At 38.4% G+C, this 41,561-nt stretch carries 45 protein-coding genes; 10 read left to right on the forward strand and 35 right to left on the reverse strand.

Annotated features, from left to right (window positions below; all coding sequences use genetic code 11):
• Nucleotides 1-116 precede the first annotated feature (116 nt).
• The 3 genes from CD152_RS07790 to CD152_RS07800 are packed head-to-tail and all read left to right on the forward strand — an operon-like array spanning nucleotide 117 to nucleotide 2,532.
• Nucleotides 117-749, forward strand: coding sequence for a toprim domain-containing protein (locus CD152_RS07790; protein ID WP_012657315.1), 633 nt, complete (start codon nucleotides 117-119; stop codon nucleotides 747-749).
• Between the two features lie 11 nt (nucleotides 750-760).
• Nucleotides 761-1,399: a CBS and ACT domain-containing protein gene (locus CD152_RS07795; protein WP_103214605.1), complete on the forward strand. Its 639-nt coding sequence runs from the start codon at nucleotides 761-763 to the stop codon at nucleotides 1,397-1,399.
• Nucleotides 1,396-2,532: an acetoin utilization protein AcuC gene (locus CD152_RS07800; protein ID WP_101035033.1), complete on the forward strand. Its 1,137-nt coding sequence runs from the start codon at nucleotides 1,396-1,398 to the stop codon at nucleotides 2,530-2,532. The genes CD152_RS07795 and CD152_RS07800 overlap by 4 nt, the downstream gene beginning before the upstream one ends.
• 77 nt (nucleotides 2,533-2,609) lie before the next feature.
• Here CD152_RS07800 and ccpA read toward each other — a convergent pair whose 3' ends face one another.
• From ccpA to CD152_RS07870, 14 genes are all read right to left on the reverse strand, one after another.
• Nucleotides 2,610-3,599, reverse strand: a complete 990-nt coding sequence (gene ccpA, locus CD152_RS07805; protein WP_012657318.1) for a catabolite control protein A — start codon at nucleotides 3,597-3,599, stop codon at nucleotides 2,610-2,612.
• 91 nt (nucleotides 3,600-3,690) lie between these two features.
• On the reverse strand, nucleotides 3,691-4,761 hold the full coding sequence (locus CD152_RS07810) for a bifunctional 3-deoxy-7-phosphoheptulonate synthase/chorismate mutase (protein WP_101031215.1): 1,071 nt from the start codon (nucleotides 4,759-4,761) through the stop codon (nucleotides 3,691-3,693).
• An 82-nt stretch (nucleotides 4,762-4,843) separates the two neighbouring features.
• On the reverse strand, nucleotides 4,844-5,308 hold the full coding sequence (locus CD152_RS07815; protein ID WP_101040010.1) for a YtxH domain-containing protein: 465 nt from the start codon (nucleotides 5,306-5,308) through the stop codon (nucleotides 4,844-4,846).
• A 51-nt stretch (nucleotides 5,309-5,359) separates the two neighbouring features.
• Nucleotides 5,360-5,890: a DUF948 domain-containing protein gene (locus tag CD152_RS07820; RefSeq protein WP_101057550.1), complete on the reverse strand. Its 531-nt coding sequence runs from the start codon at nucleotides 5,888-5,890 to the stop codon at nucleotides 5,360-5,362.
• Between the two features lie 76 nt (nucleotides 5,891-5,966).
• Nucleotides 5,967-7,262: a UDP-N-acetylmuramate--L-alanine ligase gene (gene murC / locus CD152_RS07825; protein WP_101140160.1), complete on the reverse strand. Its 1,296-nt coding sequence runs from the start codon at nucleotides 7,260-7,262 to the stop codon at nucleotides 5,967-5,969.
• Nucleotides 7,263-7,273: 11 nt separating this feature from the next.
• Nucleotides 7,274-10,018: a DNA translocase FtsK gene (locus tag CD152_RS07830; RefSeq protein WP_101140159.1), complete on the reverse strand. Its 2,745-nt coding sequence runs from the start codon at nucleotides 10,016-10,018 to the stop codon at nucleotides 7,274-7,276.
• 9 nt (nucleotides 10,019-10,027) lie between these two features.
• Nucleotides 10,028-10,624, reverse strand: a complete 597-nt coding sequence (ytpR, locus tag CD152_RS07835; RefSeq protein WP_012657324.1) for a YtpR family tRNA-binding protein — start codon at nucleotides 10,622-10,624, stop codon at nucleotides 10,028-10,030.
• 4 nt (nucleotides 10,625-10,628) lie between these two features.
• Nucleotides 10,629-11,489 carry a DUF1444 family protein gene (locus CD152_RS07840; protein WP_103214606.1) on the reverse strand — a complete coding sequence of 287 codons (861 nt, stop codon included), beginning with the start codon at nucleotides 11,487-11,489 and terminating at the stop codon, nucleotides 10,629-10,631.
• A 119-nt stretch (nucleotides 11,490-11,608) separates the two neighbouring features.
• Nucleotides 11,609-11,917 (reverse strand): thioredoxin family protein, encoded by a 309-nt coding sequence (locus CD152_RS07845; RefSeq protein WP_101142071.1) that lies wholly within the window; start codon nucleotides 11,915-11,917, stop codon nucleotides 11,609-11,611.
• A complete protein-coding gene (locus CD152_RS07850; protein WP_103214607.1) occupies nucleotides 11,914-12,918 on the reverse strand; it encodes a PTS transporter subunit IIC in 1,005 nt (334 codons plus the stop codon). The genes CD152_RS07845 and CD152_RS07850 overlap by 4 nt, the downstream gene beginning before the upstream one ends.
• A 160-nt stretch (nucleotides 12,919-13,078) precedes the next feature.
• Entirely contained in the window at nucleotides 13,079-13,807 is a 729-nt protein-coding gene (locus tag CD152_RS07855) for an amino acid ABC transporter ATP-binding protein (protein ID WP_101140155.1), read from the reverse strand.
• Complete coding sequence (locus CD152_RS07860; protein WP_099483680.1) at nucleotides 13,804-14,523, reverse strand: amino acid ABC transporter permease; 720 nt, start codon at nucleotides 14,521-14,523, stop codon at nucleotides 13,804-13,806. The genes CD152_RS07855 and CD152_RS07860 overlap by 4 nt, the downstream gene beginning before the upstream one ends.
• Nucleotides 14,507-15,274 carry an amino acid ABC transporter substrate-binding protein gene (locus CD152_RS07865; RefSeq protein ID WP_101140154.1) on the reverse strand — a complete coding sequence of 256 codons (768 nt, stop codon included), beginning with the start codon at nucleotides 15,272-15,274 and terminating at the stop codon, nucleotides 14,507-14,509. Before CD152_RS07865 ends, CD152_RS07860 begins: the two co-directional genes overlap by 17 nt.
• Nucleotides 15,275-15,369: 95 nt before the next feature.
• Nucleotides 15,370-16,437, reverse strand: coding sequence for a M42 family metallopeptidase (locus CD152_RS07870; RefSeq protein WP_103214608.1), 1,068 nt, complete (start codon nucleotides 16,435-16,437; stop codon nucleotides 15,370-15,372).
• 43 nt (nucleotides 16,438-16,480) lie between these two features.
• On the opposite strand from CD152_RS07870, the gene CD152_RS07875 reads away from it, so the two are divergent.
• Nucleotides 16,481-16,768 (forward strand): hypothetical protein, encoded by a 288-nt coding sequence (locus CD152_RS07875; RefSeq protein ID WP_099483685.1) that lies wholly within the window; start codon nucleotides 16,481-16,483, stop codon nucleotides 16,766-16,768.
• On the opposite strand, the gene CD152_RS07880 is transcribed toward CD152_RS07875, so the two are convergent.
• The 7 genes from CD152_RS07880 to CD152_RS07910 all read right to left on the reverse strand — a co-directional run bounded on the left by CD152_RS07880 (nucleotide 16,765) and on the right by CD152_RS07910 (nucleotide 23,975).
• Nucleotides 16,765-17,955, reverse strand: coding sequence for a MalY/PatB family protein (locus tag CD152_RS07880; protein WP_101143247.1), 1,191 nt, complete (start codon nucleotides 17,953-17,955; stop codon nucleotides 16,765-16,767). The two genes, CD152_RS07875 and CD152_RS07880, sit on opposite strands and share 4 nt — an antisense overlap.
• Before the next feature lie 108 nt (nucleotides 17,956-18,063).
• Entirely contained in the window at nucleotides 18,064-18,696 is a 633-nt protein-coding gene (trmB, locus tag CD152_RS07885; protein ID WP_012657333.1) for a tRNA (guanosine(46)-N7)-methyltransferase TrmB, read from the reverse strand.
• Between the two features lie 12 nt (nucleotides 18,697-18,708).
• Nucleotides 18,709-19,500 carry a phosphotransferase family protein gene (locus CD152_RS07890; protein ID WP_012657334.1) on the reverse strand — a complete coding sequence of 264 codons (792 nt, stop codon included), beginning with the start codon at nucleotides 19,498-19,500 and terminating at the stop codon, nucleotides 18,709-18,711.
• 161 nt (nucleotides 19,501-19,661) lie between these two features.
• On the reverse strand, nucleotides 19,662-21,071 hold the full coding sequence (gene pepV / locus CD152_RS07895) for a dipeptidase PepV (RefSeq protein WP_101143246.1): 1,410 nt from the start codon (nucleotides 21,069-21,071) through the stop codon (nucleotides 19,662-19,664).
• A gap of 88 nt (nucleotides 21,072-21,159) precedes the next feature.
• Entirely contained in the window at nucleotides 21,160-21,582 is a 423-nt protein-coding gene (locus CD152_RS07900) for a YtxH domain-containing protein (protein ID WP_101031197.1), read from the reverse strand.
• A 69-nt stretch (nucleotides 21,583-21,651) separates the two neighbouring features.
• Nucleotides 21,652-22,356, reverse strand: coding sequence for a pseudouridine synthase (locus tag CD152_RS07905; RefSeq protein ID WP_103214609.1), 705 nt, complete (start codon nucleotides 22,354-22,356; stop codon nucleotides 21,652-21,654).
• Complete coding sequence (locus CD152_RS07910) at nucleotides 22,353-23,975, reverse strand: putative polysaccharide biosynthesis protein (protein ID WP_101031193.1); 1,623 nt, start codon at nucleotides 23,973-23,975, stop codon at nucleotides 22,353-22,355. The genes CD152_RS07905 and CD152_RS07910 overlap by 4 nt, the downstream gene beginning before the upstream one ends.
• A 136-nt stretch (nucleotides 23,976-24,111) precedes the next feature.
• On the opposite strand from CD152_RS07910, the gene CD152_RS07915 reads away from it, so the two are divergent.
• Entirely contained in the window at nucleotides 24,112-25,356 is a 1,245-nt protein-coding gene (locus CD152_RS07915) for a BaiN/RdsA family NAD(P)/FAD-dependent oxidoreductase (protein WP_101140149.1), read from the forward strand.
• Nucleotides 25,357-25,543: 187 nt separating this feature from the next.
• Here the strand turns inward: CD152_RS07915 and CD152_RS07920 are convergent, their stop codons facing one another.
• The 3 genes from CD152_RS07920 to CD152_RS07930 form a co-directional block, all read right to left on the reverse strand.
• Nucleotides 25,544-25,834 (reverse strand): rhodanese-like domain-containing protein, encoded by a 291-nt coding sequence (locus CD152_RS07920; RefSeq protein WP_101039999.1) that lies wholly within the window; start codon nucleotides 25,832-25,834, stop codon nucleotides 25,544-25,546.
• A gap of 8 nt (nucleotides 25,835-25,842) precedes the next feature.
• A complete protein-coding gene (leuS, locus tag CD152_RS07925) occupies nucleotides 25,843-28,251 on the reverse strand; it encodes a leucine--tRNA ligase (protein WP_101143245.1) in 2,409 nt (802 codons plus the stop codon).
• Nucleotides 28,252-28,577: 326 nt separating this feature from the next.
• Nucleotides 28,578-29,747, reverse strand: coding sequence for an MDR family MFS transporter (locus CD152_RS07930; protein WP_012657341.1), 1,170 nt, complete (start codon nucleotides 29,745-29,747; stop codon nucleotides 28,578-28,580).
• Nucleotides 29,748-29,831: 84 nt separating this feature from the next.
• Between CD152_RS07930 and mnmL the strand changes: the two genes are divergently transcribed.
• Nucleotides 29,832-30,776 (forward strand): tRNA modification radical SAM protein MnmL/YtqA, encoded by a 945-nt coding sequence (gene mnmL, locus CD152_RS07935; RefSeq protein WP_232237447.1) that lies wholly within the window; start codon nucleotides 29,832-29,834, stop codon nucleotides 30,774-30,776.
• Nucleotides 30,773-31,324 carry a tRNA 5-(aminomethyl)-2-thiouridylate-methyltransferase MnmM gene (gene mnmM / locus CD152_RS07940; RefSeq protein WP_103214610.1) on the forward strand — a complete coding sequence of 184 codons (552 nt, stop codon included), beginning with the start codon at nucleotides 30,773-30,775 and terminating at the stop codon, nucleotides 31,322-31,324. The genes mnmL and mnmM overlap by 4 nt, the downstream gene beginning before the upstream one ends.
• An 18-nt stretch (nucleotides 31,325-31,342) precedes the next feature.
• Here mnmM and CD152_RS07945 read toward each other — a convergent pair whose 3' ends face one another.
• Together CD152_RS07945 and CD152_RS07950 are read right to left on the reverse strand one after the other, a co-directional pair.
• The gene (locus tag CD152_RS07945; protein ID WP_101040153.1) at nucleotides 31,343-31,747 is read right to left on the reverse strand and encodes a transcriptional regulator, SarA/Rot family; all 405 of its coding nucleotides are present in this window, start codon (nucleotides 31,745-31,747) and stop codon (nucleotides 31,343-31,345) included.
• Nucleotides 31,748-31,773: 26 nt separating this feature from the next.
• Nucleotides 31,774-32,595 (reverse strand): alpha/beta fold hydrolase, encoded by an 822-nt coding sequence (locus CD152_RS07950; protein WP_103214611.1) that lies wholly within the window; start codon nucleotides 32,593-32,595, stop codon nucleotides 31,774-31,776.
• Between the two features lie 85 nt (nucleotides 32,596-32,680).
• Here CD152_RS07950 and CD152_RS07955 point away from each other — a divergent pair, with 85 nt between their 5' ends.
• Nucleotides 32,681-33,196 carry a gamma carbonic anhydrase gene (locus tag CD152_RS07955; protein ID WP_101035027.1) on the forward strand — a complete coding sequence of 172 codons (516 nt, stop codon included), beginning with the start codon at nucleotides 32,681-32,683 and terminating at the stop codon, nucleotides 33,194-33,196.
• A gap of 35 nt (nucleotides 33,197-33,231) precedes the next feature.
• On the opposite strand, the gene CD152_RS07960 is transcribed toward CD152_RS07955, so the two are convergent.
• The 8 genes from CD152_RS07960 to CD152_RS07995 all read right to left on the reverse strand — a co-directional run bounded on the left by CD152_RS07960 (nucleotide 33,232) and on the right by CD152_RS07995 (nucleotide 39,337).
• Nucleotides 33,232-33,567: a hypothetical protein gene (locus tag CD152_RS07960; protein ID WP_012657347.1), complete on the reverse strand. Its 336-nt coding sequence runs from the start codon at nucleotides 33,565-33,567 to the stop codon at nucleotides 33,232-33,234.
• A gap of 113 nt (nucleotides 33,568-33,680) precedes the next feature.
• Nucleotides 33,681-34,349, reverse strand: a complete 669-nt coding sequence (locus CD152_RS07965; protein ID WP_086038987.1) for an NAD(P)H-dependent oxidoreductase — start codon at nucleotides 34,347-34,349, stop codon at nucleotides 33,681-33,683.
• Between the two features lie 124 nt (nucleotides 34,350-34,473).
• Nucleotides 34,474-34,974 carry a GNAT family N-acetyltransferase gene (locus CD152_RS07970; protein WP_101143243.1) on the reverse strand — a complete coding sequence of 167 codons (501 nt, stop codon included), beginning with the start codon at nucleotides 34,972-34,974 and terminating at the stop codon, nucleotides 34,474-34,476.
• A 12-nt stretch (nucleotides 34,975-34,986) separates the two neighbouring features.
• On the reverse strand, nucleotides 34,987-35,649 hold the full coding sequence (locus CD152_RS07975; RefSeq protein WP_103214612.1) for a YjjG family noncanonical pyrimidine nucleotidase: 663 nt from the start codon (nucleotides 35,647-35,649) through the stop codon (nucleotides 34,987-34,989).
• A 116-nt stretch (nucleotides 35,650-35,765) separates the two neighbouring features.
• A complete protein-coding gene (locus CD152_RS07980; RefSeq protein ID WP_101140143.1) occupies nucleotides 35,766-36,548 on the reverse strand; it encodes a hypothetical protein in 783 nt (260 codons plus the stop codon).
• A complete protein-coding gene (locus CD152_RS07985; protein ID WP_101140142.1) occupies nucleotides 36,538-36,876 on the reverse strand; it encodes a PadR family transcriptional regulator in 339 nt (112 codons plus the stop codon). Before CD152_RS07985 ends, CD152_RS07980 begins: the two co-directional genes overlap by 11 nt.
• 618 nt (nucleotides 36,877-37,494) lie before the next feature.
• The gene (gene pnuC / locus CD152_RS07990; RefSeq protein WP_101037127.1) at nucleotides 37,495-38,232 is read right to left on the reverse strand and encodes a nicotinamide riboside transporter PnuC; all 738 of its coding nucleotides are present in this window, start codon (nucleotides 38,230-38,232) and stop codon (nucleotides 37,495-37,497) included.
• A 10-nt stretch (nucleotides 38,233-38,242) separates the two neighbouring features.
• Nucleotides 38,243-39,337, reverse strand: coding sequence for an AAA family ATPase (locus CD152_RS07995; protein WP_101140141.1), 1,095 nt, complete (start codon nucleotides 39,335-39,337; stop codon nucleotides 38,243-38,245).
• A gap of 159 nt (nucleotides 39,338-39,496) precedes the next feature.
• Between CD152_RS07995 and CD152_RS12190 the strand changes: the two genes are divergently transcribed.
• Complete coding sequence (locus CD152_RS12190; RefSeq protein WP_269669143.1) at nucleotides 39,497-39,628, forward strand: hypothetical protein; 132 nt, start codon at nucleotides 39,497-39,499, stop codon at nucleotides 39,626-39,628.
• Nucleotides 39,629-39,631: 3 nt separating this feature from the next.
• Here the strand turns inward: CD152_RS12190 and thiT are convergent, their stop codons facing one another.
• On the reverse strand, nucleotides 39,632-40,189 hold the full coding sequence (gene thiT / locus CD152_RS08000) for an energy-coupled thiamine transporter ThiT (RefSeq protein WP_041636092.1): 558 nt from the start codon (nucleotides 40,187-40,189) through the stop codon (nucleotides 39,632-39,634).
• Nucleotides 40,190-40,457: 268 nt separating this feature from the next.
• Between thiT and CD152_RS08005 the strand changes: the two genes are divergently transcribed.
• The gene (locus CD152_RS08005; protein ID WP_012657356.1) at nucleotides 40,458-41,450 is read left to right on the forward strand and encodes a proline dehydrogenase family protein; all 993 of its coding nucleotides are present in this window, start codon (nucleotides 40,458-40,460) and stop codon (nucleotides 41,448-41,450) included.
• Nucleotides 41,451-41,561 lie beyond the last annotated feature (111 nt).

Raw genomic sequence — 41,561 nt, forward strand, 5'->3', positions numbered from 1 at the left:
ATCGCTGGGCTATAAAACACCATTGGAAGTATTTATGAGTTTCATCGAAGATGAGGAATTGTCTAGCTTATTTTGACAAACGAAAAAATATAAAAATTATTTTCTAAGGAGTGACTATGGAGCATACTAAAACTTACTATAAACGCATTGTTGAAACTAATGGAAAATCAATCATCGTCGAAGGTCCAGTAGACGGTAACACCTTAAAGAAATATACATTTGATGAGGGGCTCGTTGCATTCAGAATTCCAAAAGAACAGTTTGTAGCAATTCAGGAGATTGCAGATCTCGACGAAGGACGCATCATTATATGCCGAGATGGTGACAATATTATCGGCTATACAACCTATCTGTATCCAGATCCATTAGAACGATGGAGCGATGGAAACTTACCTTATCTATTAGAGCTTGGTGCGATAGAAATTAGTGAACAGTATCGTGCAATAGGTCTTGGTAAGGCCATGCTTGAACTGTCAATGCTGGATAATGCAATGGAAGATTATATTATTATAACGACTGAATATTATTGGCATTGGGATTTAAAGAACAGTGGCCTTGATGTATTCGAATATAAAAAGATTATGCAGAAGATGATGGCTGCTGGTGGCATGGAAGTATTCTCTACTGATGATCCTGAAATTACAAGTCATCCGGCCAACTGCCTGATGGCACGAATCGGCAAACGGATCACAAACGATCAGATACAGGCATTCGATAATATTAGATTCCAGAATCGCTTTTTCTTATAAGGAGGTTAATTATGTTAGTAGAACGCATTATGACATCACCATGTATTACATTTAATAAAGAAGGTTCTATCGCTCAGGCCATCGCATTGATGAATGATAAGAACATTCGCCATCTACCGATTGTAGATGATGAACAGCAATTGCAAGGTATTATCTCAGATCGTGAAATAAAAGAAGTATTGCCATCACTATTAAAACATGATGAAGCAATTGATTATAATGTACCCATCTCACAGATTATGCAAAAAAATGTTATTACCTGCCACCCTCTTGATTTTGTGGCAGATATTGCAGTTGATTTTTATGATGCATCTATCGCCAGTATTCCAGTTGTACAAAATGAGAAAGTTGTGGGCATTGTAACCAGCAAAGATATGCTCAATACATTTATCGAGCTTACCGGTGTGACACGTTCAGGCACGACCATCCAGATCAGCATTCCTGATGAACCGGGTATTATGCACGCAGTCACTGAAGTATTTCATAGACATAAGATCAGTATCGAGAGCATTCTCGTATTCCGGGATAAAGAACATATCGGTAAAAAAATCTTAACTTTGCGCATGATTGCGATGAACCCAAATATTGCTATATTTGATCTGGAGAAGAAAGGATTCACAGTACTTGACCCTTTCGAAAGCGGCCTATGACAAAATTTGTCTACTCAAAAAAACTGCTGAAATATCGCTTTGGTGATGATCATCCTTTTAATCAGATGCGCCTGTTACTTACGAAATCATTACTTGAAAGCTTATCACTGCTGTATGAAGAAGATATCGTTGCACCCCGCACTGCAACAGATGAAGAGCTGATGCTTGTACACCAGAAAGAATATATTGAAGCGGTGAAAAAAGCAGGTCAAGGAGAACTGAGTACCAGTGATTGCAACAAGTTCGGACTTAATTCAAACGATACACCAAACTTTGAAAATATGCATGAAATGAGTGCATTGCTTGTTGGCGCAACGCTTACTGCATGCGACATTGTCATGAATGAGATCGACCATACTGCATGCAACTTTGGTGGCGGACTACATCATGGCTTCACTGGACGTGCTTCAGGATTTTGTATCTATAATGATTCTGCAGTCGCAATAGAATATATGAAACGTAAATATAAACAGCGCGTACTGTATATTGATACCGACGCACATCATGGTGATGGCGTACAGTTTGCTTTCTATAATGATAATCAGGTAATGACCTATTCTATTCATGAGACTGGCCGATACCTGTTCCCTGGAACCGGCGCCATTACTGAAAAGGGTGAAGGTGAAGGTTATTTATATAGTATGAATATACCTGTTGATGCTTATACTGAAGACGATTCATTTCTGGGATGCTTTGAAGAAAGTTTACGCGCAGCATGTGAATTCTTTAAACCGGATATTATATTAAGTCAAAATGGTGCTGATGCCCATTATCTTGATCCATTGACACATCTCTCTTGTACACATAGGACATACCAACACATCCCACAGATCGTCCTTCGATTAGCAAATGAATATACAAATGGTAGGTGGATTGCTGTTGGAGGTGGTGGTTATAACATCTTTCAAGTCGCGCCACTCGCCTGGGCACAAGTATATAATGCGATGCTCGGACACAGCTATTTAGAAGGTTCAATACCAACTGACTGGATTACGATGTGGCAAAGTAAAGCACAAGTAAAGATGCCAAAAACATGGAATGAAGATCTACAAGGGTACTCAGTCATACCTAGAAGACGCGATATCGAAGAAAAAAATAAAATGATGCTGGCGCGTGTCGTGCAGCATTACTAGGTGGCTCTTATTTTTATTTTACGAGCCACCTTACCAACCCATAAAAAAGGACCTCGCATACGCCAGGCCCTTAATTTCTATTTCGTCGTTCCACGATATTCAATTCTATAAGGTAAAACGACTTTCTGATTTTCAATCGGTTCATCATTCATGTACTTTGTAAGCAGACGCATTCCCACAGCACCAATATCATACAGTGGCTGCATTACACTTGAAAGCTTCGGTCGTACCATTTTCACTAATCGTGTATTGTTAAAACTGATGACCTGTAAATCATCAGGTATAACTCTTCCGTCATCCTGTGCTGCATGTACGATACCAATCGCCTGTTCATCGCTAATGCATAGTACAACTTCAGGATTCGTCTCTTTAATCACTCGATATGCCTTCTCACCATCTAAATATTGTTCAGTCCCAATATATTGAGCTGATTCCGGTAATTCCATCGCATGTTCTTCGAGCAATGATTTTATTCCACTTAATACATCGATCTGTGCTTTTTCGGAATACCCTCCACCAACAAATGCAAAGCGTTGCACACCTGATTCTATGAATTTATGGGTAATTTCTCTGCTCGCTTCCACATAATCGATATTCACCGAAGGTAAGCTTTCATCTTGATCGAGTGTCCCTGATAATACAACTGGTACACTGGATTTACGTATCATATCTGCTGTCTTCTCAGACAGTGTGCCCCCTAAGAAGATGATGCCATCAACTTGCTTTGACAGTAAGTTATTAAAGATTTCTTGTTCCTTTACTGCATCATTATCAGAGTTTGAAATGATTGTCTGATATTTATACATCTTAGCGATATCTTCTAAACCACGGGCAAGCTCTGAATAATACATATTAGAAATATCTGGGATAATTACCCCAACTGTTGTAGTCTTCTTACTTGCTAGGCCACGGGCAACTGCATTTGGACGATAGTTCAGACGTTCAATCACTTCATTTACACGATCTCTTGTCGCAGGCTTCACATTTGGATTACCATTTACGACACGAGATACAGTGGCCATAGATACTTTCGCTTCACGTGCTACATCATATATTGTTACGGTCATTTTTTCCTCCTGAAAACGTTTTATTTATTATTCTAACACGTTTTCAAAGACTTTTCATTCTAAATGATTGTTTTGTGCAAATTTTTTATTGTTAAAATTTACTTTTAAATTCATTTAACGCTTTATAGAAATTTTCGAACTCTTCAAAATTCATCTGCTGACCGGCATCACTTAATGCAACAGCTGGATCTGGATGTACTTCTGCCATCACTCCATCTGCCCCAACTGCGAGCGCAGCACGAGCTACTGGCAGCATAATATCCTTACGTCCTGTTGAATGTGTAACATCCACCATTACAGGCAAGTGTGTACCTTGCTTTAATATTGGTACGGCAGAAATATCTAATGTATTTCTTGTTGCTTTTTCGTACGTACGAATACCTCGCTCACATAAAATAATCTTTGAATTGCCTTGTGCATAGATGTATTCGGCTGCATAGATAAACTCTTCTATTGTTGCGCTCAGTCCACGTTTAAGAAGTACAGGTTTATTTGTACGTCCTGCTTCTTTAAGGAGCTCAAAGTTCTGCATATTACGCGCACCTATCTGGAATATATCAACATATTGATCCGCAAGTGCAAAATGCGCTGGATTGACAATTTCACTGACAACGTTGAGGTCATATTTCTTACCCGCATCGTGAAGTATTTGTAATCCTTCTTCTCCTAGTCCTTGGAAATCGTAAGGAGAAGTTCTTGGTTTAAATGCACCACCACGAATAAATTTTTCACCTTTTTCATGGAGATTTTTAGCGACTGCTTCAACTTGTTCTGCAGATTCTACTGAACATGGTCCAAATACATATGACTTTGTACCTGCACCGATGATGCCTCCATTATCAAATGTAACAATAGTGTCTTCTTGTTTTAACTTACGTGAAACCAAAAGATGTTTCTCACTATCAGACTTCTGTAATTCTGTTGAAGCTTTAAATATTTCCTTAAATAATTGCTTGATAACATTGTCATCAAATGGACCATCATTTAAATCCAGCAATTTATTGATCATTTCTTTTTCACGTTCGGGATCATAGATTGCAGTGCCTTGCTTACGTTTTTCTTGTCCGATCTGCTTTGCAATTTGACCACGTTCACTTAACAGCTTCAATATTTCAATGTTTAATGTTTCAATCTTTTCACGTAATGTATTTAAATCGTTCATCGTTTGACCTCTTTTATTTTAAAATTAAAAAATAGTAGACTTTAGGCCTACTATTTTATCATATTATAAAGAGATTTTGTGATTATTTGTTTTTAGGGGATAAATTGTCAGCAATGTGCTTCGTTTTTTTGTTTTCTAACAATGCTTCATCCTTGTTCGGCGTTAATGCTTTATCCACAACTACATCTGGCTGCTTCAAAGTGTCATCGTTCACTTCAGCTTTAATTGCTTTCTTCTGAAGTTCTAGATCACTTTGATGTTCGTTAGAAAGATCTGCTTTAAATGCAGCAGCTTTCTCTTTGAAGCTTTCAGCATTTTTAATTTGATTAGTATATGATTCTATAGATTTCGATTTTAATACTTCTACCTTTTCTGCAAGTTCTTCTTGCAGTACTTTACCTGATTTTGGAGCAACGAGTAAACCGATAATCGATCCTACCGTAAGTCCTGCGACAAGTCCTAATGAAAAGTCACGTGCTGCTGTATCCTTTTTCACTTCGTATTCTTTAACTGTATGTGTATGTAAATCTCTATTATAAGTCTCCATCTTATTTCCTCCTAAAAAAAGAATGTACATTATGTACATTCCCTTAGTGGTTTACTTTAAACCTGCATTGATTTTGTCCTGATCTAAATGATCGCCTTTAGTGTGTGTTTCATTGAAGTTGTTTTGTGGTGTACGATAAATATCATCGTTAAAATTTACAGTATTACGGCGCTGCTTTCTCATCTGCCATTTATCGGCAACTTCCATTGCAACGTTGGACCATTGAACAACTTGAGAAATCTTGTCTTCATTCTGAGAGATGTTATGTGTAATTGATGAAGTAACATTATTTACTGAACTGTTTAAGTTCTGTACCGAATCACCAATACCTTTCACTGCATCTACAACTGAATTTAAACGTTGTGATTTATCTTGAACATCTTCTGCTAAACGATTTGTTTTGTGAAGTAAGTCTGTTGATTCACGTGTGATACCTTGAATTTGACCTTCCACACCATCTAAAGTTTTAGCTACATGGTCTAAGTTCTTCTTCACTGACATCAAGGTGATGCCTATGAATACACATAGAATTAAAAATGCAATCGCAGCAATCAAACCTGCAATCGGTAAAATCCATTCCATAAAAACGCCTCCTAAAATTATTAACTTGTTATACTCTAAATTACCCTTATACCTTGTTAATAAACATCATATCATATTATTTTAAATTTTCATACGCGACTTGAATTTTCTGTATATCTCCTGCACCCATAAACATAACCACTGCATCTTTATATTGTTTCAGCAGATTGACGTTGGATTCGTTAATAAGTTCAGCACCTGGAATTAATATCTGCAGATCACCGATTGTCAGTTCACCACTATCTTCACGTGCTGAACCGAAGATATCACAGAGATATACTTTATCTGCAAGCTTTAAACTATTTGCGAAATCTTCAAGGAATGCACTTGTACGTGAAAATGTATGCGGCTGAAATACTGCAATGACTTTACGCTCAGGATATTTCAGATGTACAGATTGTAGCGTCGCTTTAATCTCAGTTGGATGATGTGCATAATCATCAATAAGAATCTGTTCGTCCTGAATCTTCTCACTAAAACGACGTTTAACGCCACCAAATGTGCTTAAAGCACGTTTTACAGCCGCATTATCCAGTCCTTCTAAATGACAGATCGTTATGACAGCAAGAGCATTCAGCACTTGATGATCACCATACATCGGAGTAATGAATGTATCAAACAATTCTCCGTCAATATATACTTCAAACTGTGTCCCTTGTGGCGTCGTCTTCATATTCTTTGCAACGACTTTATTATCTTCTTTAAAGCCATAATAATAAATTGGGATATCTGCTTTGATATCTCTTAAATGCTCATCGTCACCACAAGCAACAACTGCTTTCTTAACCTTCTTCGTCATCTCCTGGAATGCATTAAACACATCGCTCATCGATGCAAAATAGTCAGGATGGTCAAAGTCGATATTTGTAATAATCGCATAGTCTGGTGAATAGCTTAAGAAATGCCTACGATATTCACAGGCTTCAAATGCAAAGTATTCACTACCAGGCATCCCCATACCCGTACCATCACCAATGAGATAAGAAGTCTTCTTGTCACCGTTCATTACATGAGATAACAATCCAGTTGTCGACGTCTTACCGTGAGAACCGGTAACTGCTACAGATGTATATTGACCCATGAAGTTACCTAGAAAATCATGATAACGAGTTACAGTAAGTCCAAGTTCGTGCGCACGCACAATTTCTTCATGATCATCATTAAATGCATTCCCAGCAATAATCGTCATACCTTCTTTAATATTCTCTTGATTAAATGGTAGTATTGTTATTCCTTTTTCTCTTAAAGATTTCTCTGTAAAAAATTCTTTCTCGATATCTGATCCTTGTACCGTTTCACCCATATCGAACAGTATTTGAGCTAACGCACTCATTCCTGAACCTTTAATACCAACAAAATGATATAAAGTCATAAATTCATCTCCTAATATTCTTCTTGTTTTTCGGTTATCAGTACATCTCTTGGTTTAGAGCCATTCTGACCACTGACATAACCCATTTCTTCCAGCTGATCGATAATTCGTGCTGCTCTATTATAGCCTATCTGAAAGCGTCTTTGTATTTGAGAAGTCGAAATATGCCCTTCTTCGACCATAAAGTTGCAAATCTCATTGAACAATTCATCTTTCGGCTGTTCTGATAACTTCTTCAGTAAAGACTTCTCATGGAAGAGATAGTTCGGCTTCCCTTGAGACTTAATATAGCCCACCACTTCATCAATCTCACTATCGGAAATATAGCTTCCCTGTATTCGAATCGGCTTATTCATTCCATTTCCAAGATAGAGCATATCGCCGTTTCCTAACAGTTTCTCAGCGCCACCAGAATCAAGTATTGTTCTGGAATCAACAGAAGAAGATACCATAAATGCGATGCGTGTCGGCACATTCGCTTTGATTAATCCTGTGATTACGTTGACTGAAGGACGTTGAGTAGCAAGAATCAGATGAATTCCTGCAGCACGTGCTTTTTGAGCGATTCGCGCAATGGAATGCTCTACATCTTGTGGTGCCATCATCATTAAGTCTGCTAATTCATCAATCACGACAACGATCTTAGGAATTCTTTCCTGATAGACTACTTTCTGATTATAAGCAGTGATATTACGTACATGGACATCTGCAAACATTTGATATCTGCGCTCCATCTCACCGACAACCCATTTCAAACTCTCTGTAGCTGCTTTAACATCAGTAATAACAGGTGCAATTAAGTGTGGCAAATCATTATATGGCGCAAGTTCTACCATTTTAGGGTCAATCAATAATAATTTCAATTCGTTAGGATTATTACGATATAGCAGTGAAATAAGAATTGAGTTGATACACACAGATTTACCAGATCCTGTAGCACCCGCAATTAAACCATGCGGCATCTTCGCAAGATCCATAATCATTGGTTCATTATTTATTCTAGCTCCAAGCGCAACTGAGAGATTACTATCAGAGAATTTCATCTTCTTACTGAAGACAATTTCACTTAAGTTGACGCTACGCGTTTCAATATTAGGTACTTCCACACCGACAAGCGAAGTGCCAGGAATCGGTGCTTCTATTCGGATATCTTTAGCTGCTAACGCCATTTTAATATCGTCCTGAAGATTCGTGATGCGTGAAACCTTTACACCTTTCTCTACTGAAAGTTCAAAGCGTGTAACCGAAGGACCGACGATGACATTCTCTACTTTTGCCGGCACATTAAAATGATAGAACGCATCATCAAGCTGCGCTTTATGTTCTTCAACCCACGATTCATCTCGTTCCATATTATCTGCAGGCTTCAGTAGACTGACAGGTGGAAGAAGATACTTTGGTCCTTTGCGCTTGGACTGTCTTAGCTTCGCTTCACCGTCCGCTTCCTGTAGCTCAGCAGGTGCATCAGGCTGCTCCTCTCGTATGACTTCTAAAGTTTCATTGCTTTTGATCTGTACTTCTGGTGGCGATGATTTCGCTTGTTCTCGTTGCTGCATTAAACGCTTCTTATCACTTGGTGTCATGACTACATTAAATGGAGTGACTTTCTCTTTCTTGGTATCAGGTAATAGCACAGGTTCTAACGAAACAGGTCCTTCATCCTTCTCCGGTGTTTCAACAGTTGCATCTGTTTCGCTACCGGTTTCACCTTCAATTTCAATCGTTTCAGTCCTCTCATCTTCCGTATCAAAAGATACATCGTCAAACGCTTCCTCATCTAACTGTACAGGCTCTACTGCTTCTTCAGCACTTTCAAAAGTAATATTTTCTTCCATGAAAGTCTCATGTTCACGTGAGCTGAAAGTATAAGATTCACCGGAATTTAGTTTAACCTCTGTGTCCTCATCGCTGATATTCACTTTAATCGGTGTCTCCGCTTGAACCTCAACATCAGTAACTAATGCTTCTTCAGATAACGTGATAACATCATCTGATAATTGCACGACATCATCAACTGCAAGTACATTGTCCTCTGAAAGAATTTTCTCTTCCGCTTCTTGTTCAATCGCCTCGTGGTTGATCATAGATTTAACTGCTTCCTGCTGGTCAGCAAGTTTTCTACGCTCTTCCTGAAATTCTTTCTGACGCTGAATTTTCTTGTCACGTTCTTTTCTGATTTCAGCAACTATTTGAGAGGCATATACATTCTCGATATTGACCGTATTATCCTCTTTTCGATGCGTCGGTGTCGCAGGACGCGTGGCTGTACCTTTCTTAGGAACAATAGGCGCACGTCCCTTTAACATCGAAGGATCTTTACGACTCTTTGTTCCATATATTGCTGAAGGTACTTCTGAAGCTTTAAACTTAGGCTGGTGCATACGAGATGCTTTCTCTATTTGAGCATCACTTCTTTGTTTCTTTCCTAATGGTGAGGTTTCAACCTTATAGCCGGGATGTTGGTTACGCGCAGCTCTTCTCTGTCGTCTCGAAGCATATGTTTCATCAAACGAAGCCTTTTGATGTTTATACTGTGCTTGTACAGGGATAAAGGGGTCATCATTTTTTTCCATCTTTGTGTTGCTTGTCTTATGATGATTACTGTCTTTTGTCTTAACAGTGTCCACATCAACCGGAAAACGAAACTTGCCACGAGGGCGCCTATATACGTCATTTTCCGAGGTATCCAGTCTTTCTGTTCTGATATCTTCAGTATTCTCTTTTGATTCTCCGAATAATTTATCAAACCAGCTCATCGTATCACCCTACTTCTCTTTGAAGAAATCTTCGCCGATTGTATAGTGATCATCTAACACTAGAATACCTTTTTTCTCTTCAGAATCAGTCAGACCAAGTTCACGTTCAGAACATATCATTCCTTTTGACGGCACGCCGCGTAATTCTGCATCTTTAATCATCATTCCGCTAGGCATGACTGCACCTACTTTGGCTACTACTACCTTTTGCCCTTGTGCTATATTTTTTGCACCACAAACAATCTGTAATTTTTCTGTTCCAACATCCACTGTTGTTACATTTAATTTATCTGCATCCGGATGCTTCTCACATGTTTCTACATACCCAACAACAAACTTTGGTGATAAATCAACTTCGAGCGGTGTTTCAAGCCCCTTTTCTCTAAGTAATGCATTGATATCATCTACAAGACTTTCTGTTAATTTAACCTCACCTTGAGATTTAAGGTTTAATGACTGTACACCTTTAACATTATATCCAACGACACGGTCATCTTTTTTAATCGTGATAATATCCCCATTTGTTTCATATGTAAACGGACCATCGACTGGTTCCAATGTAATAAATAAATAGTCTCCAACAATTTCGTTATAAAATAAATTCATATGATTACTCCTTATTATTTTTTTCTTGTTCAAATTTTTTGCGGTTTGCTTCAATACGCTGAATTGCTTCTTGATTACGCTTTGCATTATTCTTACCTAATATAAATACAGGTGTTAAGCTATCTTCTTCATATTGGAACGACAAAGAAGTAATCGGTACAAGACCATTAGCGAAAAACTGCATCGTCAGCTGAGCGAGCACATCATACCCTGTCTCATTCTGAATATCAGCAATAATCAAAACATCTCCATGTGGTACAGCGACAAGCATCTCCCCTGTAATCTTCTCACGGAACGACTTCAACAGTTGCTTATTTAATAGGCGACTTGCATCATACCCGTCATTCGAGTTAAAGAAATAATAGGTATTGTCATTCACTACATCAGTTTTATAAGGATTATTCAGACCATTTAAATTAAATAAAGCCTGCTCCTTAATATGCGCTTCAGATAAATTCAATGCTTCCTGTACTTCAGTATCAATTAGACGATAAGTATTGCCAAGATCCACTGCGTAATAAATATTCGTCTCAGCAGTATGTTCTGTAATTAAAAAAGGAACTCCATTTTGTTCTTTCTGGAAACTTGTCGCACGTACAACAGGCATTATTATCGGTTGGCCATCAAAAGATTGTGCATCTCCAAATGCTTGAATCGTCTCTTTGATATAATATAGTACTTCGTCAAGAATTTTTTCTTTCTTCTCTTTATATTTTGCTGCAACGGGTGCTAGCTTTATCGTTAACCCTTTATGATTATCATTTCGCTCAATCCTTAAAGTCTCTTCTTTACGATTGAAATGAAAGGTTACTGCTTCCTCTTTCATTGCATCTTTTAAGTAATCTCTAATTTCAAAAACATTCACTTGTAACACTCCTCACATAACTTTCATTGTACAATAAAACCACCGCATATAAAAGCAGTGGTTACTAAGGTTATATTAAAAAGCCATCAGTTTAAAGCTACGGAGTAATAGTTATTGAACTACAATCCTTTTATAAATGCATTGACCTCATCTTTTGTCTTTCTGTCTTTTGATACGAATCTTCCAATTTCAGTACCTTTATCAAATGCGATAAAGCTTGGTATTCCCATCACATCATATTCTACAGCAAGGTCAATAAATGCATCTCTGTCGATGGAAACAAAATGATATGCTTTATTTTCACTTTCTATTTCTGGCAGTAATGGTGCAATAAAATGACAGTCTGGGCACCATCCAGCAGTAAACATCGCTATTGTCGGCTGTTCTATACTTTCTCTAAACATTTCTACTGATGTAATTTCCTTCATCGTTCTCCTCCTGTCGAGATCTTCTGATCTCCTGGTTTAATGATATTCGCCCGTAACAACATCACATATATAATATAACTGATAACACCTGGTAATATGAAATGAAACACACCAATTTGCAGCCATGTTTCAAGCGAGGAACCCATTGTCTTAATTGTCATTATCTGCCCGACAAATCCACTCGTCCCCATACCTGCACCTGCTGCTACATTTTGCATCGGCCATAGTGTGGTCATTATCGGTGCGATAATGATACTCGCAATCACAGGCGGAATTAATATCATCGGTCTTAACATATAGTTAGGAATCTGTATTTTACTAGTTCCAATACCATGTGCTACGAGACTTTGAATCCCATTATCACGGTAAGCAGTGACAGCAAATCCAATCATATGACAGCAACAACCAATTGTTGCTGCCGCTGCCGCTGTACCATTGATATTAAGCATTAACGCGAGCGCAGCACTAGAAACAGGGCTAGAAAGCGTCAAACCGAAGACAAGTGACACAAGAATGCCCATCAATAACGGTTGCTGCCCTGTCGCAAATGAAATGAATTCTCCAAGTGATAACATCAGTTGCTGAATTAATGGTCCTATAAGCTTTGCAACACTACCACCGATAAGCAGCGTTAGAAGTGGCGTCAGAATGATATCAATCTTTGTCTTTCCACTATAGAAACGTCCAGCCTCACTTGTCACAAGACTGACGATATATGTTCCTGCCGCTCCTCCTAATTCATACCCATACATCCCAGTAACTGCACTAGAAAAGATGACTATCGGCTTGGCTCCAAGTCCATACGTAACAGCAACACCTACTGCTGCACCTGTACAACTCTTTGCAAGCTTGCCGATTTCAATGAGTAATGATGTATCGAAGAACGGTTTCAATTCTGTCCCCAGTGTTTCTAATATCAATCCGATAATCAATGAGCAAAATAGTCCAAGTGCCATGTAACTCATGCCATCTATGAACCATCTCTTAAGTAGATTCTTCAATATACTATCCCCTTGTCCTCTATTTATAATCCTACATATTACAATTATAATAGCATATTACTTATCACATAGACGTATTTTCATATAAAAAATTTCCGGATATATCTATCCGGAAATGTTATTCGCTATTTATACTATCGAATGGTCTGCTGCTTATAATTTATTCTGCAATTACATTCAAAAAGCGTCTTAAATGTTCTGACTGCGGTGTATTGAACAGCTGCTCCGGCGTTCCGATTTCCTCGATACGTCCATCATGAACAAAAGCAACTTTATCTGCAACATTGCGCGCAAAGCTCATCTCATGTGTCACGATAACCATCGTCATGCCTTCATCACGCAGATCTTTAATAACACTTAGCACATCTTGGACAAGTTCAGGGTCAAGCGCAGATGTTGGTTCATCAAAGAGCATCACCTTTGGATTCATTGCAAGCGCACGTGCGATACCGACACGTTGCTGCTGTCCACCACTTAAGGATATCGGATACTGATCCTTCACATGCGTTAAATCTACTTTTTCAAGCAGGTTCAATGCAATTTCTCGCGCTTCTATCTGTTTCATCTTCTTAACTTGTACGAGACCTTCCATCACGTTTTCAAGTGCGGTCATATGCGGGAACAACTGGAAGTTCTGGAACACCATTCCTGACTTTTTACGCACTTCAATCTGTGATTTGCGGTTGTTACTATCATAGGTTAGACCATCTACTGTTACTGTACCTGAGGTTGGCAGTTCCAGTGCATTCATCATGCGTAGCAGCGTCGTCTTACCTGAACCGCTTCGACCAATCAGAACGACTACTTCACCATCCTGCACCTCTAGATCTACATCTTTCAGTACTGTCTTATCGCCAAACTTCTTTACGACATTCTTCACTGAGATCATCGCTGATACTTCCTTTCTATACGAGACTCATACTGCCCTTGTACAACAGAAATAATGAAACATACAACCCAGTACATTAAGCCGACAAGCACGTATATCGAAAGGAACTCGTATGTTGTCGCAGCAACTTCCTGTGCTTTACGAAACATCTCTGCGACAAGGATAAAGCCTAGCAGCGATGTATCTTTAATCAGACTTAAAAATGTATTACCAAGTGCAGGAATAGATACACGTATCGCCTGCGGTAAAACGATGCGTTTCATCGTCATCCATTCACTCATACCGATAGAATATGCTGCTTCTTTCTGACCATCTGGAATCGATAGAATACCACCTCGAATAATTTCAGAGGCATAAGCTCCAACATTTAAACTGAGTCCAATTATCGCAGCAACAACAGGGGCAATATTCAGCTTAATATCAGGATTTCCCGTAATAAGCCTTCCAACTTCTGGAATACCATAGAAGATAATAAATAATTGTACAAGCATCGGTGTACCACGAATAATCGAGACATAGATTCTGGCAATGCTTCGCGCGAACTTGTTACGTGACACACGCATCAGTGCAGTGATAATCGCTATGATCAGCCCGATAATAAACGTCGCAATAGTAATAGGGATTGAATATTTAATCAATCCCCATAACATCGGTTCAAAAGCTTGCTTCGCTGCATCTAATGCGTGGAGCTGTTCTTCATTAAGCTTGAGAAACATCTTCGCCAAACCATTTCTTGCTTATTTTTGTTAATGTACCATCTTTATGCAATTCATCTAATGCTTTATTAACATCTTCGATTACTTTCTTATCTGTCTTCTTAGTGAATACAAATCCTGACTGACTCTTCTCAGCATCACCGGTAATCAGCTTGATATCAGCTGCTTTCTTTTGTTTCTGATAATCAAGGACAGATAATTTATCATTGAAAGTACCTTCTACACGATTTGATAATACCATTTCTATCGCCTGGTTAAATCCTTCTACCGAAGTAATTTCAGCGCCTTTATCTTTCGCCAGCTTACCGTAGTTTGAAGTCAATGTCTGAGCAAGCTTCTTGCCTTTAACGTCATCAAATGACTGGATTGAATCGTTATTTTTACGAACAACTAATACACCCTCAGAATACGTATATGGTTTAGAGAAGTTGTATTTATCTTTACGTTCTTCATTGATTCCCACTTGGTTTGCTACCGTATCAAAACGTCCTGAATTTAATCCTGAGAACATTGAATCCCACTGTGTTTCAACGAACTTAACTTTATAACCCGCTTTTTTTGCTACTGCTTCAGTAACTTCTACATCATATCCTGTTAACTTTCCATCTTTATCATGGAATGTAAATGGTGCATATGTTCCTTCAGTACCAACTGTCAGTGTCTTGCTATCTTTCTTTGTATCCTCTTCATTGTTGCCACATGCGGCAAGCACAAATAATAATGCCGTCAATACTGCAAATAATTTTTTCATTTCCCATTCTCCTATTCATATCAATTTACTCAGAATAGGTCTTATTTTATACCATTTAAGATTTAAGTCAATAAAAAGATACTGGATAACTCGGACTAATTCTGTTTTAAATGATCGATCGTTTTATCATCAAGTCTATCCAGTAATGCAAGCACACCTTCACGTGCTGCTTCATAATCACGGATATCAAATATCGTATGATTAGAATGAATATAACGCGCAGGAACTCCCACTACCGCTGTCGGTACACCTTCATTTGAAATATGAATCTGACCACCATCTGTTCCGCCTGGAGACTGATAATATTGGTAATTGATATTATTCGCTTCATATGTTTCCTGCATCAGTGTTTTGAACGATGGCTTTAATATCATTGTGCGATCGATAATTCTCAGTAATGTGCCTCCTCCAAGTCGTCCATTATCGCTGCTACTTCCCATCATATCATTTGCTGGAGAACAATCTACCACAAGTGCAACGTCCGGCTGAATCATATTTGCAGCAGGCCCTGCACCACGTAATCCCACTTCTTCCTGTACATTCGCTCCGATATATAGATCAAAAGGAAGCGCGATATCCTTCAGTCTTTCCATCACGTCTATAATTATGGTACATCCATAACGATTATCCCACGCTTTACATAAGAAGCGATTATCAGTTAACTGCTTAAATTCAACTTCAGGTACGATCGTATCTCCCAGCGCTATCCCCATTGCATTGACCATCTCTCTATCCTCGGCACCAATATCCAGCATCATATCTGAAATTTGTGGTGTCCCTTCATTTCCTGTTCTGAAATGTTTCGGCAGGCTTCCAATGATTCCAGTATATTCTTTCCCGTCTCGAGTTAACACTTTCATGCGCTGTGCCTGCAGTACATCTTCTGGCCAGCCGCCAAGCGATGTGAACTTAAGCATGCCATTATCGGTAATATGTGTCACCATAAATCCAACTTCATCCATATGTGCAGCAATCATTACTTTCTTAGCATCTGGATTTGTGCTCTTCTTTAAGAAATACACACCACCGAGCCCATCTTCCAATACTTCATCTGCATATGCTGTCAGTCTTTCCTTTAAATAATCACGCACTTTATATTCATGTCCGGGTGCTCCGTGTAATTCTGTTAATGTTTTAATCGTTTCTAATATCTTTGTCATCATTGTTCTCCTTTATGTTAAAATATTTTATAAATGGAGGGATATTATGAAAAAACGTTATCTGCTTATCATTCCTGTAACCATCACTTTACTTTATATGTCGAAAGATCGTATGGCCATGAAGCATCCTAAAAAGGTACTCGACCAAACAAAGCATGCGTATAAGGATGTAACAGGTTCCGCAATCAACTATACCCCTGAAAAGATTCATAAGTTTGGATCTATCACACACGTCTATCGCGGGATGATCAATACGAAGACCACGACTTATGAATTTATTGCTGATTGTTATAGTGGTGAACTCATAGATGTGTTTGAAATTCAGTCGCTTTAATCTACAGCATTCTCTTTTAAATATGAGAATGCTTTTTCTATTGCTGCTAATCCTTGATCAAGCTTCTTTTCGCTACATGCAACATTTAGTCTAAAGTGTGTACTTGCTGACAGTTCATAGGTGTTCCCGATACCTACGGCGATACGCCCGATATTCTGCAGCGCATCCTGAACGTCCATTTCACTGAACCCACTCTCTTCAAAATTAATCCAGGCAAGAAACGTACTATCTGGTCTACGGAATACAAGGACATCACTCAATCGCTCGTTAATGAATGTCTCTACTTTAATCATATTTGATTCAATATGTTCATTAAGAGCATCTACCCACGCACCACATTCCATATAAGCTGCGCGCATTGCTGTGAGTCCTAGCATATTCGGTGCACCGATACCATAGACGCTTCCTATCTTCGTCTGCAGCAGTTCACGCATATAGCTATCCTTCGTTATATAATAGGCATGAGGAATACCTGAAATATTAAACGTCTTCCCGAGACATGTTGTAACAACTATCTTGTCATACTGAGACATATACTGAATCAATGACTGATGTTTACCATGACGAACGAAATCCATATGAATTTCGTCAGAAACAATATAGACATTATGCTTCTCACAAATCTCGATGATCTTTAAAATCTCTTCTTTCGTAAACACCTTACCTGTCGGATTATGTGGATTACAGAACAGGAATACTTTGTTCTGAGGCATCTGACATAAATATTCAAACTGAACAAAATCCATCGAATATTGGTCTTCATCATCATACAGATCACAGCCGACGATCATACGTTTATTTCCATTGATTAAATTTAAGAAGTTATTATATGAGGGGATATTAACGATAACACCATCTCCTTCATTTGTTACACTGCGAGTCACTTCAGTAACTGTGAATAACACGCTCGGTGCATATGCGAGATCCTGCTTTAATACATTGAGATTAAAACGTGTCTTGTACCAATGGCGGATTGGCTGATAGAACTGATCGTTATTCCAGTTTGTATAGCCGTATATCGGATGACTTAATCGCTCCTGTAAAGCATGTGTTATTGTTTCTGGAACTGCAATATCCATATCTGCTATCCAAAACGGTATTAAATCTTTACGCTGATACAGTTTAGATAGCATTTCATGGGCAACCGCATTCGTTGCACTGCGGTCAATTACTCCGTTAAAATCCATAACATCTCCTCCTATTAATTCGAATTCCTTAATAATAGTCTACATGAAATATAAAAATAAAAAAAGAAGCATAGTAAGATGCGCTATAAAGTCATCTTTCTATACCTCTTAAAATCGAGCTTCTAATCGATTAATTCTAAATCCTTTATTTGAGAACTTATCTTCATATTCCGTACGAATATTATCCTCAGGTTCATTGTCATGCAGATTCAGATTAATATTTTTAAGCTTCATGCCATAATGGCTCATACTCTCGATCGAATATTCAAATAACGCCTGATTATCGGTCTTGAAATGAATTTCACCATCTTTATCTAAAATAGTTTCATAAACTTTAAGAAAATTCTCGTGCGTCAGTCTACGCTTTGCGTGACGTGCTTTAGGCCACGGATCTGAGAAGTTAAGATAGATTCTATCAATCTCACCCTCATTAAAGATTTCTGTCAGCTTTTCTGCATCTACTGTTAACAGACGTAAATTTCTAATATTTTGTTCCACTGCTTTTTCAACGATACGAATCATAACATTCTTATCACGTTCGATACCAATATAATTAATCTCCGGGTGCGCTTTAGCCATCTCCGTAATAAAACGGCCCATACCACTTCCGACTTCGATATGTATCGGCTGTACTTGATCAAACCAGTCAACGATATGATCTTTTCGAGCAAGATCGATACTGACAATATCATCGTGCTGCAGAAGAAAATCTTCAGCCCACGGTTTATTTCTCATTCTCATAGTGCTACTCCTTTAAATAAAACGATTCAAATTCAATACATCATCTAAAAATTTCAGCCAGTCATTTAAATCATGATAGCGACTCTTCTCTTCATACCATTCAATCATCGCAATCGCCTGAATAATAGTATACCATTTCATGCGCTTTTCCAGATCCAGCGTGTATTCAATACCATAAGTTGCAAGCCAGGATTGCCAGTCGATGGTATCACGATAAGTATAAAGAATCATACCGATATCTATTGCCGGATCTGCAATCATTGCACCTTCCCAGTCAACGAGAAAGAGTTCGTCCTGATCTGATAAGAGCCAGTTATTATGATTGACATCCCCATGGCATACGGTATAGAACTTGCGCTCTAGCTGCGGCATATGCTCTTCCAGATAGATCAGCGCTTTACGAACAGTATGATGTGTTAATACGTTGCGAGATAATGAGGAATTGATCTTATTAAGCAATAACTCTGGATCCATCGGTTTCATCTCAAGTCGCTTGAGCATATTAAGTAATGGTTTGGAACGATGAATCTTCTTCAGCAGTAGTGCAACACGTTCGGAGTTCATTTCCATATGTGTCAGACTTCGCCCATTCTTCCAGTGCTGTGCTGTTACAACTTCACCTGTCTCTATTCTCTTCGTCCATACAAGTTTTGGTACGATACCTTCAGCAGAGAGTGCAGCAAGAAACGGAGAGGAATTACGCTTTAAGAAAAGCTTTCTGCCGTCTTGTTCTGCCATGTATGCTTCTCCAGATGCGCCGCCAGCGGAATCTAATGTCCAACCTAGCTGATAGAAATGTTCCAACGTGTTTCACCTCCTGTTTCAAGAAAAAAGAAAAGGCATGAGAAAAAATCTCTTGCCTTATTCATTCCGATCAAATTAATGTCTTACTTAAATTTTATATCCTTTTCTCTATTAATTCAAGTATTACTTTAAGTCATATGATGAACTTTTACTTAAGTTGACTATTCCTCTTCTACACATACTGAATGTATTGCTTCCAGATAAATTGCAGTAGCATCAAATAATTGCTTTTTAGTGATGTACTCATTTTTCTGATGCATCAGATCTTCTGAATCTTTAAACATCGCACCAAATGCAACACCCTTTTCCATTGTACGGGCATACGTTCCGCCACCAATCGTATAAGGTTCTGTCATATCCCCTGTCTGATTACGGTAAGCTTGTAGTAACTTCATTACAAATGGATCATTTTTATCGACATAATGTGGTACTTGATGTTTTGTCACTTCAATTTCAAAGTACGGTGCCAATGTTTGTGAAATTTTTTCAATCTCTTTGTCGAATTCGAAGCCATTAGGATAACGCAAGTTGACACCATATACACCACCATCCACATCAGTATAGCTGATGATACCGATGTTCGTTGTTAACTTTCCTAATTCTTCAGTTTCTGTCGCGACACCGAGCTTTTCTCCAAAGTGTGAATCAAATAATTTATCATCACCTAATGATACGAAATCTTTCGCTTTCTTATCTAGATCAAGCGTATTTAAGAAGTGGATTAAATACAATCCTGCATTGATACCTTTGAACGGCTCCATACCATGCACAGACTTCCCTTCTACCTCTAATTTCAGCTGACCATTCTCTACATAATGTTTTCCTTCAAGGCTAAAGTCCTTTAGGAACCCTTCAAAACTCTGGATAACATATGCCATTTGTTCATTGACACTTAACTGCGCCTCTGCATGATCAGGTACCATATTGTAACGTTCACCTGATTTTAAAGCTTTCAATACGACTTCTGGTGTCTTTTCACTTTCCTCATCACTTGTCTGAATGATATCAAATGATGAAAAACCTTTTTCGCCATGGATTAATGGAAAGTCTGCGTCAGGTGCGATACCTAGATCCGGCATCGGCTCAGTTTCAAAATAGCGATCGGTACATTTCCACTCTGACTCTTCATCCGTACCAATAATGATATGTATACGTTTCTTCCAGTCTACCTGCATATCTTCTAAGATCTTCACTGCATAGTAAGCAGCAATTGTCGGTCCTTTATCATCCAAAGTTCCACGTGCAATGATTCGGTCTTCAGTAACCGTTGCATTAAATGGATCGGTATCCCAGCCACTGCCTTCAGGCACAACATCGACATGCCCTAAGATACCAAAGACCTTTTCTCCTTTACCTGCTTCAATACGTCCAGCAATATGATCAACATCATGCGTATTGAATCCATCGCGCTGTGCTAATTTATACATGTAATCCAGCGCCTCACGTGGTCCCGGACCAACAGGATGCGCTTCATCTGCAAGACTATCATCGCGGACACTGCGAATATTCAGAAGGCCTGTTAAGTCTTCGATAATCTTGTCTTCATATTGTGCTACTTTTTCTCTCCACATAATAATTCCTCCTATCATATTAACAGTTCTATTATACAGAATATTGAAAAAAAGAACACATCACAAGTGATGTATTCTCATAACAAAATTATTTTAGGTCGTTTTTGCTTACTGCATTAGGGTTCTGATCAGCAACATCTTTATCAGTTACGATATGGATATTGTTTGCGCCACCTTCGTCATCGAAATTTTGTTTTTCTTCTTCAACGCTATCTTTTTTTGAAAGCTTATCAGCTAATGGAGCAGTTTTTTCCTGAACTTTTTGTGTTAAGTTTGCTTTGTAGCTTTCTGGATCTTCTTTTGCCTTGCTAATTTCTTCTTTCGCTACTTGCTGTAAGTTCATCGCTTTTTCTTTTGCAGTATCTGCGTAACCTTTAGGATCTTGCTTCGCTTTATTATACTCATCTAATAATTTATCTCTATTTTCTTTCTTAGACAGGACTGCTGCTACTGCAGTTCCCCCGATAACTAATGCTGCTCTTAATAAACCTGCTTTATTGTTGTTAGCCATAATCATAACACCTCTTCGTTTAATTTGTACTGTATCTATACCCTGACTTAAATATATTAAACATATGACTTACATTTTTACAAAATTTATTTCTTCAAGTGTCAGTTTACGGTATGCACCTGGCGTTAAACTCTCATCTAAAGCTAATCCGCCCATCTTAATACGCTTCAAATAGATTACGGTCATATCTACAGCTTTAAACATTCGCTTTACTTGATGAAACTTTCCCTCCTGAATGACAAGCTCGATTTCTGAAATCTCTCCTGCACTTATAATCTGAAGTTCAGCAGGCATCGCTTTATAGCCATCATCCAATGTAATACCCGCTTTAAATAACTCTACAGTGTCATCTGTTACATAGCCGTCAACACGTGCAAAATATGTCTTATTCACATGCTTTCTAGGGCTCAGTACATCATGAGAAAATTGACCATCATTCGTTAGTATCAATAAGCCTTCTGTATCTTTGTCCAGCCTGCCGACCGGATGCAGTTCGTAATGTTCAAATCCCTCAATCAGTTCAAGTACGGTTTCATCTTTGTAATCTTTCGTACTTGAAATATACCCTGCCGGTTTGTTCAGCATAATATAGACAAAAGGTTCATACATAACAACTTCATCATAAACTGTAACTATGTCATTCTCCGGTACAATTTTGATATCTGACTTCTTGACTACAACGTCATTCACCTTTACTGCACCACGCTTAACGAGCAGCTTTACTTCCTTACGTGTACCAAATCCATGGTTCCCGAGAAATTTATCTAATCTCATCGCCCGAACTTCTCTCTTAAAACTTGTATACGTGAACCAAAGAACGCATCTGCTAAACGAGATTTCATAGAAAGATATGCATAGACAACGCCACCAATCAGAGCACCGATAATCAACACGATTAATGCATCGAATTTCTGGCTCACATCGAGAAATTGAATCATAATCAACACAGCGATCTCCACGATAACCACCATGATCAAGCTGTACAGCAAAATCTGCAGCATCTGCCTATAAGTCGTTCTGAACTTAAATCCAGCATGTTTCTTAATGACATAGAAATTACATAAAATATTGACAGTCAGTGCAATTGCAGTCGCAAGGACGGCGCCCTCTGTATGGAATAGATAGATGAGCGGAAAATTGATAACAAGCTTTACTAAGAGCGATGCCACAACGATATATACAGTCATCGCCTGTTTATCGATACCTTGAAGCATCGCAGATGACACACTGACCAATGCAAGCAGGATAGCAACAGGTGCATAATAGAACAGCAGATGACTCGCCACTACATTGTAGCTATAGAATACCGTGTATAGCGGTGTTGCAAGAATCATGATACCTAGCGAAGCAGGCACTGTTAAAAACATCAGCACACAGAGAGAAGTCTTAATCTGATGATGCATCTCACGTATCTGTCCAGACGCATGCGTTCTCGTAATTGAAGGAACCAGACTAATTGCAAACCCTGCTGCAAGTGACGTCGGTATCATAACGAGCTTATTTGTCGTCGTATTTAGCATCGTTAACAGCATATCATGCGTTTCACCTGGTACACCAGCAGCTGTTAATGCACGGTTATGCGTAAACTGATCAATAATCTGATAGAGGGGGATACAGAGACTGACGATAACAAATGGAATACTATAAAGAAGAATCTCCTTATACATCGCCTTATATGATACATCTGTCTCTGTCGTATCGCTATTCACCATCTCAGAAATAAAAGGACGACGTTTTCTCCAATAATACCATAATGTTAAAATTGCACTGAATGCACCTACTGCAGCAGCAAATACAGCAATCTCATTTGCAAGCAGCACAGATTTATGCATAACATTTAATACAAGATAAGAACCGATCAATAAGAATGCGATACGTGCAATCTGTTCTATTACCGTAGAAACAGCTGTCGGTCCCATGGAATCATATCCTTGAAAGATGCCGCGCCATGTCGCTAGAAACGGAATAAATATGACCGCAAATGATACAACGCGGATAATCTCCGTAATCTGTTCCACACTCCACGTACCATCAGCCTTTGATACAGAAGCCTCAGCAATCAGCGGACTAATCATATATAATATTAAAAAACCAAGTAATCCGGTGATTCCCATCACTACAAGTGATGACTTATATAATTTATAGCTGACCTTATATGCCCCTACTGCATTATATTTTGATACATACTTCGCAACAGCAAGTGGCACCCCGCCTGCTGAAATAACAAGCATTACCGTATATGGTGGATATGCCATATTATATGGCGATAAGTTCGCTTCACCACCGATAATCGCATAGAATGGAATAATGTAAAGAATCCCTAAAATCTTCGTAATAAATATGCTTGCTGTCAATATGAAAGTACTTCTGACAAGCGAATTCCCTTGTGACATATGTTCATCCCTATCTTTATATATTTTCTATCATTTGAATGTTTATTATCATAACACCATTCAAAAATATTAACTACTGAATTCATATATTTTACCATAAAATAAATGTATAATATTTTAAAATAGGAGGTCAAATATGTTTAATACTATAGTTATCGGAGGCGGACCAAGTGGCCTGATGGCTGCGATCAGTGCTTCAGAAAATGGGAAATCCGTTCTCTTGATCGATAAGAAGGATAAGTTAGGACGCAAACTCCAGATTTCTGGTGGCGGACGCTGTAATGTCACGAATCGTGTCTCTCACGAAGAATTGATACAACACCTACCAGGAAATGGAAAGTTTCTCTACAGTGCATTTAATACATTTGATAACTTCGCCATTATCGATTACTTTGAGAACCTCGGTGTCCGCTTAAAAGAAGAAGATCACGGCCGCATGTTCCCAGTGACGGATAATGCGAAGGACGTAGTTAACGCACTGAAACAACAGCTCGTCAAAAACAACGTCGATATCCGCACGAATCAGAAGGTCGCATCCCTTCTCGTGCAGGACACAGTTAAAGGGGTCAGACTCGAAGACGCCACTGAAATCTATGCTGACAATGTTATTATCGCAACAGGAGGAAAAAGCGTACCTCATACCGGATCAACAGGAGACGGATATGAATTTGCGAAACAGGCAGGACATACCATCACAGAACTCTTTCCTACTGAAGTACCCATAACTTCGAATGCGCCATTCATTAAAGCAAAGACGCTGCAAGGATTAAGCTTGCGTGATGTTGCACTCAGTGTCCTGCGTAAGAACGGCAAACCCCGCATCACACACCAGATGGACATGATATTTACACATTTCGGTATCTCTGGCCCTGCAGCATTACGCTGCTCACAGTTTGTATATAAAGAACAAAAGAGCCAGAAGAAACAGGACATTACAATGATGATCGACTGCTTTCCACAAGAAAGTATCGGCGCACTGAAAAACAGAATCACAAAAATGATCGACACGAATAAAGACAAAGCCATTAAAAACAGTTTAAAAGGACTCGTATCTGAACGCTACTTATTATTCTTACTGGAACAAGCTGGACTGAACCTAGAAGATAACGGCCATCACTTAAAGAAAGAAGCGGTAGAACAGTTTTGCGAGCTGCTGAAAGGATTCAAATTCACAGTAAACGGTACCCAATCGATAGAAAAAGCATTCGTCACGGGGGGCGGCGTATCTGTGAAAGAAATTGTACCTGCAACGATGCAATCGAAGCTGCATGATAATCTATATTTTTGTGGTGAAGTATTAGATATTCATGGATATACAGGCGGTTATAACATTACCAACGCTCTCGTTACCGGATACATCGCAGGATTAAATTGTAGATAAGGTTGTCACATGTGCGTTTAGTCACGAGTAAAATCACGAAAAGATGCCTAAGAAACGCTCTTTGTTTCTGGCATCTTTTTGATTTTATCGAAGTGACTGCACATGTAACACCGTCTATCAGGTTATGACATGTGCGTTTAGTCTATCAATCGAAAGAAGCTAGAGACTTGTGTCTCTAGCTTCTTTACTATATTAATTGTTCTATTTCTGCCATGCCACCTTGAACGTTAACCACTTTATAATGCTGTTCAGTTAAATACTGCGTGACACGTTCACTTCTAACTCCATGTGCACAGACAATATAATATGTTTTATCACCATCAAGTTCGTTCAGACGTTCAGGGATTGTATTCATCGGGATATGCACTGCACCTTCCAGCATTCCCATCTGTACTTCGAAGTCTTCTCGTATATCGATGACGTCCATTGTTTCATGCTGCAGTTTGTCGATAAATGCTTTACTACTGATTTCTAGCATAGGTCCTCCTAGTTTGCCACGATATTGACAAGTTTGTTTGGTACAGCAATTACTTTTCTTACAGTTTTGCCTTCAATCGCTGTCTGCACTGCTTCAAGTGATAATGCAAATGTTTCCATTTCTGCTTTATCCATATCTTTCGCGATTGTTGCTTTTTGTTTAAGCTTACCGTTCACTTGAATGACGATTTCAACCTCGCTGTCCACAAGCTTACTTTCGTCATATACCGGCCATGCTTCGTACGTTATTGATTCCGTACCGCCAAGTTTTTCCCAAAGTTCTTCTGTGATGTGTGGTGCAATTGGATTCAATAGCTTTACGAACCCACGGATGTGGTCGATGTTCAATTGTTCAGATTTGTATCCTTCATTGATAAATACCATCATCTGTGAGATTGCTGTATTGAAGCCTAATGTTTCATAGTCATCCGTTACTTTCTTCACAGTTTGATGATACACTTTATCCATAGCTTCTACTGGTTGTTCTGTAATCTTCTTAGAGAGTGTGCCATCTTCATTTACAAGCAGACGATACACACGGTCCAAGAAACGACGTGCACCATCTAATCCATTTGTGCTCCATGCGATTGAAGCATCAAGTGGTCCCATGAACATTTCGTAGAGACGTAGCGTATCTGCTCCATGACTTGCAACGACGTCATCCGGGTTCACGACATTTCCTTTTGATTTACTCATCTTCTCGTTTCCTTCACCGAGAATCATACCTTGGTTGAAGAGTTTCTGGAATGGTTCTTTTGTATGTACAACGCCTAGATCATACAATACCTTATGCCAGAAACGTGCATATAGTAAATGAAGCACAGCGTGTTCTGCACCACCGATATATAGATCTACCGGTAACCATTTTTTAAGAAGCTCAGGATCTGCAATCATGTCAGAATTCTTCGGATCGATGTAACGTAAGTAATACCAGCAGCTACCCGCCCATTGTGGCATCGTATTCGTTTCACGGCGCCCTTTCATCCCTGTAACAGGATCTGTGACATTGACAAATTCATCAATGTTCGCAAGTGGTGATTCTCCTGTCCCTGATGGCTTGATGTGTTCTGTCTTCGGTAGCATCAGTGGTAATTCTTCTTCAGGTACAGTTGTCATCGAACCATCTTCCCATGTAATTACAGGAATTGGTTCACCCCAGTAACGTTGACGAGAGAACAACCAGTCACGTAGTTTGTAAGATACTTTCTTTTCACCGATACCTTTAGCTTCTAACAGCTCGATTGCACGTCTGATTCCTTCCTCTTTGTTCAGGCCATCAAGTTCACCTGAGTTGATATGAGCACCATCACCTGTGTAAGCTGATGTATTATCGCCACCTTCAATCACTGGTTTAATGTCTAATCCGAACTGTTTCGCAAATTCAAAGTCACGCTCATCATGTGCTGGTACTGCCATAATTGCACCTGTACCATATGAAGCTAGTACGTAATCAGAAATCCAGATCGGCATACGTTCTCCATTAAATGGATTGATTGCATAACTTCCTGTAAAGACCCCAGTCTTGTCTTTCGCAAGATCAGTTCGTTCAAGGTCAGATTTTCTTGCTGCCTGTTCCTGATATGCTTTTACCGCTTCTGCTTGTTCTTCTGATGTAATTGCCGCAACTAATTCATGCTCAGGTGATAATACCGCATAAGTTGCACCATAAATTGTATCTGGACGTGTTGTAAATACTTTAAATGAATGGTCTAAATTTTCAACTTCGAAAGCAACTTCAGCACCTTCTGAGCGACCAATCCAGTTACGCTGCATATCTTTTAGAGATTCCGGCCAGTCCAGCTCTTCTAGATCTTCTAATAAACGATCTGCATATTCAGTAATTTTAAGTACCCACTGACGCATTGGTTTACGAATCACAGGATGTCCACCACGCTCTGATACACCATCAATTACTTCTTCATTTGATAATACGGTCCCGAGAGCAGGGCACCAGTTCACTGCCACTTCATCCACATATGCTAAACCTTTTTTATACAGCTGTATGAAGATCCACTGTGTCCACTTATAATACTCAGGGTCTGTCGTATTAATTTCGCGCTCCCAGTCATAGCTGAAGCCCAGTTCTTGAATTTGACGTTTGAATGTCGCAATATTCTTCTCGGTGAATTCTGCCGGATCATTCCCTGTATCGATTGCATATTGCTCTGCTGGCAGTCCGAATGCGTCCCACCCCATCGGATGTAATACGTTATAACCTTGCATGCGTTTAAAACGAGAAATGATGTCCGTTGCTGTGTAGCCCTCAGGATGTCCAACGTGAAGACCAGCACCTGATGGGTACGGGAACATATCTAATGCATAGAAATTCTTATCCTTATCTTCAGTCGTTTTAAATGTGTGGTTATCTAACCAGTACTTCTGCCATTTCTTCTCAATTGTTTGATGATTAAAGCTCATTATGATTCCTCCTTTAAAATAAAAAGACAGTCATCCCAAAAATAGGGACGACTGTCATATAGACAACCGCGGTACCACCCGCAATTCACTTTAATAGTGCAGCTTTAGTTGATTCAGTTTAAACCCCAGCAAGTTCACATTTCACGTTTACCAGTTCACAGCACCCACTGGCTTCCTTGAAAACGATTCACGTTACTACTCTAGTTAAATCTATCATAAGGGTTATTTTATATTTGCGCAACCCTTTCTGAAAAGTTACATTTTTTAATTTCACACTATTATTTTGAATTATTCAAATATTTTAAAAAATCGGTGTATATTTACTCTTATTCATAGAGGTTGATCTTACGGTCAAATACGAAGAGAAAGAAAAAGCCGATTCCGATAAAGACGATCATCGCTGTGAACATAATATTCATATTATACGCATCGACTAAGAATCCACCGAGCAACGGTCCAATCGCACGCCCTAATGTTGCAGTTGAATTGACGATCCCCTGGTAGACGCCTGTTCGTCCTTTCGGTGCAAGCATATTCGCAATAGTCGGAACTGCCGGCCACACAAACATCTCACCAATTGTTAATATGACCATTCCAAGCATAAACATAAGAAATGTATCGGCAAAGCTTGTCACGATATACGATACGATAAAGATAACAAATCCAATAGCAATCTGAGTTTTTATACGTGTTGACAACCGATTGATAACGGGTGCAATCAGGGGCTGTCCAGCAATAATCAGCACACCATTGATTGCCCATAAGGAGCTATAAGCTTTAAGCGGTATTCCTAAGTCCTGCGTATAACTTGAAATGGTCGACTGCCATTGTACGTAACCAATCCAGCACAAACAGTAGGCTGTACAAACCATTAAGAGCGCATTGAACTTAGTTTTGTCCTTAATATTTCCGACATCACGCATCACATTGCTACCCGTGGCAATCGGTTTAGCTGAACGATAACCGAAGAATGCGATAAAGAAGAAGACCGCATACATCAAGAAGTTCAGAATGAAGATATACGTAAAACTAAGGTCAGCGATAAATCCACCTAACGCCGCTCCAAGCGCCACCCCAAGGTTCTGAGAGATATAGATGGCATTGAATGTTTTACGCCCGCCTTCAGGCCACGCGCTACCTGCCATAGCATAGATGGAAGGAAAGACGATACCTGAACCAAAGCCAAGAATAACGAGCCATACCGCATACCATGGCCAGCCATGTAAGAATATAATCCCCAGAAGACTGATCCCTGAAATAACGATACCTATCAAGATTGAGCGGTACCCTCCTATCTTATCGAACAATGTTCCCCCTAATAAATTACCAAGCACAGATGCGCCAGAGTTGAGCATCAAGACAAATCCTGCAAGACTTAGGCTTTTACCAAGTTCATTATGTAGATAAATTGTATTCAGTGGCCAGATTAAGCTTGATCCTGTGACGTTCACGGCCATACCTATAACAAGCAGCCACACAATTTTTGGCATTTTCATTGAATTACCTCACCTTCTATATTATTTTATCCCAAATAACTCTATTATATGTTAAAATCCATATATTAAGAAAGAGGGAAGATTATGAAACCATTTAAATATGCATTTGATGAAAAAAGATACCATACATGGAACTACCATCTCCGCAATAAATTCGGCAAGAAAATATTTAAAGTTGCGCTGGAAGGTGGCTTTGACTGTCCGAATAGAGATGGTACTGTCGCATTCGGTGGTTGTACGTTCTGCTCTGCTGCTGGAAGCGGTGACTTCGCCGGAGATCGCGTTGATCCTATTCCTGTACAGTTTGAAAAGATTAAGAATAAGATGCACGAAAAGTGGCAGGAAGGTGAATATATCGCTTACTTTCAGGCATTTACCAACACGCACGCACCACTTGAAGTGTTAAAGGAAAAATATGAAGCCGCACTTGCAATTCCAGGTGTTGTCGGCTTGTCAATCGCTACACGACCAGACTGCCTGCCAGATGATGTTGTTGAATATTTAGCAGAGCTCAATGAGCGCACTTACCTTTGGGTGGAACTTGGACTGCAGACAGTTCACGAGAAGACTTCTAACATTATCAATCGCGCCCATGATATGCAATGCTACTATGATGGTGTCGCTAAACTACGTAAACATAATATTAACATTTGTACGCACATTATTAACGGTCTGCCGCTTGAAGATTATGACATGATGATGGAAACGGCACGCGTCGTTTCACAAATGGACGTTCAAGGTATTAAGATCCACCTGCTTCATCTATTAAAAGGGACGCCGATGGTCAAGCAGTATGAAAAAGGAATGCTTGAATTTATGGACCAGGAAACATACGTAAAACTTGTGGCGGATCAACTTGAAATACTACCGGAGGAAATGATTATCCATCGTATAACAGGGGATGGTCCAATCGATTTAATGATCGGACCTATGTGGAGCGTAAACAAGTGGGAAGTATTAAACGGCATTGATGACGAACTGAAAAAACGTGCCAGCTATCAAGGTAAATATTTTGGGGTTGAACAATGAAAGCACTCGGCATTCTTCCATTTGCAAGAAACCTTATCGATACATATATCGAACAGGGCGCAACGGTAATCGATGCGACATGTGGCAATGGTAATGATACGCTCTATCTAGCACAGCAGCTCCAGGGCACTGGCGTTATCCATGCATTTGATATACAGCAGTCAGCGATTAATAACACAAAGGATAAAACAGCAGCATTCAATAATATTCATTACCACTTGGATGGCCATGAAAACGTTCTGGATTACGTCGATTCTCCTGTACGTCTTTCAATCTTCAACTTAGGCTACCTCCCTAAAGGAGATAAATCCATCGTAACGTTGCCACAAACTACAGTACAGGCTATTGAGCGTATATTTTCTATACTTGAAAAAAAAGGTATCATTATATTAGTGATATACCCAGGACATGCTGAAGGCCAGATCGAAAAAGAGGTTGTACTAAACTATCTGCAACATTTCAATCAAGAAGATGCCCATATCTTTAAGTATGAATTTATCAATCAGAAGAACAATCCACCCTTTATATGTGCAATAGAAAAACGCTGATCTTCTGATCAGCGTTTTTTATTCGCATATTTCCATAATTGCATCAAAGTGTGCCTTCATCTTTTCTTTTTTCCCTTTAAGAGACTCACAGGCACAGTTGACAATCTCTTCCTTTATCGGAAGTTTTTCTTCGTTATAATAAATCATGACCGTGCGTTCATCGTCTGCTGGACGCACCTTTTTTATCCAGCCATTTTCAACTAACGTATTATAAAATCGTGTGCGTTTATAAGGTTTAATATTCAAGTATTCATCCAGAGCCTTCATCGACATCGGACCTTTCTCCCACAATCTAACCATAACAATATATTCTTCTTTCGATAAATTGAAATTATCACTGATGAGATCAAATATTTCATCAATCTCCTGCTGAAGTTCGTTCAGTAATACCATATCACTCACTTCATGTTTATATTTAGACATATTACCACCTCACCTCAAACAATATCTTACTGTATACCCGAATCTTCTGTAATCAATCCTATATAATTTATCCTGTTATTCATAAATGATTCGACATAGTATAAGACATTATCACGTTCTGGTTCATTATGCAGTTCGTGGTATAGCGTACGCCAGTTTTTAATGTAGATTTCTGATGTCTTAACCTCTTTAGCAAACAATTTAATCTGATCAACATCTGCAACCCTATCTGCATCACTGAACATAATCATCAACGGTACGTCTCCAATCTTATGAATTTGTTCCATCGTCGCTTTCATAGATTCGATAATCGATTTATATAGATTAAAACTTACTTTCTGTACCATTAATGCATCTTTTTTCAGCTCATCAATATTCTCCTGTACACGCGTCAAGTCCTCAAGCGGGATATTCATATCAAACTTCGCTTCCTTCGAAATTGAGCTCAGACCAGATACCAGGAAATTCTTACGAGTTGTCACTGTATTTTGAAATCCAAATAAAGGTGATAGTAATACTACACCTTCTAATTTTAAATCAACATTCTCCAGAAGATTTGTTACGATGAGTCCACCTAAACCCACACCTATCAAGAACACGGGCATTTGATATTCTTCTGCGACCTCTATCCATTCCAATACTTTCTCGCCATAAACATCGAACGACTCGATATGTCCACGGTTTACACGTGATGTCTGTCCCTGACCTGGAAGGTCTCCCATAATCACATGATATCCATCTCTACGCAGCCTCGTTATAAACCATGCGTAACGTCCATGATGTTCAAGTAAATTATGTACGATGACGACGACCCCTTTTGGTGTTCCCTCTGTTTCCCACTTCCACATAATGATGCTCCTTTATATTTCATACTACTTCTTATTAATGATAAAATTATTATAACAAATAATTTTATTTCATGGAGGGAAATGTATGTTATATGAATATGAAGGTAAGCTTCCTCAAATTGATGATACAGCCTTTATAGCTCCAAACGCAGTAATAACTGGAGATGTCTCTGTCGGTCGTGATGCTACAATATGGTATGGCACAGTAATTCGAGGAGATGTAGCACCTGTATCAATCGGAAATGGAACAAATGTACAGGATTTATGTTGTTTGCACCAGTCAGGTGGAAAACCACTTATTATCGAAGACAACGTAACAATCGGTCACCGCGTCACTCTCCATTCACCGATTATTCATAAAAATGCATTGATCGGGATGGATTCTACCATTCTTGACGGGGCTGAAATCGGAGAAAACGCATTTATCGGTGCTGGTTCTCTTGTTCCACCCGGGAAGAAGATTCCACCCAATACATTAGCATTTGGACGCCCGGCCAAAGTCATTCGAGAACTGACAGAGGAAGATAAAGCAGAAATGGCCGCGAATATTGAACGTTATATCTCTAAAGGGAAACAATATAAAAAGATGCATGAACAATAAAAATGGGCGAGAGAAATATCTCTCACCCATTTTTATTAAGCGATTCCGAACTTTTTATGCATAAATGGTAAGCCTGCAATAATAAAGCTTAATAGAAATTCATAGAACATCGAGAAGAAGTTCGTAAAGAAGAATGTTACATTATGATATAAAATCGAACCGATACCTTCAGCACCGTACAAGTAATTCACATCAATTGCATTATCAATGATATTCAGCAATATAATAACAATAGCCATCGTCCACGATTTCTTTGTAATTATTGCAGCAACTAAAGCAATAATCGTGATGACAATAGGCTCAAACACGAACAATTGAAAAAATGGATCAAGTGTACCACCGAAAATGTAAAACGCCATATCTCTAAACATATAGACACCTCTTCATTAATAAATCTAGGACATCTATATCTTAACATCAATACACGCAGTGCGATGTTAAGATTTCTTAAAGATTGGCGTATTTATTTACATTAAATTAACAATTAAAAACGACTAACCACATCATCATATGGACGACGTGCTTTCGGACGTTTTGGACCTTGTGCACGATAACCGAAAGCCACCATAACTGAGATTCCCTCTTCTTCAGGATTCATCACGCCATGTTTAGCTAATATATCATTAACCGCTTCATAGTTAAATCCTTCAATCGGACATGAATCAATACCGATTTCTGCTGCCGCTGTCATCATATTACCTAATGCGATATACGTCTGTTTACCTGCCCAGTCAAATATTGCGCGTTCATCATTTGCCACATCAATATCTGTCGTCTGGAAACTTTCGTAAATGCTGATCATCTTCTGTAAGATCTCATCATTGTTTACACGTGGCCCGAAATGATTTTTAAACAGTTCTGAATCATATCGTGCATTACGTTTCGCCAAAATTAAAACAAAGTGACTCGCAGTATCTAACTGACCTTTCGCTGCGCCCCAGCCCACCTGTTTAATCTCTTCTTTCACCGCTTCATTTTCTAGAATTACGAAGCGCCACGGCTCTAGGCCGATAGAAGATGGACTCAATCGACCGACTTCTAAGATAAATTTCATATCATTTTCGTCAACAGGTTTATCCTTATCGAATACTTTCGTAGCGAAGCGGAAGTTATGCGCTTCTAAAATCTGTGCTTTTAATTGTTCTTTATTCATATTATCCCTTCTTTCAATTAGATAATAGGGAATATAGCGCTTGATGTAAAGCAGAATGAACTCGAGGATGGCGTTTAAGTTTGTACGAGTGGCCGCTATCTTGACATTCACACACTACAGTAATTTAAAGATATAGATTCATCAATACAGCATCTTTATATTCATCATTCACTTTCGAGAAGTTCTTAAAGTAACCGATTTCTTTAAAACCGAACTTCTGATAAAGCTTTATCGCTGATTCATTATCATGATAAACTTCAAGTGTAATAACTTCGATTGACCTTTCTTTTGCAAAATCAATCAATGACTGCATTATTCGACTTCCAACGCCTTGTCCCCAGTAATCTTTACGCACCGATATTGCAAGTCGTGCCTGATGGCTGATTCTCATACGACCATTTCCCATTATATTTCCAATACCTACAACGTTATCCCCATCCATTGCAGTAAGCATAATATCCTTTTCTTTCATTGCAATATTCTCTATAATCGTACGTTCTGTTTCAACTGAGAATCCCAGCCCTTCACTGTCGAACAATAGATTATCTGTTTCTCCACCAACAATCTTGCAATACTCAAGAATCCTTTCAGCATCATTAATATTGACACTTCTAATCTCAACCATCGCTATCTCCCCTTATAAGATACTCTTAATTTCTTCTAATTCTTCAACGTGATACGTGGCATCTACTTGTCTTACACCATAGTAGCAGCTATCTATTCCAAATTGATGTGCCCCGATGATATCTGACGTATATGTATCTCCAATCATCAGCACTTCCGATAAATCTTTGACTTCAAGTGTTTCGATACAATGTTTAAAGAAATTATGATGAGGCTTTTCATAGCCAATCTCCTCAGAAATGAAGTGATGCGAAAAATAATCTAATATACCAGCATCTTTCATTCGTTTCATCTGGGTATTGAACACCCCATTCGTTGCAGTACAAAGGATGTAGCCCTTACGCTTCAAATAATCCAGAAACTGCAATGCACCGTCCACAAGCTCATGGCTGTTATTAATATGCTCTCTAAAAATCTGCTCCTTCACTGCACCGTCCACATCAATACCAAGCGTCTTGAAGAAAACTTTAAAGCGATGTATCAGTACATGATGCTTATCGACTCTACCCGCTTCAAGCTCACGCCAAAGTCCGACATTAATATCATGATAACGTGCGTATAATTCATCAGAAAAAGTCACACCTTCCGACTCAAACACCCACTTAATCGCAGTTTCTTCACCTTTTTTGAAATCGAGGATCGTATTATCTAAATCACATAAAATATATTTGTACATCGTAAACTCCTGACTGACTTTATTGTGAGATAACGTTCATAATCTCTTGAAATTTTACTTTTAATGATTTACCTTTTGAAAATAAAATATTAAGAATTTCCAACTGTTTTGGATTATTAATGATCTGCATTCTTTTTCTCCTTGTCGAAAGTTTTTTTAAAGAAAAGGATTACTGCTATTATTATAACAAAATTAAGAATAGTAAATGTTATAGTTGATATTGTTATAAATTCTTCACTATTAGGCGATTTCGATGTTAATAACTTTGCAACTAGATCAGGAAAAACAAGATATAATACTACTGCAATTAAATAGAATTGTTTAAATATAATACAAACGATGATATATATAATTGCAAGTGATAATCCAATATAGAAACTAGTGCTATTATCTAATTTTAATACGATAGGACTATCAATGTTTTTTAAAATGAATTCTGTTCCTACAAATATAGCTGTTGTAATCATAAAGTAAATACCAAATAATATATATGATTTTTTGTGGTCACCATATTTTTTCAAAATTGATTTCATTATGAATATTGTTAATGGTAAACCAACAAATGTAATAGTCAAATAGTAAAATAATCTATATAATGACAATTCATAATCTCCCCTTACCAAATCGGGAATTATCGATAAAAATAAACTACCTATTAAAATCATAAACATAAAACTAATTAAATTTTTATCAAATGGTAATTCATTAGATATGCTTTTTATATATTCATCAACAGATCCACCTGTTACACTTTCAATACTATCGCCTCGAGATTCAGCTTCAATTAGATGATCTCTCAATTCCTCTTCTATACTTTCAATATCTTCATCTTTTTTACCTCGAGACATCAGTTCCAAACGTAACTGTAATAGAAAATGCTCTGCTTCATTACTCAACATTATTAACACTCCTCATCAAATTATTCATGCCTTCATTTAACGATAACCATTTTTCATTAAATAATTTCAGCTCTTCTAAACCTTCATCCGTAATAGAATAATATTTACGTTTCGGGCCACCAGTATCAGACTTTATCATTCTGGTTGATACATAACCTTTTTTATCAAGTCTTAATAAGACAGGATAAATACTTCCATCGCTAATTTCAGGAAAATCATTTTCTTTCAGCTTCTCTAGTATTTCATAACCGTAAGTTTCACCTTGAGAAATTAAACCTAGAATCGCCCCATCCAGTAATCCTTTCATCATTTGATCATGAATTGACATCTTTTTACTCCTAACATTAGATAGCTATCTTATAATGTAAGATAGTATATTTTTATTCATACGTCAACTATCTTTTATTAAAAGATAGTTAAAAATCTTTAAATCATGATATACCTGCATACTAATTATTCAACGTGGCACGTGTTTTATTTTTACGTGCCACTTTGAGAGCAGTTGCTTGATTGCACATACCAAGGTGGCTCATGTTTATTTTTTATGAGCCATCTTGTGCAGATTCATCACTTCCAACCCCTCTTCTTGGCTCATGTTTATTTTTTATGAGCCATCTTAAGCAGATTCATCACTTCCAACCCCTCTTCTTGGCTCATGTTTATTTTTTATGAGCCAACTTAAGCAGATTCATCACTTCCAACCCCTCTTCTTGGCTCATGTTTATTTTTTATGAGCCAACTTAAGCAGATTCATCACTTCCAATCCCTCTTCTTGGCTCATGTTTATTTTTTATGAGCCAACTTAAGCAGATTCATCACTTCCAATCCCTCTTCTTGGCTCATGTTTATTTTTTATGAGCCAAGATGAACATAATTATTGCCATTAAATTGATTCATCAGCTCCTCTATTCCTACACAAAAAGACCAGCAATCGCCGGTCTTCATATTATCTATTCTCAATATTAACTTGCTGTAATTTCTTCCAATAGTAATAGCCATATACACTATTAATCAGGAATCCAATCCACATCACAACCATCGTTACGCCGGCTGCGTCAATTGCGCCATTCTGGAACATGCCGCGTGCCCATAAGAAGATGGATACGATATTAATCAGAATCCAGAACAGCCATTGTTCTTTATAACGTAATGTCATCAATGTCTGTCCGACTAAGCTTAAGCTTGTCGCTATTCCATCAACGAACGGTTGATTTGCATCTGTCCTTGAAACAAGCAGGTAGACTACTAGACTATAGATGGCTGCAGTGATAATAGCTGTAATGCCCCATCCTTTTACATCTAGTCCACGTGAATCTACTTCCTGCACATTTGGATCATCTGTTAAATGATCTGAGTGCATGTTACGAATCCAGAAGTACAATCCTACAAACTGGAAGATTCCAAAGACTACTTGCAATCCGACTTCACCGTAATATTTATGCATATAACTAATATATCCGTATGATGCCACTTGTATGAGTCCGTAGAAGAATGTAGAAAGCCTTCCTTTCGCACTCATAATTACACAAAGAATTCCTGATACACTCGCTACTACATTCAGCCAGTCTGTCGTACCATCTATGATTCTGAAATAAACGAGTATTGCAACTTGAACGAGCATAAAAAGACCGAAAAATAGCTTTTCATATGTTGTGAATCCTTTAAAGTCTTTAACTAAAAACATATGTGCCTCCTTAGTTATCTTTGCCATCTGCAAGTATTTCGTCAACGAGACGATGTGCTTCTTCGTATTTCTCCTGGAAACTTTCTCCTTTAAGTACAACCATTCTATCTTCGAGGCCTTGATATTTAATTTCGTCAAGGAACATTTGATGCATATCAAGGCGTGCTTTTTCGTCTGCCATCGACATGTCTCTGAAACCGTCATCTACATAATTCGTTGTTGGTGGTAATACAATAATCAGCGCCCATGTCTGAAGTGAGATATAGTAATCAAATACGGGCGCAATCTTCTCATAATCTTCTTTAGGTGCATAGATTTTTGTATAAAGTTTCGTCGTCATCACATCTGTATCTGCGAAGAATACTTTACGCGTCCCTGGAGAATGGATATGTTTACGATTCAGCTCAAACTGACCAATTCCAATTGTGTGTAAGTCCTTTATATCCAGTTCATCATCGCGTACTTGTCTTGCTGTCTGATATTCTCTTGAATATTCTAATGAATATGACGTTGAATAGCGTCTTGCTAAGTCTCTTACGAGTGTTGTCTTTCCTGTACTTGCAGTTCCGATAACTAAAATGTTCTTAACGAAAAATCTTCTGAAAGGACGCGTTACAAAATCCCAGTTTAATATCGGATTCTCTCGTATCGACGTTCCACTGATACCGGTAATTCTGCGATCAACCTTTGTAATCTGTATCTCACTTTCTAGAAACGCTTCGGTGAAATATGTATCCAGTGGTTCAATATACTCTTCTTCTCCCACATAGAACGTTACAGATTCCATCGGTAAATCTAAACTTACTGCTTGTTCCTGAATCTTATCCTTTAATAAATCGAGCCATGGTGCCCATCCAGCAGGATACCTTGGAATATTCGTTTCATCGAGTGTAACGACAGTTACATTTTCATCGTCCTTTAGCAGTTCACGCATTGCCTTCACACGATTCGTCAAGCTCATTCCCGCTTTATCTCCTCTGTCATCATCATAACCAGAAACGATGACAAGTGCGTTTTTATTCTCACGTTTTGCTCGAATAATCTGTTCAAGATGTCCTACATGACATGGTGCAAATGTTCCGAAATATACCCCTAGATCTCTCATCCCAATACTCCTTTAATTTATTTCTCCTTATTATAACAATTTCTCTTTAGATTGTACTCAACAAAATAAATTTACAATCTTATACAATAAATTAATCTTTCTTTTAACGGATATTTACAATATTTCGCTACGATTAAATTAATTCAAGAGGGGGACATGATGAAACTACTTAAAAAGGTCATTATCGCATTTTTAACAATTATCTCCTTACCATTCTTTATAGAAATAAGCTCTGAACCTGTCCAGTCTGATCTTATCACTCAAAATAAAAAAGCTCCGTCCGAAGACTAGAGCTTAATATTTGTTATAATTTGCCACACTAAATAATCTCGGGGCTACAGTGAACAGGATCACCAGAATAATAATACATGTAACACCGTTAATAAGTGCAACTTGTCCATTATATACTAATGAATATAACCATGCCGGCTGTCCTTTTGGCGCATAAGCTCCAAAATATACCCATCCCGATAAGAAATGAATGAAGTAGCGCGCAAAAACTGCAAGCGCCGTAAAGATTACAATCTTCACTTGGTTGACTGGCTGTCCAGCAAGTCCTGCGAGTCCAATCAATGTAAATGCGAACGCATAATCAAGAAAGCCTTGTAGGGGGTGGACGATACTACCTGCTGCATCTCCAACTGCGATCTGCAATAATCCCCATAGGAATCCTGCCGTCATTCCTGCTTTAACACCTCTTCTGAATGACAGTAATAATACGGGTACCATCGAGAAGCTCAAGCTTAACCCGAAGAATATCCCTTTAATCTGTGAATCAATAAAATCCAGCACCATTGCAAATGCTGCCATCATCGCAATTTCTAGCAATATGACCGTTCTCTCTCTGTTCATAACCAATCTCCTTTCATTGCTTATGAACCAGAAGCCACATTCCTGCGCAAGCATTACCTTACAGGTTCAAGCGTATCATCTCAGCACAATAGGCACCGCTTGTGGTTCATAGCAATATTCATTTTACACGAGTTAATAATATTTTCAATTATCCACAATATCATTAAAGGTTATTTTACACAAAATAATAAATAATATACAAAATTCTTTTGACCTTTTAAAGCGTTTTCATTATTATAATAATGAAAGACTACAAGGAGGATGTAAAATGGGTATAACAAGAGACTTTTTCATCAAACTAAGTGAAAACGAAACATTAAATACAGCAGCTAAGAAATATGGGTTAGCATTGGGAGCACATAAAGTTGTTGCGGGAACAGATATTGAGACTACAATCGAATCTATCCGCGCATTAAACGCAAAAAATATCTCTGCTACTGTAGATAACTTAGGAGAATTCGTCTTCTCAAAAGAAGAAGCGACAGCTGCTAAGAATAATATTCTAGAAATGATTCAGGCAATCTATGACGCAGGTGTTGATGCACATATGTCAATCAAGTTAACACAGATTGGATTGGACGTTGACCCTGAGTTCTGCTATGAAAACGTTCGTGAGATCTTAATGAAAGCTTATGAATGTGGCAATATGCATGTGAATATGGATACTGAAGATTATAATCACACTGTACAGACATTCGAAATGTTAGATCGTTTAAAAGGTGAATTTAAAAATATCGGCACTGTAATTCAAGCTTACCTTTTCCGTGCTTCTGAAGAAATTGATAAATATCAGGATGTACGTCTACGTCTTGTAAAAGGTGCATATAAAGAAGATGCATCAGTTGCATATCAATCAAAAGAAGAAATCGATGCGAACTACATCAAGATCATCGAGCAACGTCTATTAAATGCGAAAGCGATGACTTCAATCGCAACACATGATCATAACATTATCGATCACGTGAAGAAATTTATTGCACAGCATAACTTAAACAAAGACTTGATCGAATTCCAGATGTTATATGGTTTTCGTTCTGAGCTTCAAGTAGAAATAGCAAATTCAGGATACAATTTCTGCACATACGTACCTTATGGACAAGACTGGTACGGTTACTTTATGCGTCGCTTAGCTGAGCGTCCGCAAAACTTACAGCTAGTGTACAAATCAATCGCAACACCTGAAGTGAAGAAGAATGCTGGTATTGCAGCAGGTGCTGCAGTTGGTATCATCGCATTATCAAAATTATTCAAAAGAAAATAAAATAAACCCCATGTGAAATATGAACATCACCCAGTCAAGTAGACACTTAAAAAAATAAAAATTAATTACTCGGCTGTGCTTGTATTAGCGCAGCCATTTTTAATGATATAC

Source organism: Macrococcoides caseolyticum (genome assembly GCF_002902665.1).
In the GTDB taxonomy this organism is placed as follows: domain Bacteria; phylum Bacillota; class Bacilli; order Staphylococcales; family Staphylococcaceae; genus Macrococcoides; species Macrococcoides caseolyticum.

Excerpts from the sequence above, each read along its gene's own strand:
- CD152_RS07865 (WP_101140154.1), bottom strand. The coding sequence starts at position 15,274 with ATGAAAAAATTATTTGCAGTATTGACGGCATTATTATTTGTGCTTGCC.
- CD152_RS07845 (WP_101142071.1), bottom strand. The coding sequence starts at position 11,917 with ATGAAGGAAATTACATCAGTAGAAATGTTTAGAGAAAGTATAGAACAG.
- CD152_RS07965 (WP_086038987.1), bottom strand. The coding sequence starts at position 34,349 with ATGAATAAAGAACAATTAAAAGCACAGATTTTAGAAGCGCATAACTTC.
- mnmM (WP_103214610.1), top strand. The coding sequence starts at position 30,773 with ATGAAAGCACTCGGCATTCTTCCATTTGCAAGAAACCTTATCGATACA.
- pepV (WP_101143246.1), bottom strand. The coding sequence starts at position 21,071 with ATGTGGAGAGAAAAAGTAGCACAATATGAAGACAAGATTATCGAAGAC.
- ccpA (WP_012657318.1), bottom strand. The coding sequence starts at position 3,599 with ATGACCGTAACAATATATGATGTAGCACGTGAAGCGAAAGTATCTATG.
- CD152_RS07975 (WP_103214612.1), bottom strand. The coding sequence starts at position 35,649 with ATGTACAAATATATTTTATGTGATTTAGATAATACGATCCTCGATTTC.
- CD152_RS07970 (WP_101143243.1), bottom strand. The coding sequence starts at position 34,974 with ATGGTTGAGATTAGAAGTGTCAATATTAATGATGCTGAAAGGATTCTT.
- CD152_RS07815 (WP_101040010.1), bottom strand. The coding sequence starts at position 5,308 with ATGGAGACTTATAATAGAGATTTACATACACATACAGTTAAAGAATAC.
- trmB (WP_012657333.1), bottom strand. The coding sequence starts at position 18,696 with ATGAGAATGAGAAATAAACCGTGGGCTGAAGATTTTCTTCTGCAGCAC.
- CD152_RS07810 (WP_101031215.1), bottom strand. The coding sequence starts at position 4,761 with ATGAACGATTTAAATACATTACGTGAAAAGATTGAAACATTAAACATT.
- CD152_RS07880 (WP_101143247.1), bottom strand. The coding sequence starts at position 17,955 with ATGGATTTTAACGGAGTAATTGACCGCAGTGCAACGAATGCGGTTGCC.
- leuS (WP_101143245.1), bottom strand. The coding sequence starts at position 28,251 with ATGAGCTTTAATCATCAAACAATTGAGAAGAAATGGCAGAAGTACTGG.
- CD152_RS07900 (WP_101031197.1), bottom strand. The coding sequence starts at position 21,582 with ATGGCTAACAACAATAAAGCAGGTTTATTAAGAGCAGCATTAGTTATC.
- CD152_RS07955 (WP_101035027.1), top strand. The coding sequence starts at position 32,681 with ATGTTATATGAATATGAAGGTAAGCTTCCTCAAATTGATGATACAGCC.
- thiT (WP_041636092.1), bottom strand. The coding sequence starts at position 40,189 with ATGAACAGAGAGAGAACGGTCATATTGCTAGAAATTGCGATGATGGCA.
- CD152_RS07860 (WP_099483680.1), bottom strand. The coding sequence starts at position 14,523 with ATGTTTCTCAAGCTTAATGAAGAACAGCTCCACGCATTAGATGCAGCG.
- CD152_RS07995 (WP_101140141.1), bottom strand. The coding sequence starts at position 39,337 with ATGAGAGATCTAGGGGTATATTTCGGAACATTTGCACCATGTCATGTA.
- pnuC (WP_101037127.1), bottom strand. The coding sequence starts at position 38,232 with ATGTTTTTAGTTAAAGACTTTAAAGGATTCACAACATATGAAAAGCTA.
- CD152_RS07820 (WP_101057550.1), bottom strand. The coding sequence starts at position 5,890 with ATGGAATGGATTTTACCGATTGCAGGTTTGATTGCTGCGATTGCATTT.
- CD152_RS07875 (WP_099483685.1), top strand. The coding sequence starts at position 16,481 with ATGAAAAAACGTTATCTGCTTATCATTCCTGTAACCATCACTTTACTT.
- CD152_RS08005 (WP_012657356.1), top strand. The coding sequence starts at position 40,458 with ATGGGTATAACAAGAGACTTTTTCATCAAACTAAGTGAAAACGAAACA.
- CD152_RS07855 (WP_101140155.1), bottom strand. The coding sequence starts at position 13,807 with ATGATCTCAGTGAAGAATGTCGTAAAGAAGTTTGGCGATAAGACAGTA.
- CD152_RS07960 (WP_012657347.1), bottom strand. The coding sequence starts at position 33,567 with ATGTTTAGAGATATGGCGTTTTACATTTTCGGTGGTACACTTGATCCA.
- CD152_RS07915 (WP_101140149.1), top strand. The coding sequence starts at position 24,112 with ATGTTTAATACTATAGTTATCGGAGGCGGACCAAGTGGCCTGATGGCT.
- CD152_RS07980 (WP_101140143.1), bottom strand. The coding sequence starts at position 36,548 with ATGTTGAGTAATGAAGCAGAGCATTTTCTATTACAGTTACGTTTGGAA.
- CD152_RS07910 (WP_101031193.1), bottom strand. The coding sequence starts at position 23,975 with ATGTCACAAGGGAATTCGCTTGTCAGAAGTACTTTCATATTGACAGCA.
- CD152_RS07920 (WP_101039999.1), bottom strand. The coding sequence starts at position 25,834 with ATGCTAGAAATCAGTAGTAAAGCATTTATCGACAAACTGCAGCATGAA.
- CD152_RS07800 (WP_101035033.1), top strand. The coding sequence starts at position 1,396 with ATGACAAAATTTGTCTACTCAAAAAAACTGCTGAAATATCGCTTTGGT.
- mnmL (WP_232237447.1), top strand. The coding sequence starts at position 29,832 with ATGAAACCATTTAAATATGCATTTGATGAAAAAAGATACCATACATGG.
- CD152_RS07830 (WP_101140159.1), bottom strand. The coding sequence starts at position 10,018 with ATGAGCTGGTTTGATAAATTATTCGGAGAATCAAAAGAGAATACTGAA.
- ytpR (WP_012657324.1), bottom strand. The coding sequence starts at position 10,624 with ATGAATTTATTTTATAACGAAATTGTTGGAGACTATTTATTTATTACA.
- CD152_RS07905 (WP_103214609.1), bottom strand. The coding sequence starts at position 22,356 with ATGAGATTAGATAAATTTCTCGGGAACCATGGATTTGGTACACGTAAG.
- CD152_RS07950 (WP_103214611.1), bottom strand. The coding sequence starts at position 32,595 with ATGTGGAAGTGGGAAACAGAGGGAACACCAAAAGGGGTCGTCGTCATC.
- CD152_RS07795 (WP_103214605.1), top strand. The coding sequence starts at position 761 with ATGTTAGTAGAACGCATTATGACATCACCATGTATTACATTTAATAAA.
- CD152_RS07790 (WP_012657315.1), top strand. The coding sequence starts at position 117 with ATGGAGCATACTAAAACTTACTATAAACGCATTGTTGAAACTAATGGA.
- CD152_RS12190 (WP_269669143.1), top strand. The coding sequence starts at position 39,497 with ATGAAACTACTTAAAAAGGTCATTATCGCATTTTTAACAATTATCTCC.
- CD152_RS07930 (WP_012657341.1), bottom strand. The coding sequence starts at position 29,747 with ATGAAAATGCCAAAAATTGTGTGGCTGCTTGTTATAGGTATGGCCGTG.
- murC (WP_101140160.1), bottom strand. The coding sequence starts at position 7,262 with ATGACTTTATATCATTTTGTTGGTATTAAAGGTTCAGGAATGAGTGCG.
- CD152_RS07870 (WP_103214608.1), bottom strand. The coding sequence starts at position 16,437 with ATGATGACAAAGATATTAGAAACGATTAAAACATTAACAGAATTACAC.
- CD152_RS07985 (WP_101140142.1), bottom strand. The coding sequence starts at position 36,876 with ATGTCAATTCATGATCAAATGATGAAAGGATTACTGGATGGGGCGATT.
- CD152_RS07945 (WP_101040153.1), bottom strand. The coding sequence starts at position 31,747 with ATGTCTAAATATAAACATGAAGTGAGTGATATGGTATTACTGAACGAA.